This is a genomic window from Rhodococcus sp. NPDC058532 (genome assembly GCF_042719255.1).
Classification (GTDB): domain Bacteria; phylum Actinomycetota; class Actinomycetes; order Mycobacteriales; family Mycobacteriaceae; genus Rhodococcus_G.
In genome coordinates, this window is record NZ_JBHXNU010000001.1 from 367,796 (window position 1) to 410,624 (window position 42,829).

Here is a 42,829-nt window from a genome sequence, read left to right on the forward strand (position 1 = left end):
AACTCCCTCGTGGGGCTTTCCCTTCCCCCCCTCTTTTTTGCTCCCCCCCCCGTTCGGTCCCCCCCCCCCCCACGGTCGGCGTAGCCGCAGACCGAAGGGACGGGTGAGTGCGAGGGATTCTGCCGATCGCGACCGTGCTGGCCGCGGGGCTCGTGCTCGCCGGCTGCACCGCGAATCCGCCGCCGCCGGTGGAGAGCACGGACAGCCCGAAACCCACCACGACGGTCCCGACGAAGAACACCGTCGTTGTCGCGATCGACGAGATCGGTCAGGGCTTCAACCCGCACCTGCTCTCCGACCAGTCCCCGGTGAACGCCGCGGTCACGTCGATGGTGCTGCCGAGCCCGTTCCGGCCGGTCCCGAGCGCCACCGTGCCGGGGGGCACCGACTGGGCGCCGGACGAGTCGCTGCTGGTGTCGGCGGACGTCACCGCGCAGGCCCCGTTCACGGTCACCTACCAGCTCCGCAACGAGGCACAGTGGTCGGACAGCGCACCGATCGCGGCCGAGGACTTCCGCTACCTGTGGCAGCAGATGATCAGCGAGCCGGGCGTCGTCGACCCCGCGGGCTACGCGCTGATCGACGACGTCGCCTCGTCGGCGGGCGGCAAGACGGTCACGGTCACGATGCGCGCCCCCTATCCGGCGTGGCGTGAGCTGTTCACCGACCTGCTGCCGTCGCATCTGGTCAAGGACACCCCCGGCGGCTTCGCGCGCGGGCTGGCCGAGAACATCCCGGTGTCCGGCGCACAGTTCCACATCAAGAGCGTTGACCGGGGTCGCGACGAGATTCTCCTCGAACGCAACGACCGGTTCTGGGGTCGCCCGGCCGTCGCCGACCAGGTCCTGCTGCGGCGGGGTGGGTCCAACGCGCAGCTCACCGACTCGATCCGCTCCGGTGACGCGCAGGTCGTCCAGGTTCGGGGCGCGGGCACGCTGCAGGCGCAGCTCGGTGCGGTCCCCGGCGTCCGGTCCGGCACGACGCCGCAGCCGCGGGTGCTGGACGTGACCCTCAACGGCCGCACCCCGACGGTGTCCGACCAGCGGGTGCGGCGCGGGCTCTTCGGCCTGGTCGACCCCGACCTGCTCGCCGCCGTCGGCACCCCGACGGGCGCGAACGCGAGCGTGGCGCGGGCCCAGGTGCTTGCGCCGTCCGCGCCCGGCTACGCCCCGACGGCGCCGCCGCCGCTGGGACGCGAGCAGGCGCTCGGTTTGCTCGCGGAATCCGGGTGGCTGCACGAGCCGGTGGATCCGACGGACCCGGACGGGGCGTGGCAGCTCGTGCGCGACGGCGCCCCGATGACCCTGACGATCGGGGCCACGGCGGGTGACGACACCGCGATCGCGGTCGCGAACACGGCGGCCGATCAGTGGCGCGGTGCCGGAGCCACGGTGACCGTGACGACGATGCGTGCGGAGGAGCTGTACGGTCGGGCGCTGATCGACGGCCGGGTGGACGCGGTGGTCGGCTGGACCAGGGCCGGGTCGGACCCGGCGACGGCGCTGGCGTCCCGGTACGGCTGCCCGCTGCCCGCCGGTCCGGTGCCGGAGCCGCTGGCGGAAACCGACGACGTGCCCGCACCGACAGCGACGGGTCACCCCGACCCCGACGGGTCGGCGACCGACGAGGACGCCGAGCCGACGGACGAGAACACCGAGCCGAATCCCGCTGCACCGAGCAACGTCTCGGGACTGTGTGACCCGACCCTGCAGCAGGGGATCGACGACGCGCTGCGCGGGATCGGCGATGTCGGGCAGCTGATCGCGCAGGCCGAACCCCGACTGTGGGAGTTGGCGACGGTGCTTCCGGTCCTGCAGGACACCACCGTCGTCGCCGCGGGTCCGGACGTGGATGGTGTGTCGCTGACCGGGGCGACGGGAGTCGGCATCTTCAGTGATGTCGCGGAGTGGTCGAGGAACTGAACTGATGACGACGAACGCTGGGGACGCGCGACTGCTCGTCGTGCACGCCCATCCCGACGACGAAACCCTCACCATGGGCGGAACCATCGCCCGCTACGCCGCAGCGGGTGCCGAGGTCACGGTCGTGACCTGCACGCTCGGGGAGGAGGGCGAGGTGATCGGCGACACCTGGGCCGGGCTGGTCGCGGACCGCGCCGATCAGCTGGGGGGTTACCGCATCCTCGAACTGTCCTCGGCGCTGGGCAGGCTCGGGGTCGCGGCGCCCCGGTTCCTCGGCGGGGCCGGGCGGTGGCGGGATTCCGGCATGGCCGGGACCCCGGCGGCGGCGAATCCGCGCGCCTTTGTGAACGCGGACCGGGACGAGGTCGTCGGCGCGCTGGTCGAGGTGATCCGGGAGCGGCGCCCCCAGGTCGTGGTCTGCTACGACCCGAACGGCGGCTACGGTCACCCCGACCACATTCGGGTGCACGAGGTGGTCACGGCGGCGGTCGAGGCCGCCGCCGCGCCGGAGCATTCCGCGGGCGGGCAGCCGTGGGACGTCGCCAAGCTGTACTGGACGGTCACCGAGGAGTCGTCGTTGGCCGAGGGACTCGGGTGCATCACCGAGGTCCCGGCGACGTGGCGGCTGCCGGAGCCCGGCGAACTGCCGTGCGTGCCGGACGAGTCGGTGACCACCACCATCGACGTCCGCGCGCACCTGCCCGCGAAGGTCGCCGCGTTCGAGGCGCACGCCACCCAGGTCACGGTGGCGCCGAGTCGCACCGAATACGCGTTGTCCAACAGCATCGTCCAGCCGATCCTGGTGGACGAGCACTACGTGTTGGTCCGTGGCGAGCGCGGCGAGACCGGCCCGGACGGGCGCGAGCGGGATCTGTTCTCCGGCGTGTGAGGCCGTCCCTCCCGGGTTAGGCTGTGGTCGGTTTCCACAGTGTGTGTTTCACCCACGGAGGGACACGGACCGATGGCGCTGCACCGGGTCGGGGATCACGTCGACATCTATGCGACACCGCTCAGCGAGGCGGTCCTCCCCAAATATCAAATGCCGCAAGGTGCGTCGGATCCGCGGATCGCCTTTGCGCTGATCCGCGGCGAGCTGGCGCTGGACGGGAACTCCTCGCAGAACCTCGCGACCTTCTGCTCGACCTGGTCCGAGGACGAGGTGCACCGGCTGATGAACGACTGCCTCGACAAGAACATGATCGACAAGGACGAGTACCCGCAGACCGCGGAGATCGAGTCCCGCTGCGTCCACATGCTCGCGGATCTGTGGAACTCGCCGGACGGCCGGACCACGGTCGGCTGCTCGACGACCGGGTCGAGCGAGGCCGCGATGCTCGGCGGGCTGGCGCTGAAGTGGCGCTGGCGGGAACGGCGCCGCGACGAAGGCAGGCCGACGGATCGGCCGAACCTGGTCTGCGGCCCGGTCCAGGTGTGCTGGGAGAAGTTCGCCCGCTACTTCGACGTGGAGCTGCGCCAGGTCCCGCTCGAGGAGGGGGCGACCGGCCTGCTGCCGCACCAACTGCGTGAGTACGTGGACGAGAACACGATCGGGGTCATCGCGATTCTCGGGGTCACCTACACGTGCAACTACGAGCCGGTCGCGGAGATCGCGGCGGAACTCGATGCGATCGAGCAGGAACACGGCTGGGACGTCCCGATTCACGTCGACGCGGCAAGCGGTGGATTCATCGCCCCGTTCGTACAGCCGGAACTGGTGTGGGACTTCAGGATTGCCCGGGTGGCATCGATCAACGCGTCCGGGCACAAGTACGGTCTCGCGCCGCTCGGTGTCGGCTGGGCGGTCTGGCGCAGCGCCGACCGGTTGCCCGAGGACCTGGTGTTCCGGGTCAGCTATCTCGGCGGTGACATGCCGACCTTCGCGTTGAATTTCTCCCGGCCCGGCGGCGAGATCGTCGCCCAGTACTACCTGCTGTTGCGCCTCGGCCGTGAGGGGTACCGGCAGATCCAGCAGAACTGCGCGGACACCGCCCAGTACTTCGCCGAGCGGATCCGGGAGATGGGTCCGTTCACGATCCTCTACGACGGGACCGGGGGCCTGCCCGCGGTGTCGTACACCCTCACCGATCCCGCGACGGCCGGCTTCTCGCTATACGACCTCAGCGACGCGCTGCGGGCCCGGGGATGGCAGGTGCCGTCCTACCCGTTGCCGCCGCACCGGGAGGCCACCGTCGTGCAACGGGTGCTGGTGCGGCACGGCATCTCCCGGGACGCGATCGCGCTGCTCGCTGCCGACATCGAGACGGCGCTGCAGCGGCTGCGGCACGGCACCCCGGACGACAGCGAACGGACGGCGTTCCACCACTGATCACCCCGAGCGCCTATGCTGTGATGCACGTCATACCGCTAGGGGTGGGGGAGGTGCCCGGGTGAACTGGAGCGTCCAGAACCAGATCGTCGCGTTCGTGGACTCGCTGCGGCCGAACGCGCAGGTGCATCACGAGATGTACATGAACGCGCTGTACGGGTTCGTTGACATGCAGTCGCATCTGCTGACGATGCTCGGGTATCCGCCGGTGCCCTGACGGGACCGGCGAGCCGCCTACGATTGTCGGTCATGACCGTCGGATCCGCCCCAACCCAGCGCGCCGCAGGCACCGGCGTCCTTGATCGAGTCGTTCTCGTCCTGCTGGTCTTCGACGGGTTCCTCACCGCGATCCTCGCGGTGCTCTTCCTGCCAGCCCGGTTGGGGTCGGTCCCGTTCCCGATCAGCGCGCTGGCCGCCGCGGTCGTCAACATCGCGCTGCTGGTCGGGGCCCGCACGGTGACCGACCGCCCCGCGCGGTACGCGCTCCCGCTCGCGGGCTGGTTCCTCGGGTTCCTGATGTGCATGGTTGGCGGCCCCGGCGGTGATTCGCTGCTGATCGCCGACTGGCGCACGATGCTCCTGCTCGTCGCCGGCGTGGTCCCCGCGGTCGCGTTGCTGCTCACCTGGGGCGCCGCCGCGGCGGTCGAACGCGGGCAGGCTGCACGCCGCTGACCCGCGGGGGTGCGGCTCAGGGGAGTAGCCCCGCGGCGCGTCCGGCGTCGGCGAGAACGGTCTCGAGCATCGTCGGGGTGAGCCGGCCGGTGAAGGTGTTCTGCTGGCTGACGTGATAGCTGCCGAACAGGTGCAGCGGCCGTGTGCCTGCCAACTCGACGTGCGCGCCGTGGCCGAACGTCGGGCGCGGGCGCGGCACCGTCCAGCCCGCGTCGGCCAGGACCGGCAGCAACGCCCGCCACCCGAATCCGCCGAGCACCACCACCGCCCGCAGCGTCGGCGTCAGCAGGCGCAGCTCCTCGTCGAGCCAGCGGCGGCAGGTGTCCCGCTCGACGGGGGTGGGCTTGTTGTCCGGCGGCGCGCAATGCACGGGTGCGGTGATCCTGGTGCCGCGCAACGCGAGCCCGTCGTCGAGGGACACGGCGGTCGGCTGGTTCGCCAGGCCGACGGCGTGCAGCGCGGCGTACAGGACGTCGCCGCTGCGGTCGCCGGTGAACATCCGCCCGGTGCGGTTCCCGCCGTGCGCGGCGGGCGCCAGCCCGACGATCAGCAGCGCCGCGTCGGGTGGCCCGAACCCGGGAACCGGACGTCCCCAATAGGTTTCGTCACGGAACGCGGCCCGCTTCTCCCGCGCCACCCGCTCCCGCCACTCGACGAGACGCGGGCAGCGCCGGCAGTCGATCAGGTCGGCGTCCATGTCCGCCAGGGTCGGGTACCTCACCGGCGCGCCCAGACGTCGCAGCCGCCGGGCGTCACCGTCTCCACCAGTGGCCATGCCCGATCGGCTGGCAGGTCCAGGACCTGGTAGCCGCCGATGCCCGCCGGGGTCGCGGCGATCACCGTGGCGACACCGGCGCGACGCTGGAAGTAGGTCTGCCGTACGGTCCATCCGACAATCCCGTTCGCGTCAAGGGTGTGCGTGCTGCGATCGAGGGAACCGCTGCGGGTCACCAGCCGCCCCGGCGGGGTCGCGTGCCCGAGCCCGCGGTAGCGGTCGTACGCCAGTGCCGCAGCGGCGACCGCGAGCAGTGCGATCCCCGCCCACACCGGCCACCGGATCGGGGCGCCGACCGCCCCGGCCACCGCGGCCCCGGCGGCGACCACCGCCAGCGGGACCAACGCCCGGGTGTACCGCCTGCGCCGTGCTGCGCCGCCGTGCCGCGCGAGGGTCACGCCGTCGAGCCCCCGACCCAGCACGAGGTGCCGCATGCGCAGCGCGTCGCCGCGCGGGGCCTGCGGAAGCAGCATCGACGAATGTCGCCGCTCGGTGGACACCCCGGTCATCACCGCGTCGAGGCGCGCGCCCCCCGCGAGCCGGAGCAGCAGGGGCTCGCGGAGGCTGGTGCCGCGCAGCCGTGCCCGGTCCAGGGTGGTCTGCCGGGTGCGGAGCAGGCCGTGGCTCACGTGCAGCACGTGCCCGTCGTCGGTGACCCGCAGGTCGCCGAACGCCAGCAGGTAGCGAATGCAGGCGAGGCCACTCGCGATCACCAGCAGCGCGACCACCCCGACGCCGACCATGACCACGACCCCGAGACCGCGCAGCCACTGCAGGCCAGCGGCGACCGCGTCGGCGTTCGCGAGCCGCTCACCGATCCCGTACTGGAACGCCAACCCGACCGCGGCGGCGACCGTGAGCACCCCGGTCATCGACAGCGGGGCGTACCGCACCCAGGTCGGGGACCAGTGCGCGATCTCGACCGCGGGCGGCGGCGCGACCTCCGCCGGTCCGTCGGGGAGTGCCGGATCGGGGTGCCGGGTCAGCAGCGCCTCCCGCAGTGCCGGGACCACCCGGGCATCGAGGGCGTTGAGCTCGAATCGCGCGGTCCGACCTGCCTTCTCGGCGCGCTGCCCGGTCCCGATCCGCACCACCGCCAGGCCGAGGATCCGATGCAGCGGGCCTGCCTCTACGTCGACCGACCGGATCCGGTTGCGCGGGATGGAGAGCAGCTTCCGCTCGACCACCCCGGTCCGCAGCTGCACGTGCACCGGGCCGATCCGGTAGCTGGTGGTCAGCCACCGTGCGATCGCGACCCCGACCAGGGCCGCCACCGCAGCAAGCCCCCACAGGTGGTTGCCGCTCTGACTGCCGAGAATCAACGAGACCAGCAGCACCGGAAGGAACTTGACCGCCTCGGTCACCGGATGCACCAGCAGCATCCGGGTGTCGAGCCGCAGCCACGGCTGCTCCTCCTCGGCGGCGAGGGCGGCGGGTCCCGAGTCCTCCGGCGGCGCGGCCCCGTGCGCCGGGTGCGGCCCGGTCACGTCGCGTCACCGACATTGCGGCCCGCGATCTCGGTCAGGCGGGTGACGGCGGCGTCGGCGACCCCGGAGTCGAGGGCCTCGATCCGCACCGCGCCAGCCGACGACGCGGTGGTGACGGTGACGGTCGCGAGGCCGAGCATCCGTTCCAGGGGGCCGCGTTCGGTGTCGACGGTCTGGATCCGGGAGATCGGCGCGATCCGGCGTTCCTGGGTGAACCAGCCGGTCCGGGTGTACACGGCCGTGTCACTGATCTCCCACCGGTGTACCCGGTACCGCCACCGCGGGACGACGAACACGTGGGCCACCGCCGCCAGCGCGGTCGCCGCGAACACCGCGACATGCGGCCACGTCGTCCACGCCCGGTCCACGAACCCCCACACCATCTGGGCGACGAACACCGCCGCCCACCCCAGGGCGGCGCCGAGCGCCCACAGCAGCGGTGCCCGGCGCGACGGCCGCCACCGCGGATCGGCCATCGTGACGACGGCGGTCGGGGGAGTGCTCACCCCTCCACCCTGCCGCATCGGGCGGTGCACCGCCCGCACGCCACGATGTGGCCTAGCCTGGGAGGGAGCGGAAGGAGCGTCCGGTGGATCGACTCGACAACGAGATGGCGGAAGCGGATCGGGCTGCTCAACAGGACCCGGCGCTGCCCGACGAGGAGCGCGAACAGTCCGCGACGCTCGAGACCGTCGGCACCAGGGAGGTCGACGAGGCCGATGCGGTCGAGCAGTCGCGGGACGTGCCCGACGACGAGGAGTACCCGCGCTAGCGCGGCACCTGCTCTGGCGTAGGTCTCCGACGATGGCGCATGATCGACGGCGTGACTGCTGACGACCACGCCCCCGCTTCGATGCTGCCCGCTCCGACGATGCCGACTGCGGCGCCTGCGGCATCTGCCATGCGGCGCGCGTTGCGTCGGGCCAGGGACGGGGCGACCCTCAACGTCGACGAGGCGACCGTGCTGCTGCACGCGCGCGGCGCCGACCTGCAGGATCTATGCAACTCGGCGGCGCGGGTGCGGGACGCCGGGCTGGAGGCCGCAGGCAGGCCGCGGACGGTCAGCTACTCGCGGAAGGTGTTCATTCCGCTGACCCGGCTGTGCCGCGACCGGTGCCACTACTGCACGTTCGTCACCGTCCCGGGCAAGCTGCGCGCCGACGGGCACGGCATGTACCTGGACCCGGACGAGGTCCTCGACATCGCGCGGCGCGGCGTCGAACTCGGCTGCAAGGAGGCCCTGTTCACGCTCGGGGACCGGCCGGAGGACCGGTGGCCGGAGGCGAAGGAGTGGCTGGAGTCCCGCGGCTACGACTCCACCCTGGACTACGTGCGGGCGATGGCGATCCGGGTGCTCGAGGAGACCGGGTTGCTGCCGCACCTGAACCCCGGCGTGCTGAGCTGGGAGGAGATCTCCCGGCTCAAGCCCGTCGCCCCGTCGATGGGGATGATGCTGGAGACCACCGCGACCCGGCTGTTCACCGAGAAGGGGCAGTGCCACCACGGCAGCCCCGACAAGGATCCGGCGGTGCGGCTGCGCACCCTCACCGACGCGGGCAGGCTGTCGGTGCCGTTCACCACCGGGCTGCTGGTCGGGATCGGCGAGACGATGACCGAACGAGCCGAGACGATCATGGCGATCCGCAAGTCGCACAAGGCGTTCGGGCACGTCCAGGAGGTGATCGTGCAGAACTTCCTCGCCAAGGATGACACCGCGATGCGCGAGCGTCCGGATGCCGGGATCGACGAGTACCGCGCCGCGATCGCGGTCACCCGGCTCGTGCTCGGCCCGGCGATGCGGATCCAGTCCCCGCCGAACCTGGTCTCCGGCGACGAGTGCCTTGCGCTGATCGCGGCGGGCGTCGACGACTGGGGCGGGGTGTCGCCGCTGACCCCGGACCACGTCAACCCGGAGCGGCCGTGGCCGAACCTCGACACCCTCGCCGCGATCACCGCCGAGGCCGGATACACCCTCGTCGAACGGACCGCCGCGCAACCGCAGTACGTGCTCGCGGGTTCCCCGTGGATCGACCCGCGGATCGCCGGGCACGTGCAGGCCCTCGCCGACCCCGGCACCGGCCTGGCCCGCCCCGACGCGATCCCGTCCGGGCTGCCGTGGCAGGAACCGGACGAGACCTGGTCCTCCAGCGGCCGCATCGACCTGAACACCGAGATCGACACCGACGGCCGCAACACCGAGACCCGCTCCGACCTGGGCAGCGCGTTCGGCGACTGGGAGACGGTCCGTGAGCAGGTGCTCTCGCTCAGTGCCCCGCAGCGGGTGGACTCCGACGTGCTGACCGCGCTGCGCAACGCCGAGGCCGATCCGGCGGGATGCTCGGACGACGACTACCGGGCGCTCGCGACCGCGGAGGGTGCCGGGCTCGAGGCCCTCGTCGCCCTCGCCGACACCCTGCGCCGCGACGCCGTCGGCGACGACGTCACCTACGTGGTGAACCGGAACATCAACTTCACCAACATCTGCTACACCGGCTGCCGGTTCTGCGCGTTCGCGCAGCGCAAGGGTGATGCGGACGCGTTCACGCTGTCCGCAGCCGAGGTCGCGGACCGGGCGTGGGAGGCGCACGTCGCTGGCGCGACCGAGGTGTGCATGCAGGGCGGCATCGACCCCGAACTTCCGGTCACCGGGTACGCCGACCTGGTTCGCGCGGTCAAGCAGCGGGTTCCGTCGATGCACGTGCACGCGTTCTCGCCGATGGAGATCGTCAACGGCGCCTCCCGCAGCGGGCAGTCCGTCCGGGACTGGCTGACCGAACTGCGCGCCGCCGGCCTCGACACCATTCCCGGCACGGCCGCGGAAATCCTCGACGACGAGGTCCGCTGGGTGCTGACGAAGGGGAAGCTGCCGACCAGCACCTGGATCGAGGTGGTCAGCACCGCGCACGAGGTGGGTCTGCGGTCGAGTTCGACGATGATGTACGGGCACGTCGATCAGCCGCACCACTGGGTCGGGCACCTGAACGTGCTGCGCGGAATCCAGGACCGCACGGGCGGTTTCACCGAGTTCGTGCTGCTGCCGTTCGTGCACCAGTCGTCGCCGCTCTACCTCGCTGGCGCGTCCCGTCCCGGCCCGACGATGCGCGACAACCGGGCCGCCCACGCGCTGGCCCGGGTGATGCTGCACGGTCGGATCCACAACATCCAGACCAGCTGGGTGAAGCTGGGCATCGACGGCACCCGGGCGATGCTGCAGGGCGGCGCCAACGATCTCGGCGGGACCCTGATGGAGGAGACGATCTCAAGGATGGCCGGCTCCCAGCACGGCTCGGAAAAGACCGTCGCGGAACTGCGGGCGATCGCCGAGGGCATCGGCAGACCGGCCAGGGAACGCACGACCGGGTACGCGGAGCGGACCGACGAGGCGAGGGTGGTGGTGTCATGAGCGAGCGTGATCCGATCGGGGACGCGCGGGTCGTCGCGGTGCTGGACCGGGCGGCGTGGGGCGTCAACCCGGTCCTGGACCTGGCGTCGGCGGACCCGTTCGGGATCAAGGCCCGCACCTTCGTGCCACCAACCCAGGGCGCTGGCCCGCTGGACCGGGTGCTCGACGGCGCCGCCTGGCTGCTCGACGTCGCGGAGCTGCCGGGCACCGCGGCGTGGGAGCAGGCGAGCGACGAGCGGCGCGCCCGCTGGTGGCTGACCCGGCTGGGGCTGCTCAACACGATCGTGGTCGCGTTCCCCGGCGTGCTCGGCCCGGTCGCGAAGCGGCTGCCGCTGCAGGACCTGCTCGGGTTCGCGAACCAGACCCTGGTGCTGATTGCGGTGGCCAGGGAACTGGGCGTGACGGATCGGACCGCGCAGGTGGAGCTGCTTGCGTCGGTGCTGTGCCGCAGGGAGATCGACGCGCGCACCCTGCTCACCGCGGACCAGCGGGAGCGGGACGAGGAGCCGCGCGGATGGCGGCCGCTCGCCGCGCTCGGTGGCATGTGGCAGACCGCTCGGGTGCTGCGGGCGATTCCCGGTGAACTGCAGCGGCGGCCGCAACCGTCCCGACCGTGGCGGGCCCTCGGGCACCTGCCGCTCGTCGGCGCGATCGCCGACTACCTCGGGGAGCGGGGGGCCCTGTTCGACGCGGCGGTACAGGGGAAACGATGGGTCGACGGGCACACCGTGCGCACCGCCGTCGCGGGCAGCGGGGCCAGGGGCGCCACCACCGTCTGAGGGCACCCTAAGCCGGTCTTCCTCTCGGGCAGGGGTGATACTGGTAACCCTGGTGCGCGACGTGCGCCCGATCAGAGGTCCGTGTCAGAAAGGCAGCGGCAGTGCCCTACACGATTGCAGAACCGTGCGTGGATGTGCTCGACAAGGCATGCATCGAGGAGTGCCCCGTCGACTGTATTTACGAGGGTGGCCGGATGCTGTACATCCACCCCGACGAGTGCGTGGACTGCGGTGCCTGCGAGCCGGTCTGCCCGGTCGAGGCGATCTTCTACGAGGACGACGTCCCGGACCAGTGGAACGCGTACGTCTCCGCGAACGTCGACTTCTTCGTCGACCTCGGCTCGCCCGGCGGCGCCGCCAAGCTCGGCAAGGTCGACTACGACCCGCCGTTCATCAAGGCGCTGCCCCCCATGGGCGAGCACTGAGGCGCTGACCGTGCCCCGCAATGCCGTGTCGCGCGGTCTGCCGGACTTCCCCTGGGATTCGCTCGCCGACGCGAAGGCGACGGCGCAGGCGCATCCCGACGGGATCGTCAACCTGTCCGTCGGCACCCCCGTCGACCCGGTCGCCCCGCTGATCCGGGAGGCCCTCGCCTCGGTGTCCGCGATTCCCGGATACCCGACGACGCACGGCACCGCCGCGCTGCGGGAGGCCGCGAGCGCGGCCCTCGCGCGGCGCTACGGCGTCACCGGGATCGACCCGGCCGCGGTGCTGCCCGCGCTCGGCACCAAGGAGATGATCGCCTGGATGCCGACCCTGCTCGGCCTCGGCGCGGGCGACCTGGTGGTCATTCCCGAGGTCGCGTACCCGACATACGAGGTGGGCGCGCTGCTCGCCGGGTGCCGGGTGTTGCGGGCGGACGGGCTGACCCGGCTCGGCCCGGAGAGGCCCGAACTGATCTTCATCAACTCCCCGTCGAATCCGACCGGCAAGGTGCTCGGCATCGACCACCTGCGCAAGGTCGTCGAGTTCGCCCGCAGCCGGGACGCGATCGTCGTGTCGGACGAGTGCTACCTGGGCCTCACCTGGGACGCCGACGCCTACTCGGTGCTCGACCCGCGGGTCTGCGACGGCGACCACACGAACCTGCTTGCCGTGCACTCGCTGTCCAAGACGTCGAACCTGGCCAGCTATCGCGCCGGCTTCGTCACCGGCGATCCGGCGCTCGTCGCGGAACTGCTCGAGGTCCGCAAGCACGCGGGCATGATCGTGCCGCTGCCGGTGCAGGCCGCGATGACCGCCGCGCTCGGCGACGACGACCACGAGAACGAGCAGCGGGAGCGGTACCGCAGGCGCCGCGAGACCCTGCTCGCCGCCGTCCGGAAAGCCGGGTTCACCGTCGACAACTCCGAGGCCGGGCTGTACCTGTGGCTGACCAGGGAGGAGGCGTGCCGCGACACCGTCGACTGGTTCGCCGAGCGCGGCATCCTGGTCGCCCCCGGCGACTTCTACGGCCCCGGTAGCAGGCGCCACGTACGGATGGCGCTGACCGAGACCGACGAGCGCATCGCCGCCGCTGCCGCTCGACTCGCCGGATGACCCGAGGCCCATTCCTGCTCCGCGCCGCGGTGCTCGCGGCGGCCGTCGCCGTCGCCGCGGTCCCGCTCGCTGCCGCGGGCGTTCCCGCGGCATCACCAGCGGCGGTGCCGGTGTCCGCGCGCTATGCCGAACCCGGTCCGTGGCAGGTGGCCGCCGCTGCGGCACCGGGCGCGGCGCCCGGCTGCCGCGACATCTGGCCGAGCGGCGACGACCCGGCACCGTCCGACGGGCCGCCCCCCGGCACCCGGTACGAGGTGTTCCACCCGGTCCGCGACAACGACGGCGACAGCGACAGCGACGGCGATGGCGATGGCGTCCGGCACCCGGTCGTCACGTTCGGCAACGGCAGTCACGCCACCTCACGCCAGTACGAGACGCTGCTGCGGCACCTGGCGTCCTGGGGTTTCGTCGTGGTCGTCGCCAACAGCTGCGACACCGGTGACGGGGCCGAGATGCTCGACGCCCTCGACGAGGTGCTCGCGCTGGACACCGACCCGGACAGTGCGCTGCACGATCGGCTCGACGTCACCCGCATCGCGGCCCTCGGCCACTCCCAGGGGGCGGGTGGGGCGGTCAACGCCACCACCCGGTCGAACGGCCGGATCACCGCAACCGCGCTGCTGAACCTGCCCGACCCGATGTGGGTCACCGAGCCGACCGACGCCATCGACACCGCCGCGCTCACCGGCCCGGTCCTCCTGCTCACCGGCGCGGCCGATCCCGTGTCCACCGCGGCCGCGCAACAGGGCTACTTCGACGCCGTCCCCGGCCCGGCGACGCGGGGCAGACTGCTCGGCACCGCACACACCTGGCCCCGCGACGGGGGCGGGTTCCGCGGCTACCTCACCGCCTGGCTCGACCACACCCTGCGCGGCGACGACGAGGCGGCCCGCGCGTTCACCGGGCCCGCGCCGCAGTTCCTGGCAGACCCGGCCTGGGACCATCGCGAGATCAAGAACTGAGTCGCTCCGCAGGCTCCGCTCCTGCTGCCTCGGGTCGCTCCGCAGGCTCCGCTCCTGCTTTCCGGTCGCTCCGCAGGCTCCGCTCCTGCTTTCCGGTCGCTCCGCAGGCTCCGCTCCTGCTTTCCGGTCGCTCCGCAGGCTCCGCTCCTGCGCTAGCCTGGGGGCGGAGTTCCTCGTTGCCGGGGTACCGCCCCTGCAGCGTCACCGCGGGCAGGAGGCAGCATGGATGCCGTCACGTCGGTTCCCTCGCCGGTCAACGAGCCGGTCCACTCCTACGCGCCGGGCAGCCGTGAGCGCACGATCCTCGCCTCCGAGCTCGCCGAACTGGCCGGGGCGCCCGCGGACCTGCCGCACGTGATCGGCGGCGTGCACCGGTTCGGGCGGGGCGAGCGGGTCAACGTCGTCCAGCCGCACCGGCATGCCGCCGTGCTCGGCACCCTGACCGGCGCCACCCACGAGGACGCCGACGCGGCCGTGACCGCGGCGGTCGCCGCTGCCCCCGAATGGCGGTCGCTGCCGTTCGATGAGCGGGCCGCGATCCTGCTGCGCGCTGCGGACCTGATGTCCGGGCCGTGGCGTGAAACCCTCGTTGCCGCAACGATGCTCGGGCAGTCCAAGTCGGTCCAGCAGGCCGAGATCGACTCCCCGTGCGAACTCGTCGACTTCTGGCGGTTCAATGTGCACTTCGCGCGGCAGATCCTCGCCGAGCAGCCCGCCTCGAGTCCGGGGGTGTGGAATCGGATGGAGTACCGCCCGCTCGAGGGATTCGTCTACGCCGTTACCCCGTTCAACTTCACCGCGATCGCGGGCAACCTGCCCACCGCACCCGCGCTGATGGGCAACACGGTGGTGTGGAAGCCGGCGTCCACCCAGACGCTGGCGGCCTACTGGACGATGAAGGTGCTGGAGGAGGCGGGCCTGCCGCCGGGGGTGATCAACCTGGTCACCGGGTCCGGTGTCGCGGTGTCCGAGGTGGTGCTGGGTGATCCGAGGCTGGCGGGCATCCACTTCACCGGTTCGACCGCGACGTTCCAACACCTGTGGCGGGAGGTCGGTGCGAACATCGGCCGCTACCGCGGATATCCGCGGCTGGTGGGGGAGACCGGCGGCAAGGACTTCATCGTCGCGCACCCGTCCGCGAACCCGGATGTGCTGCGCACGGCCCTGATCCGCGGGGCGTTCGAGTACCAGGGGCAGAAGTGCTCCGCCGCGTCCCGCGCCTACATCCCGCGCTCGGTGTGGGACGAGATGGGCGCGGACTTCCTCGCCGAGGTCGACGAACTCGCCTATGGTGACGTCACCGACCTCGCGAACTTCGGTGGGGCGCTGATCGATCGGGCCGCCTACGACAAGAGTGTCGCGGCCATTGAGCGGGCCCGTGGCGCGGCGGGGGTGAAGGTCGCGGTCGGCGGCACCCACGACGACGCGGTCGGCTGGTTCGTCCGGCCGACGGTGCTGCTCGCCGACGATCCGGGCGACGAGTCCTTCGCCACCGAGTACTTCGGGCCGATCCTGTCGGTGCACGTCTACGACGACGCCGGGCCCGCCGCGTTCGACGACCTGCTCGGTGTCGTGGACCGGACCGCGCCGTACGCCCTCACCGGGTCGGTGATCGCCGATGATCGGGCGGCCGTCGAACGGGCCTCGGCGGCACTGCGATTCACCGCGGGGAACTTCTACGTCAACGACAAGCCCACCGGTGCGGTGGTCGGCCAGCAGCCGTTCGGCGGTGCGCGGGCGTCCGGCACCAACGACAAGGCGGGGTCGCCGCTGAACCTGCTGCGCTGGACGTCGGCACGCACGATCAAGGAGACGTTCGTGCCGCCGACGGACCACCGCTACCCGCACATGGGCCCGGAGGCATGAGGTGGCCAACCCGCTGCGCCCGGCGATCCTGGCCGCGGCACGCTCACCCCGGGTGCGGTCGGCGATCACCCACGCCCCCGGCACCCGGTCGCTGGTCACCCGGTTCGTTGCGGGCGAGAGCAGGGCGGAGGCGTCGGACGTCGTGCGCGCACTGCTGGACTCGGGCCTGTCGGTCAGCGTCGACCACCTGGGGGAGGACACCGTCGACCGCGCGCAGGCTCGCGCGGCCGTCGACGAATACCGAGCGCTGCTAGGCGAACTCGGTGATCTGCCGCAGGCGGGCGGGTCGGAGCCGCGCCGGCTGGAGGTGTCGGTGAAGCTGTCCGCGCTAGGTCGGGCGCTGCCCGGGGACGGGGACCGGATCGCCCTCGACCATGCGCGCGCCCTGTGTGAGGCCGCGCAGGCGGCGGGGGTGTGGGTGACCGTCGACGCGGAGGATCACACCACCACCGACTCGACCCTCGCGATCGTCGCCGAGGTGCGCCGCGACTTCCCCTCGCTGGGGACGGTGCTGCAGGCCTACCTGCGGCGGACCTCGGGGGACTGCCGCGACCTGGCAGGTCCGCAGTCCCGAATCCGATTGTGCAAGGGCGCATATCGGGAGCCGTCGTCGGTGGCGTACCAGACCGTGGCGGAGGTGGATGCGTCGTACCTGCGGTGCCTGGCGACGCTGATGGACGGAGCGGGATACCCGATGGTCGCCACCCACGACCCGGCGATGATCGAGGCCGCCCGGGCCGCGGCGGCGCGCGCGGGTCGCGGAGCTGACCGGTTCGAGCATCAGATGCTTTACGGCATCCGCGACGTCGAGCAGCGGCGGCTGGCGGGCACCGGTGCGCGGGTGCGGGTGTACGTCCCGTACGGCGGCCAGTGGTACGGCTACTTCATGCGCAGGCTGGCGGAGCGGCCCGCGAACCTCACCTTCTTCATGCGTCAGCTGGTGAGCCGGGCGTAGGAGTGTGACAGGCTGGCGGGCGTGCTGCTGCGTTCGCTGAACCCCCTTGCCGTCGCCCGAGGCGACGATGTCCCCGACGCCGTCACGATCGACGGCCAGGTCCTCTCCCGCAGTGACCTCGTCGGTGGTGCGGGCGCGCTGGCCCGCAGGCTGGCCGGGGCGCGGCGGGTCGCGGTGCTCGCCGAACCGACCGCGTCCACCGTTGTGGCGATCGTGGCCTGCCTGTTCGCCGGTGTCACCGTGGTGCCGGTGCCGCCGGACTCGGGGCAGGCCGAACGCGACCACATCCTCACCGACTCCGGTGCGCAGGCGTGGCTCGGGGCTGCCCCCGAGGGGACGACGCTGCCCGTCGTCCCGGTGCGGCTGCACGCCAGGGATTGGCACACCCACCCCGAACCCGACCCGGCGTCGATCGCGTTCATCCTCTACACCTCGGGCACCACCGGCGCACCGAAGGGCGTGCTGCTGTCCCGCCGGGCGATCGCGGCCGGGCTCGACGGGCTCGCGCAGGCGTGGCAGTGGACCGAGCGGGACGTCCTCGTGCACGGGCTGCCGCTGTTCCACGTCCACGGCCTGGTCCTCGGTGTGCTCGGGGCGCTGCGGGTCGGCAGCAGGCTCGTGCACACCGGAACCCCGACCCCCGCCGCGTACGCCGCAGCAGGCGGCACCCTGTACTTCGGGGTGCCGACGGTGTGGTCGCGAATCGCCGGCGACGCGGAGTCGGCGCGGGCCCTTGCCGGGGCGCGGCTGCTGGTCTCCGGCAGCGCGCCGCTGCCGGTACCGGTCTTCGAGCGGATCACGGCGCTGACCGGGCTGACCCCGATCGAGCGGTACGGGATGAGCGAAACGATGATCACCCTGTCCACCCGCGTCGACGGCGAACGGCGGCCCGGCTGGGTGGGGGTGCCCGTCGAGGGCGTGACGACCCGCATCGTGGGGGAGGACGGGCTGCCGGCCGCGCACGACGGCGAGTCGATCGGAGGCCTGCAGGTGCGCGGGCCGATGCTGTTCGACGGCTACCTGAATCGGCCCGACGCCACCGCGGCCTCCTGGACGGAGGACGGCTGGTTCATCACTGGTGACGTCGCCGCCATCGACGCGGGCGGAGTCCACCGCATCGTCGGTCGCGAGTCCACCGACCTGATCAAGTCCGGCGGCTACCGGATCGGTGCCGGGGAGGTCGAGGCCAGTCTGCTCGGGCATCCGAGCGTCACCGAGGTCGCCGTGATCGGGCTGCCCGACGACGATCTCGGGCAGCGGATCGTCGCGTTCGTCGTCGGCGACGGCGTCGACCCCGACGCGCTGATCGCGCACGTCGCAGGCGACCTGTCCGCGCACAAACGGCCCCGCGAGATCCGCGTCGTCGACGCGTTGCCGCGCAACGCGATGGGGAAGGTGCAGAAGACGCTGCTCGGCTGAGCGCGTCCCGTGCGGGGCGAGGGGCGGCGGACTAGCCTCGGCAGGATGAGCCTGCCTGCCGAGAACACTCGAATCGTGCTCGCGTCCCGTCCCGTTGGCGAGCCGAAGCCCACCGATTTCCGAGTCGAATCGGGGCCGGTCCCGACGCCGGGCGACGGCCAGCTGCTGCTCGAGACGCTGTACCTGTCCCTCGATCCGTACATGCGGGGCCGGATGAGCGAGGCGGAGTCCTATGCGGAGCCGGTGCCGCTGGGCGCGGTCATGGTCGGCGGCACCGTGTGCCGGGTGCTGGAGTCGCGCGCACCCGGCTTCGCGGCCGGTGACGTGGTGCTGTCGTTCTCGGGGTGGCAGACCCATTCGGTTGCCGACGCCGCGCACGTGCGCAGGCTCGACCCCGCCGCGGCGCCGGTGGAGACGGCGCTCGGTGTGCTCGGCATGCCGGGGTTCACCGCGTACGCGGGGCTGCTGCAGATCGGGAAGCCGCGGCCCGGGGAGACCGTCGTTGTCGCGGCCGCCACCGGGCCGGTCGGGTCCGCGGTCGGTCAGATCGCGAGGATCAAGGGTGCCAGGGCGGTGGGTATCGCGGGCGGGCCGGAGAAGGTCGCCCACCTGAGGGAGCTGGGCTTCGACGCCGCCGTCGACCACCGCGCCCCCGACTTCGCTGCCCAGCTCGCCGCGGCCTGCCCCGACGGCATCGACGTCTACTTCGAGAACGTGGGCGGCGCGGTGTGGGATGCGGTACTGCCGCTGCTCAACACCTACGCGCGGGTTCCGGTGTGCGGCTTGGTCGCTCAGTACAACGCGACCGAGACACCGCCGGGGCCGGACCACGCGCCGGCGCTGATGAGCCGGATCCTGACCAAGAGCCTGACGGTGCGCGGGTTCATCCAGTCGGAGTTCGTCAAGGACCACTACGTGCACTTCCTCGCGGAGATGGCGGCGTGGCTGCGGGACGGGCAGGTCCGGTACCGGGAGGACGTCGTCGACGGCATCGAGAACGCGCCGACGGCGTTCGCCGGGCTGCTGCGCGGCGCGAACTTCGGGAAGCTGCTGATCCGGGTCGCGTCGTGACCGACACCGCGAGCGGACGCCCGGACGTCGCGGTCGGGCCGCTGGCTGCGGCGTCGTTCCTGCTGGAGTTGACGATGCTGACCGTGCTTGCGCTCACCGGCGCCGCGATCGGCGACTCCACCCCGGTGCGCATGCTGGCCGCGGTCGCGCTGCCCGTCGTCGCGGCCGGAATCTGGGCGGTGTGGATGGCGCCGACCTCGACCCGGCGACTGCCCAACCCGCGCCGCCTCGTCGTGCAGGTTGCGCTGTTCGCGGTCACCGGGGTGCTCGCGTCGGCCGTCCTCGCGCCGTGGGTCGGGGCGGTGTTCTTCGCGGCCGCGGCCGGGGTGTTCGGGGCGCTGGCGCGGCGCGAGTCGCGGGGGCACTGACCGGTCACGGGTCGCGGGGGCACTGACCGGTCACGGGTCGGCGAGCACCTCGGCGATCGTGCGGACCCCGGTGAGCACCTCGGTGTACGAGGTGCTCAGCGGGCTCGGTCCCAGCCGCAGTCCCTCGGGGGCCCGGAAGTCGGGGAGGACCCCGCGATCCCAGAGGCGGGGAAGCGCCTCGCGGAAGCGGGGATGGTCGAGGGTGACGTGCCCGCCGCGGCGGGCCGGGTCCAGCGGTGAGCCGACGCGGGCCCCGGGAACGAGGTCGCGGCACAGGTCGAGCGCGTGCTCGGTCAGCCGAATCGACTTCGCCCGCACCGCATCGATGCCGACCCGGTCGATCAGGTCGATCGTCGACCGCATCGCGATCATCCCGAGCACCGCGGGGGTGCCGCTGATCAGGCGCCGAATCCCTTCGGCGGGAACGTAACCGGCGGCCATCTCGAATGGATCTCGGCGTCCCATCCAGCCCCAGATCGGCTGCCGGAACGCCTCCTGGTGCGCGGCGTGCACGTACCCGAAGGCGGGCGAGCCGGGACCGCCGTTGAGGTACTTGTAGGTACAGCCGACCGCGAAGTCGACACCCCAGGCGTCGAGTTCGATGGGCACACTGCCCACCGAATGGCACAGATCCCACAGCACCAGAGCACCCGCGGCGTGCGCGGCCAGGGTGATCGACTCGGCGTCGGCGAGGAACCCCGACCGGTACGCGACATGGCTGAGCACCACGAGGGCGGTCCGGTCGGAGACCGCGTCGCGGACCGCGTCCGCCTCCACTCCTGCGGCGGGATCGACGGTGATCCATCGCAACTCGAGGCCCACCTCGGCGGCGATCCCCTCCAGGACGTATCGGTCGGTAGGGAAGTTGTCGGTGTCGAGCACGATCTCGGTGCGGCCGGGCCGCAGCGCCAGGGCGCCGCGCGCCAGCTTGTACAGCAGCACGGTGGTCGAGTCGCCGATCGTGGTCTGGCCCGGCGCCGCACCGAGCAGGACCTGGCCGAGCCGATCGCCGATCGTGAGCGGCAGGTCGAACCACTGCTCGTCCCAGCCGCGGATCAACCGCCCCGACCACTGCGTGACGGCAGCGGTGATCGCCTCGGTCGCCTCGATCGTCGGCCTGCCGAGCGAGTTGCCGTCCAGGTAGGCCACCACGTCGGACTCGTCGATGCCGTGGAACAGCGCGCGGCAGTCGCGCAGCGGGTCGGCGGCGTCCATGGCGTGTGCTGCGGCGGCGAGGTCGTCGATGGTCACTGCGGTTCCTCCAGGTCGGTGCCGGTGGCCACCCGGGAGCCGGTCAGCCAGGTGGCGAAGTCGCGGTCGTCGGGTGGCGGGACACCGGGCACCCAGCAGATCCGTCGCGGCCCGGCGGCGAACCGTGCGGCCGCGTCGCCGTCGATCAACGCGGCGAGGACCTCGGCTCGGGTCAGCCCGGCGTCGAACAGCCCCGCGATCTCGGCCGCATTGACGCCGAGCGGCAGGTCGCCGTTGCCGAGGTCGGTGCCGTAGCGCACGCGTCCGCCCGCCGCGTGGAAGCGGCGCAGGTTGTCGACCGCGCACAGTCGGTCGGCGCCGTCGTGGATCGCGAGGGTGCTGATCCAGCGCATCGAGGCGGCGGCCGCGCGGATCAGGTCGTCGCCGAGTCGTTCGGTCCACGGCGTGTGTGCGAGGACGTCGACGCCCGCGGCGACCGCCCGGGCCGCCTGACCGTCGCCCTCGGCGTGCGCGACGACGCTGCGGCTGAGCCGGTGCGCGGCCGCCACCACCGCGGCAAGGGTGTCGTCGTCGAACACAGGCCCCGCCGCCGAATTCACCGTGACCTTGATGAAATCCGCCCCGACACAGACCTGCTCGGTGACCGCCGCGTCCGCATCGTCCGGCCCGGTGACCTCCCGGACCGATCCGGCTGCCGCCCAGGCCCGGTCGCTCGGGTAGCCGCCGGGTGCGGTGAGGAACTGCCCGGCGAACCTGATCCGCGGCAGCCCGGGCGGCGGATCCCCGCGCCGCCAGCTGGCGGCCGCGTCGAGCCGGGCGCCGAGGTCGTGCACCTCGTCGAGACCGCCAGCGAACAGGGCACGGGCGTCGACGAGGTTGAGGTGCACGTGCGCGTCGCGGAACCCGGGGAAGAGGGTGCCGTCGAGGGGGAGGTCGGTCGCCGGGTCGGCGGGCCGCTCGGGTGCGTCGGATCCGATCCGGCCGCCGCGCAGCGTGAACCGGGTCGGGCCGGTCCACCGGCCGATCCAGGCCTCCCGCACCGCGATGGTCGTCATCGTCCGATCCCGGTCACCGGTTCACCGTCCCACCTCGGTGCGGACCGCGAACAGTTCCGGGAAGAACGTGAGATCCAGGGCGCGCTGCAGGAACCCCACCCCGCTCGACCCGCCGGTGCCGGGCTTGGTGCCGATGATGCGCAGCACGGTCCGCAGGTGCCGGAACCGCCACAGCTGGAAGTTCTCCTCCAGGTCGACCAGTTCCTCGAACGACTCGTACGCCGACCAGTGGTCGTGGGGATGCTCGTAGACGCCCCGGATCAGCGGCAGCAGATCCGGGTTGGCGGCGTAGGGCGCCCGGACGTCACGGTGCAGCGCCGACTCCGGGACCGGCAGCCCGGCGCGGTGCAGGTGCCGCCAGAACTCGTCGTACAGGCTCGGTTCGTCGAGCAGCCGGGACAGCAGGGCGTGCGCGGCGGGGGCGGACTCGAACACCGGCAGCATGCCCGCGTTCTTGTTCCCCAGGATGAACTCCACGGCCCGGTACTGGAACGATTGGAAACCCGATGCGTTGCCGAGGAACCCGCGGAATTGTGAGTACTCGGTCGGGGTCAGCGTCGCGAGCACCGACCACTGCTCGGTCAGCGACCGCTGGATGTGCTTGACCCGCGCGATGCACTTCAACGCCACCGCGATGTCGTCGCGGGCGAGCGCCGACTTCGCGCCAGCGAGTTCGTGCAGCGTCAGCTTCAGCCACAGCTCGCTGGTCTGGTGGGCGACGATGAACAGCAGCTCGTCGTGGTGCTCGGGGACGCTGACCGGATGCTGCGCCCCGAGCAGGGTGCCCAGGTCGAGGTACGAGCCGTAACTCATCCGGTCGGTGAAGTCGGTGACGATGCCCGACTCGATGGGTCGGATGTTGCCGGTGTCGACGTCTCGGTCGCCCATGCCCCGACCCTGCCGTACTCTGCCCGGCGCGTCCAGACGGGAGCTATGTGCGGTCGCGGAACACCGGCTCCCGCTTCTCCCTGCGGGCGACGGTCGCCTCCTCGAAGTTGTCGGTCAGCAGCCGGATCATCAGCTGACCGAGGCCCTCCTGGTTCATGTGCTGGGCCATCGAGGACGCGTCCAGGCTCGACCACAGGGTCCGTTTCGTCAGCTCGACGCCGGGGCGGGAGAACGACGCGATCCGCTGCGCGAGGTCGAAGCACTCGTCGAGCAGATCCTCCGGCCCGGTCAGCCGGGTGACGAGGCCGATCCGGTCGGCCTCGGCGGCGTCGACATCCCGCCCGGACAGCATGATCTCGAAGGCGCGGGACGAGCCGATGGCCCGCGGCAGCAGGTAGCTCAGGCCCAGTTCGCTTGCCGTCAGGCCGTTGTTGATGCCCGCCGCGCGAAAGTACGCCTCGGTGGACGCGATGCGGATGTCCGCGGCCAGCGACAGGCACAGGCCGCCGCCGATCGCCGCACCGTTGACGGCGGCGATCACCGGCTGGTACATGCGCCGCAGCGTCAGCACCACCTCGTCGAGCAGTTCCATCGACCGCAGCGCGATCGTCGGCCGGGTCAGGCCGTCGGTGTGCGGGATCGGGCCCGCCGAGGTCTGGTCGGCGCCGGAGCAGAAGCCGCGGCCCGCGCCGGTGAGCACCACCGCGCGCACCGAATTGTCGTTGCTGATCGCCTCGAGGGTTTCCTTCAGCGGGATCATCACGTCGAACGCCATCGCGTTCATCCGCTCGGGCCGGTTCAGGGTGACCAGCGCGACGTGCTCACGGGGCCGCTCGACGAGAACGAAACTCACGGGAACTCCTGTTCGGGAACGGGTTATCGATGTCGCCGACCCTACGTCGGGGAACCGGCGTGGCGGGGTTGATGCGGCGGATCCGTCGATTCGGCGGCAGGGGCGTTGCGGCGGCCGTCCGTGTCCGGTGGGGACGCGGCACGCTCCCATGTCTTGGCGTATGCGTCGACAGGGGGCATGAATGGTGTTCCTCGCGTTCCCTCAGACCGGGGTATCTGGATTCTGGGATCGATTGGGCGCACCCGGCGTCTCGAGAACTCCCTCAGTGGGGGTCTTTCGGATCACCACTGCCGGTGAACCTGCGGCGACGACGTGATCAGGTATGTCGTGTAGCACCACACTCCCGGCGCCGATAACGGTGTTGCGGCCGATGGAAACCCCTGCACCGACAGTCACCGAGGCCCCGAGCCAGGTGTTTTCGCCGATGACAATCGGTGCGGCGCGCTCCCACCCCTCACGGCGACGGCGATGATCGTCGACAGGGTGCAGAGCTGTCATCAACTGCGCACCCGGACCGATTCTGACGTTCGCGCCGATGGTGATCGTCGCGTCATCCATGAAAAATGCGTTCGCGTTGACGAAGGAGTTCGCACCGAGCCGGATGTTGTATCCGTAGCTGCACTGAAACCGCGGCACGACGACGGCTTCATCTGCGAACTCACCGAGAAGGCTGGCGAGAACCTCGACACGTCTTGACTCGTCCCCTGCGGCTGCGCCGTTGAAGGAGTCGAGCTGACGCCAGCAGTCCATGCGCCGCTCACTCAGCTCCGCGTCATCGAGGTACCACTCGCCACGTGCAAGTCGATCAGCCTGTTCCCCCATGAACCGATTGTGCAGCAGTCCCGTGGCAGGAGAACGACAGCTACCGATCCAGGCAACGCTGAAAGCTGCAATTGGACAGATGCTCCCGGACAGTGGCTGGCAGTTCGCGCTGGTCTGCGAGGATCGGCGCGTGCGCGAACACCACTACGCCCTCACCGTCGCCTGGACCGGGAATCGGGGCGTCGGCACGGCCAATCACCGTGCCTATGGCCGCGAGCATCGGGTCTCGGCGCCAGCGAAGCCCGATCTGCCCGGCAGCTCGGATCCCGCCTTCCGGGGTGACCCCGAGCGGTGGAACCCTGAGGAACTGCTGGTCGCCTCGCTGGCTCAGTGCCACATGCTCTGGTTCCTCAGCCTGGCCGCGTCCGCCGGGGTCGTGGTCACCGGGTACACCGACCGACCCACCGGGACGATGGCCGAGGACCCCAGCGGCGCGGGACAGTTCACCGAGGTCACGCTCAACCCCGAGGTCACGGTGCGCGACCTGGACCCACGCGGCGCCCTCGACGCGGACCTGCTGGCCCAGATCGAGTCGCTACACCAGAAGGCGAACGAGATGTGCTTCATCGCCCGGTCGGTGAACTTCACGGTCCGGCACCGACCCACTACACAGATCGAGCGCTGACGCGGGCGCCGCTCCGATGAACCTGGGCATGTCCGGGTTCAGCTTCTCGGCCGTGTTTAATGAGGTGGTGATTATCCGCACACAGTCCTGGTGGCCGCGCTCCGTAGCGGCCTGATCGACTGTGATCTTTCGGCCGCCTCTCTGGTGGCCGATTGCTCTCGCTTCCCGCGGTGTTACCGGCTGGCGCGATGGGGTGGCCTCAATTCGAGAGGAGACCACCCAGATGACCCGCGACGGCGACCAGTCCCCCACGGTTGGGATCGGCGAGATGCTGATCAGTTCCCGTTCACTCGACGAGTACAAGGCTATGTTCAATCTCACCGAGCGTGACCTGTCTCGGAAGATCCTGGACTGCCCCGGTGGTGCAGCAGGTCTCACCAGTGCTGTGAATCGCCTTGGCGGTGACGTGACGGCATGTGACATGGCCTATTTCGATCGGAAGGCCGAGCAGTTGGCCGGCATTGTGGCAGCCGAAACCTGCCGTGGGAACCGCTACATCCGTGCCAACTTGGAGCACTACGACTGGACATTCTTCGCGGACCCCGATGAGCATCTTCGCCTGCGCCAGCACGCGGTCGAGGAGTTCGCCGCAGACATCACGCGGAACCCGCACCGCTACGTGGCAGGGCGGCTACCTGCCTTGCCGTTCCCCGATGCCAGCTTCGACCTCGTAGTCAGCTCCCACCTGCTGTTCAGCTATTCCGATCGTCTCGATCTGACCTTCCACCTCGAAGCGCTCACCGAACTAATGCGCGTCTCTCGCAGCGAGGTGCGGATCTTCCCTCTGGTGGCTTCCGGATCCGCGGCACTTTACCCACACCTAGACACACTGCTCACCGATCTTCGGGGCCGTGGTGTCGAGGGTGAAGTCGTTGAGGTCGAGTATCGCTTTCAAAGGGGCGCCCACCACATGCTGGTCTGCCGCCACATCACCCAGTAGGCACCACGAACCCCAGTCGGGGGAACCGCCTATCGGCGGATCAACGCACTCTGATTCGGGAAGTGCCTGCCCCTACTGAGTGCGCCGCGGTGGGTGAGCTGTTCAGTTTCGGGAAACGTGTCGTACCCCCGCGGTAGACTTCGAACATGAGTTCGGGGGCTGCGGGGTCGGTGGAGCGGGTGGACGAGCACCTGTCCGCCCTCGACGCCGCCGTCGACCGTCTCCTCGGAGACCGGCTGACCGGCCTGTCCAACGACGACATCGTTCATGTGCTGCAGCGCCTTGAGCGGTCGATGCGGAAGCTGGTGGCCGCCGATCAGCAGGTTCTCGTCGAATCTGCCGAACGGTCGCTGCACGCGGTGTTCGACATCAGGTCGCCGGTCGAGTTTCTGGTCAAGACCGTCCGGATCAGCGAGTCGCAGGCGCAGTCGCGGCTGCGGTCCGCGAAGGACACCGGCACCTGGCACGACTGCCGTGGTGAGGGCCTGCGGGCGGTGTACCCGGACACCGCGAAAGCGTTGCGCGAGGGCGAGATCGGGCTCAAGCATGTCGAGGCGGTCCGGGAGATCATGCGACAGGTCCCGGCGTCCGTCGACGACGCGAAGCGCGAGGCGGCGGAGGCGGTCCTGGCGATGGTCGCGCGGCAGGCCGACCCGAAGTACGTCCTGCGGGCCGGTCTTGACCTGCTCGCGTACCTGAATCCGGACGGGACCTTCTCCGATGCCGACCGGGCCAGGCAACGCGGGTTGCGGGTCGGGAGGCAACGGGCCGACCTCATGACCCCGATCTCCGGGTTGCTCGACCCGCAGACGCGGGCGCTGCTCGAGCCGCTGCTGGCGAAGATGGCCCGGCCGGGAATGAACAACCCCGACGACCCGGACTCCCCGTCCGGGGATTGCGAGGCCGAGCATCTCGATCACGATGCGATGGTGCGGGCGGCGGCCCGCGATGCCCGCACGACCAGTCAGCGCAATCATGATGCGTTGCAGGTCGGGTTGCGGCACCTGCTCGGGTCGGGGGCGTTGGGTCGGCATCGGGGGCTGCCCGCGACGGCGATCATCACGATGACCCTGCGGCAGTTGGAGGAGGCGTCGGGGGTGGTCACCACCGCTTCCGGGGGGATCGTCCCGATCACCGATGCGCTGCGGCTTGCGGAGCGGGCACATCCGGTGCTGGTGCTTTTCGATCACGCGGGTCGGCCGCTGCACCTTGGCCGGGCGAAACGGTTAGCTTCGGCGGATCAGCGTTTGGCGTTGATTGCGGCGTCGAGGGGGTGCACCCGGCCCGGCTGCGATGCGCCCGCGACGATGACCGCCGTCCATCATCTCGTCGAGTGGGATCGTAACGGCCGCACCGACATCGATTCCCTCGATCTCGTGTGCGATGGCTGTCACGCGCTGGTGAAGGACGGTCCCGGTGGCTGGGGGACCGCGGTCGCGGGTCCCGGCTCGGGTCATCCCGGTCGAACCGAGTGGACGCCGCCCGCGCATATCGACCCGGCCCGCACGCCGCGGGTCAACCATCGGCACCATCTCGACGAGTTGTTCGGGATCCTGCATGGCGTGATCACCGCCCGTAACGCGGCCGATCTGCAGGCGTGGCGGGCGGAGTGGGATCCGAATTGTGAGGGGTATCGGCATCGCCGCACCGGTGGCGGTGGCGAGGGTGGCGGGGCGGCGACGGGCGGGGAGGTGCCGTGACATCCTGCGAGACCGTCGCGCCGTTGTGTCAGCGCAGCTCGGGGAACCGGGTCAGGGCTGCAGCTGCGCCTTGGCCTTCCTGCGCCGCGCGTTGAGCACCGACAGTCCGGCGATGATCAGGGTCAGGATCGCCGTGGAGATCAACTGCTTGCGGGCGTCGGTGTCGGTGAGCATCAACAGGATCAGGCCGCCGAGGGCGGTCAGGGTCAGCCAGCTCAGGTACGGGAATCCCCACATCTTCACCGTCAACCGGCCCTCGGCCTCGATGCGCCTGCGCAGTCGCAGCTGGGCGACGACGATGAAGATCCACACCACCAGCAGCGCGGCACCGACGGCATTGAGCAGGATCGAGAGCAGCGAGTCGGGCAGCAGCCAGTTCAGCAGCACCGACACGAACCCGAAGAACACCGACACCAGCACCGCGTTCGTCGGCACCCCGGTCGGGGAGAGTTTGGTGAGCGCGGCCGGGCCGTCCCCGTCGCGGGCGAGGGAGAACGCCATCCGGGACGTGCCGTACACGTTCGCGTTGAACGCCGACAGCAGCGCCACCACCACGACCAGCTCCATGAACCCGGATACGTACGGCAGGTTCGCCTCGTTCAGGACGGCGACGAACGGGCCGCTCTGCAGCTGCTCGGAGTTCCACGGCAGCACCAACACCATGATCGCGATCGACCCGAGGTAGAAGACGCTGATCCGCCACACCACGCTGCGGACCGCCGTCGCGATGGACCGTTCCGGATCCTTCGACTCGGCGGCGGCGATGGTGACGATCTCGATACCGCCGAACGCGAACGCGACGACCAACAGTCCCGCGGAGATGCCCGCGATGCCGTTCGGCATGAACCCGCCCTCGCCGAACAGGTTCGTTGCGCCGACCGGGTCGGTGTCCGGCAGCAGGCCGAACACCAGCAGCACCCCGATCACCAGGAAGGCGATGATCACGGTGACCTTCATCGCGGCGAACCAGAACTCGAACTCGCCGAAGTTGCGGACCTTCGACAGGTTCACCACCGCGAAGAAGGTCACGAACACCAGCGCAACCACCCACTGCGGGATGCTGGGCAGCCAGCCGTGCACGATCGCGGACGCACCGGTGATCTCGGCGCCGAGGACCATGATCAGCATGAACCAGTACAGCCACCCCAAGGTGAAGCCGGCCCATTCGCCGATGCCGATCCGGGCGTAGTGGCTGAACGATCCGGACGCCGGGATCGCGGCGCCCATCTCGCCGAGCATCCGCATCACCGCGATCACGATGATGCCCGCGATCACGTACGAGACGAGGACCGCTGGCCCCGCCTTCGCGATGCCGACGCCGGTGCCGAGGAACAGCCCGGCCCCGATCGCCGACCCGAGGCCCATCATCGTCAGATGACGGACCTTCAGGCCGTGACCGAGGTGGGAGGTGTCGCCCTCCGTGGTCGTGGTCGGGGTGGGCTGTTCCTCGGGGCGGGTCATCGCGGCGGTGTCAGTCGTTCGCGTGCAGGGCGGCGTTCAACTCAACACCGGTGCCGGTCTTCGCGACCACCTCGACGCCGCCGGTGACGGAGTTGCGTCGGAACAGGATGTTGGACTGCCCGCTGAGATCCTTGGCCTTGACGACGGTGCCGTCCGGACCGGTGACCTTGGTGCCCGCGGTGACGTACAGGCCCGCCTCGACGACGCAGTCGTCGCCGAGGGAGATGCCCAGGCCGGAGTTCGCGCCGAGCAGGCAGCGCTTGCCGACCGAGATGACCTCCTTGCCGCCGCCGGAGAGGGTGCCCATGATCGAGGCGCCGCCGCCGACGTCGGAGCCGTCGTCGACGACGACGCCGCCGGAGATTCGGCCCTCGACCATCGAGTTGCCGAGGGTGCCCGCGTTGAAGTTGACGAAGCCCTCGTGCATGACGGTGGTGCCGGACGCCAGGTGCGCACCGAGCCGGACCCGGTCCGCGTCGCCGATCCGGACGCCGGACGGGACCACGTAGTCGACCATCCGCGGGAACTTGTCGACGCCGTACACGGTGACCGGGCCGCGGACCCGCAGCTTCGCGCGGACCAGTTCGAAGCCGTCGACCGCGCAGGGACCGAAGTTGGTCCACACCACGTTCGCGAGCAGACCGAACACGCCGTCGAGGTTCACCCCGTGCGGCCGCACCAGGCGGTGCGAGATCAGGTGCAGGCGCAGGTAGGCGTCGTGCGCGTCGACGGGCGCGGCCGACAGATCGGCGATCGAGGTGCGCACCGCGACCCGGGTGACGCCGCGGTCGGTGTCCTCGCCGGTCAGCGCGGCCAACTCGGCCGGGATGTCGGCGCCGTCGAGGACGGCGGTGCCGGTCTCGGCGGCCTCGCCGAGCGCGGGCTCCGGGTACCAGGTGTCGAGGACGACCCCACCCGTGGTCACGTTGGCAATACCGACTGCGGTAGCTCCCTGAATGCTCACGGGTGTCCAGGTTACCGCCCTGCGACGCGTGCACCGCCGCCTACCTCGTGCAACGCTGGTAGCGGACCCACCCGAGGGAGGTGCCGTCATGCGACGGACCAGGATCGGACATCTCGCCGCGGCCGCGGCGATCACCTTCAGCACGCTGACCGCGCAGGCGCTCGTCGCGCCCGCCGCGCCGGCTGCATCGGGCTGCCCCGACGCGCGTTCGCCGGTGGTGGTGGGCAGCGTGCCCGGCGCGGTGCTCGAGGGCGCGACCGTCGACGCTGCGGGTCGGCTGTACGTCACCGACCTGGTCAGCGGGCGGGTCCTGCGGCTGGATCGGCCGGGGGCAGCGGCGGTGCCGATCGCGACCGTCCCCAGCGGCGGCGCGGGGGGCCTCGCGTGGGCGCCCGACGGGTCGTTGCTCGTCGGGTACGGCGCCGACGCCCGCGTCCTCACCGGCGATGTCACCCGGTCCGCCGGGATCGTCGCCGTCGACGTGACCTCCGGCGCGGTGCGGCCGTTCGCGTCCGGCCTCAGCGCGGCGAACGGGTTGGCCGTCGCCGGGGACGGCACGGTGTACGCCACCAACGACTTCGGCTCGCTGGTCGGCCGGGTGCTGCCGAACGGTGTCGTGCAGGCGGACTGGGCGGTGCTGCCCAGCGCCAATGGCGCGGCCCTCAGCGCCGACGACCGGTACCTCTACGTGTCGCGGACCTTCGCCGACCCCGGCGTCAGCCGGATTCCCACCGCGAACCCCGGCGCACCGGAGTCGGTGGTCACCTTCACCGGCGGGGACGTGATCGCCGCACCGGACGGGCTGGTGCTCGACCCGCAGGGCAGGCCGGTGGTCCCCACCGACGTGTCCGGGCAGATCCTCCGCGTCGACGGCCCCGGCCGGTACTGCGTCCTCGCATCCGGGCTGCCGATGTCCAGCGTCCTCACCTACGGCAACGGCGACGCAGGCTTCTCCGCGGGGCGGCTGTTCCGGGCCGGGTTCGACGGCGCGATCTACGAGGTGTGACGCGCGGTCATCGGTAGCCCCGCCGGAGCAGGTACTTCGCCCCGGCGTCGAAGTCCCCGGGACGGAGCAGCGCGAAGCCGAAGGCGTCGGCGAGCCGGTTGGTGGTGTCGAAGCCGGCACAGACGGCCAGCGCATCCTCGATCTGCTGGCGTGGCACCCCGGCGTCCAACACCGCCCGCACCTCGGCGACGCCCACCGTCCCGGTCCGAGTGAGGATGCCGAGCATCCGCAGCGTCGCCCGAAGACCCTCGTCGACGGGGGCCGACTCCAGGTCCGTGAGGACCGCGCGCACCCGCCCCGGATCCCCGGAGGCGCGCGCCGCGGTCGCGGTGTGCGCGCCGACGCAGAACGCGGACTCGTTCACCCGCGAGACGTAGGCCGCCATGAGTTCCCGGTCGGCGACGGACCATGCGGATGGCCCCCGCATCGCCTCGTGGGTGAACTCCTTGGCGCGGGTCCCGTAGAAGTCGGGCCGGTACGCGACGATCTTGGCTGCATCCGGCACCGGATGCCGGGAGAGCGTCCGGATCAGGGCGAAGAGCACCCTGGTCCTCGTGTCGTGGCCGGAGTCGAGGATGCGCAGGCGCATCAGTCGGCCCGCCCGTCGGTGGCGGCGTCCAGCGCAGCCAGTCCCGAGTGGTAGAGGCGCGACGACCGACCGACCGCGGCGCACACGACCAGTTCGAAGAGCTGATCCTCGCTGTATCCGGCGGCTTCCGCCGCGGCGACGTCGGCGTCGGTGACCCGCGTCGGACCGTCCACGATCTTGTCGATCAGCGGCTGCACGGCAGGGGGCAGACCGGTGCCTGCGAAGGCGCTGGCCCGGTCCGCCGCTGCGGCCTCACCCTCCCCGGTCAAGATCCGGTCCACCAGGGAACGGTGCAGCTTCCGATGCTTGTTCTCGTCCGGCACGATGCCCTCCGCTTCCGCTCGGAACCAGGCCCTCGTGTAGTGACACCCTAGTCCCGTGAACGGGCGCTGGGCACCCGCGCGGGTGCGCCGGAATAGGGTGGGCTACGTGACTGCGCTGCCGAATCTGGACCTGCACGCCGACCCGATCGACCTGACCGCCGCGCTCGTGGACATTCCGAGCGTCTCGCGCGACGAGGCGCTGATCGCGGACGCCGTCGAGCTGGCGCTGCGCGAGCAGACCATCGGTTTCGAGGTGATCCGCAGCGGCAACGCGGTGCTCGCCCGCACCGGTCTCGGGCTGCCGAGCCGGGTGCTGCTCGCCGGGCACCTCGACACCGTCCCGATCGCCGACAACGTGCCGAGCAGGCGCGAGCGGGACTCGGCCGAGGGGGACGTGCTGCACGGCTGCGGCACCGTCGACATGAAGTCCGGGGACGCGGTCTTCCTGCACCTCGCGGCGACCGTGCAGGACCTCGCCCACGACCTGACGCTGGTCTTCTACGACTGCGAGGAGATCGCGGCCACCTACAACGGCCTCGGTCGGATCGAGCGCGAGCTGCCGGAGTGGCTGCGTGCCGACGTCGCGGTGCTCGGGGAGCCGACCGGTGGGTTCATCGAGGCCGGCTGCCAGGGCACGCTGCGGGTGCGCCTGACCGCCACCGGCACCCGCGCGCATTCGGCGCGGTCGTGGCTGGGGGACAACGCGATCCACAAGTTCGGCCCGCTACTGCAGCGGCTGTCCGAGTACCGGCCCAGGTCGGTGGACATCGACGGCTGCGGGTACCGAGAGGGCCTATCCGCGGTGCGCATCGAGGGCGGGATTGCGGGCAACGTGGTGCCGGACGCCGCCGAGATCGACGTGAACTTCCGCTTCGCGCCCGACCGCACCGTGGAGCAGGCCGTCGAGCACGTGCGGGAGGTGGTCGACGGTCTCGGTCTCGGATTCGAGGTGACCGACAGCTCACCCGGCGCACTGCCTGGCCTGACGGCGCCGCCAGCGGCGGACCTGATCGCCGCGGCGGGGGGACGGGTCCGCGCCAAGTACGGCTGGACCGACGTGTCCCGGTTCGCGGCGCTCGGCATCCCCGCGGTGAACTACGGCCCCGGCGACCCGAACCTCGCGCACAAGCGCGACGAACGGGTGCCGACCGCGCAGATCACCGACGTGACCGCGGTGCTGCGGGGCTACCTCAGCAACTGAGCGACCCATGCCCGGCGCCGCCGTCGCGCTCGACCCCGATCAGCCGCGGCGGCGGGCCCTATAGCCTGAGCCGCATGGCTCCAGACAAGACCCCAGGACGTCCCGCGAAGCGCAGCACCGGCAAGCGCGCCAGCGCCACGGTCAAAAATCGTGGCCCGGTCCAGCTGCGGCGCGACCGCAAGGCGGGTCGTTCCACCGCCGACCAGCGGCTGCTCGACCGGCGGGGGCCCGCCGAGTGGGTGCACACCGACCCGTGGCGGGCGCTGCGCATCCAAAGCGAGTTCGTCGAGGGATTCGACGCGCTTGCCGAGGTGCCGCGCGCGGTCAGCGTGTTCGGGTCCGCCCGCACCGCCGAGGAGCACGCCGACTACGCGCTCGGCCGGGAACTGGGCGCCGCGCTCGCGCACGCCGGCTATGCGGTCATCACCGGCGGTGGGCCCGGTGTCATGGAAGCCGCGAATCGGGGCGCCAGCGAATCCGGCGGCTTCTCCATCGGTCTCGGCATCGAGCTGCCGTTCGAGCAGGGGCTCAACGAGTGGGTGGACCTCGGCATGAACTTCCGCTACTTCTTCGCGCGGAAGACGATGTTCGTCAAGTATTCGCAGGCGTTCGTCTGCCTGCCCGGCGGGTTCGGCACCCTCGACGAGCTGTTTGAGGCGCTCACGCTGGTGCAGACGAACAAGATCACCCGGTTCCCGATCGTGCTCATCGGCTCGCACTTCTGGGGCGGGCTCGTCGACTGGATCCGCACCACCCTCGTCGCGGAGGGAAAGATCTCCGCGGGCGACGTCGACCTCATCCACGTCACCGACAGCGTTGCCGAGGCCGTGGCCATCGTGGTCGCGTCCCAGGACGGGGAGGAGCTGGCCGAGGCACGCGAGGAGGTGGACGAGTGGTGACCGGCCGCCCGATCGCGGTCTGCGTGTACTGCGCGTCCGGTCCCGTCGACCCCTCGTTCCTTGCGCTCGCGTCCCGGCTCGGCGCCGAGATCGGGCGCCGCGGAATGCAGCTGGTGTCCGGCGGCGGCAACGTGTCGATGATGGGTGCGGTCGCCGAGTCGGCCCGCGCCAACGGCGCCAACACCATCGGTGTCATCCCGAAAGCCTTGGTGCACAGGGAGGTTGCCGACGTCGATGCGGACGAGCTGATCGTCACCGACACGATGCGTGAGCGCAAGCAGATCATGGAGGACCGCGCCGACGCCTTCATCACCCTGCCCGGCGGGATCGGCACCCTCGAGGAACTGTTCGAGACGTGGACGGCGGGCTACCTCGGCATGCATGACAAGCCGATGGTGCTGCTCGACCCGGTCGGGCACTACACCGGACTGCTGACCTGGCTTGACGGCCTCCGTGCCGGTGGCTTCGTCCAGCAGCTCGCCCTGGACGCACTGACGGTCACCGCGGACGTCGATCGGGCGCTCGACGCCTGCATGACACCATGAAGTCATGACCCACGTCACCCGAGCGGACACCGCGCCGCGCCGAGATTCGCCGTCGCAGGCGTCGACGCTCTGTGGCAGGCCCGTCGCGACGGACCGCGCCCTGGTGATGGCCATCGTCAACCGCACCCCGGACTCCTTCTACGACCGGGGCGCCACCTTCACCGACGAGGCGGCGATGACCGCCGTCCGGCGGGCGGTGGACGAGGGTGCCGACCTCGTCGATATCGGTGGCGTCAAGGCCGGTCCGGGTGCGGAGGTGGACGCCGCGGAGGAGATCCGCCGCGTCGTGCCGTTCGTCGAGGCCATCCGGGGCCGGTACCCGGACCTGATCATCTCCGTCGACACGTGGCGGGCGGAGGTCGCCCGGCTGGCGTGCGGCGCAGGCGCCGACCTGATCAACGACACCTGGGCGGGTGCCGACCCCGAGCTGGTCGCGGTCGCCGCGGAACTGGGCGCCGGGTATGTGTGCTCGCACACCGGTGGCGCCGTGCCCCGGACCCGGCCGCACCGCGTCCGATACGCCGATGTGGTCACCGATGTCATCGACGAGGTGGTGCCCGCTGCCGAGCGGGCGCTGGCGTTGGGGGTCCCGCGGGACTCGATCCTGATCGATCCGACCCACGATTTCGGGAAGAACACCTTCCACGGGCTCGAGTTGTTACGACGGGTGGACGATCTCGTCAAAACCGGATGGCCGGTGCTGATGGCGCTGAGCAACAAGGATTTCGTCGGGGAGACTCTCGGAGTGGAACTCGCCGAACGCTTGGAGGGCACCTTGGCAGCGACAGCATGGGCGGCGGCGCACGGCGCACGGGTCTTCCGGGTGCACGAGGTCGCGTCCACCCGCCGCGTCGTCGACATGATCGCCGCGATCGCCGGCACCCGGGCGCCGGTGCGCACCGTGCGGGGACTGGCATGAGGACGGCCGCGCCCGCGTCGCGATCCACCCCGGCCGGGGCACCTCGGGCGTGGTTGGAGGCCAACAGCTGGGACCACCCGGACTGGACCGTCGCCGAGTTGGAGGCGGCGAAGGCGGGCCGCACCGTCTCGGTGGTGCTGCCCGCACTGAACGAGGAGAGGACCGTCGCCGCGGTCGTCGACACGATTCATCCGCTGCTCGGGGGGCTGGTCGACGAGTTGATCGTCCTCGACTCCGGGTCCACCGACGAGACCGCGGACCGCGCCGCCGCCGCAGGCGCCACCGTGGTGTCCCGCGAGGACGCGGTGCCGGAGCTGGCCCCGGTCCCCGGCAAGGGCGAGGTCCTGTGGCGGTCGCTCGCCGCCACGACCGGCGACCTCGTCGCGTTCGTCGACTCCGACCTGATCAACCCGGACCCGGCGTTCGTGCCGAAGCTGCTCGGCCCGCTGCTGACGGTCGACGGCATCCACCTGGTCAAGGGCTATTACCGGCGGCCGCTGCGGGTCGGCGGCACCGAGGACGCCACCGGCGGCGGGCGGGTCACCGAATTGGTGGCGCGGCCGCTGCTCGCGGCGCTGCGGCCCGAGCTGACCTCGGTGCTGCAGCCGCTCGGCGGCGAGTATGCGGGCACACGGGAGTTGCTGTCCGCGGTGCCGTTCGCGCCCGGCTATGGCGTCGAGATCGGCCTGCTGCTCGACACCTACGACCGGCTCGGCCTGCGGGCGATCGGCCAGGTCAACCTCGGTGTCCGCAAGCACCGCAACCGGCCGCTGGTTGAGCTTGGCGTGATGAGCAGGCAGATCATCGGGACAATGCTGCGACGCTGCGGGGTGGACGATTCGGAGGCGGGACTGACCCAGTTCCTCGCCGACGGTGACTCGTTCCTGCCGCGCACCACGGAGGTGTCCCTTGTCGACCGGCCGCCGATGAACACGCTGCGCCCCTGACCCTGCAGTCCCTTGACACTGCCGTCCCTTGACCCTGCCGTCCCTTGCCTCTGCTGTCGGGGAGGCGTGACAGGATCGGGGCCATGTTCACGGTCCTGCTCTACCTGATCATCATGGCCCTCGTCGGTGGGGTGCTGTTCCTGGTGGCGTCCGTGGCGTTCGGTCGGGGCGAGCAGATGGCACCGCTGCCGCCCGCGACCACCGTCACCGCGCTGCCCACCCGGGAGGTGACCGGCGCCGACGTCCAGGATCTGCGGTTCCAGCAGGTGCTGCGCGGATACAAGGCCAGCGAGGTGGACTGGGCGCTGGACCGGCTCGGCGCCGAGATCGATTCGCTGCGGGCACAACTGGCAGACGCCCGAACCGGGATGCAGGCGGCGGCCCCGCACACGGCGGCGACGGACAGCGACGGGGAGCCGTCGTGACCGAGGACGGGCGGGTCCGCTGCCCGTGGGCGGTGGATGCCCCCGGGGCAACGCTCTACCGCGACTACCACGACCACGAGTGGGGTGCGCCGCTGCACGGACGAGACGCCCTGTTCGAACGGATCTGCCTCGAGGCCTTTCAGTCCGGGCTGGCCTGGATCACCATCCTGCGCAAGCGGACCGCCTTCCGGGACGCCTTCGCCGGGTTCGACGTCGACGCGGTCGCGGCATTCGGGCCCGCCGAGGTGGAGCGGTTGCTCGGGGACGCCGGGATCGTCCGCAACCGGGCGAAGATCGAGGCCGCGATCGGCAATGCCCGTGCGGTGCTCGCACTGACCGACACCGACCTGGACACGCTGGTGTGGTCGTTCGCGCCGCCGCCACGCCCGGCTCGGGTGCGGTCGGTCGACGAGGTGCCCGCGGTCACCGCGGAATCGACAGCGCTTGCGCGGGAACTGAAACGTCGAGGGTTCCGTTTTGTGGGCCCTACCACGGCATATGCGCTGATGCAGGCGGTCGGGATGGTGGACGACCACCTCGCGGGCTGTTGGGTTCCCCGCCGCTGACCGGGCACCTCCGGACACCCGCCGGAGGGGGCCAAACCCGACGCAGCTTTCCGGCCATTGTTGCGATAGGGAAGAATGGGCCCGTGGACCCGGCAAAAGTCCGGGTCACGACGGCAGAAGATCTGGAGGGAGCAGGAATGGCGGCCATGAAGCCCCGGACCGGGGACGGTCCCCTCGAAGCAACCAAAGAGGGACGGGGCATTGTCATGCGCGTCCCGCTCGAGGGCGGAGGTCGGCTCGTCGTAGAACTGACCCCGGAGGAAGCCGCCGCGCTCGGCGACGAGCTCAAGGGCGTCACCAGCTAATCCTCGTGCAGTACACGGATGCACCCGGGCCCCGCATCGCCACCCGGCGGGCGGGGCCCCGTGCTGGGTGCGACCGGTCCCGGACGGGAACCGAGAGAGGAGCCGAATGGCGCTCGCCGACGTCCTGACCCTGCTGTGCTGCCCGCACTGCGGTGGCGATCTCGACCAGTCCGATCGCACCCTGCTGTGCGACCGGGGGCACAGCTTCGACATCGCCAGACAGGGCTACGTGAGCCTGCTCGCAGGCGCGTCGAAGATCAGCGGCGACAGTGCCGACATGATCGCTGCCCGCGCAGGCTTCCTCGACGGAGGTCATTTCGACCCGCTCCGCGAGGCGGTCGCCACCGCGACGGCCGCCGCCGGGATCTCGGATCCCGCGATCCTCGAGGTTGGGGCGGGAACCGGCCACTACCTCGCAACGGTGCTCGACGCGTTGCCCGGCGCCCCCGGCATCGGTGTCGACGTGTCCAAGGCCGCGGCCCGCAGGCTGGCCCGCTGCCACCCGCGTGCGTCCGCGGTCGTCGCCGACGTGTGGACGCAGCTGCCGGTGCGCGATCACGCGGTCAGCCACGCGCTGTCGATCTTCGCGCCCCGCAACGCCGCCGAACTGCACCGGGTGCTGCGCGCGGACGGCGAACTCGTGGTGTTGACACCGACGGAGCGGCACCTGCAGGAACTGGTGGCGTTGCTGTCGCTGGTGCGGGTCGACGAGAACAAGACCGAACGGCTCGGTGCCGCGATGGCCGGGCACTTCGACCGGCTGTCGCTGACCTCGGTGGAGTACCCGATGCGGTTGACCCACGCGGAGGCGTTGCTGCTGGTCGGGATGGGTCCCTCCGCGCGGCATCCCGGTGCGCTCTCGCGCGCCGACGCGATCGCGGCACTGCCCGAACCGGTGACGGTGACGGCATCGGTGACGGTCGGCCGCTACCGGCCGCGATAGACGGGGCCAGCTACCGGCGGCGATAGACGAGCCAGCTACCGGCCGTGGTGGCCCGCGATGGCGGCCGCGTAGACGTCCAGGGTCTGCCTGGCAATCTCGGCCCAGGCGAACTCCGCGACCGCGCGCCGCCGCCCCGCGGACCCCATCGCTGCCGCGGCCGCGCGGTCGGCGCACACCTCATTCACCGCGGCGGCCAGCGCCGACTCGAATGCCTCGGGTTCGTAGCCGTTGTAGTGCACCAGCCGACCCGTCACCCCGTCCTGCACCACCTCCGGGATGCCGCCGACGTCGGACGCGACCACCGCGGTCCCGGCGGCCATCGCCTCGAGGTTGACGATCCCCAACGGCTCGTAGACCGACGGACACACGAAAACTGTTGCCGCGGACAGGATGTTCCGCAGGTCCGCGGTGGGAAGCATTTCCCGCACCCAGTGCACGTCGCGGCGCACGGCGGACAGGTCGGCAACGGACCGGCCCGTGTCCGCCCCGATTTCGGGGGTGTCCGGTGCGCCTGCGCAGAGCAGGAGCTGGATGTCGGGGTCGATGCGGTGGGCGGCGGCGACGAGGTGACCGAGCCCCTTCTGTCGGGTGATCCGACCGACGAACACGGCGAGCGGACGCGTCGGGTCGATACCGAGGTCGCGCAGCACCGGGGACGACCACGGATCGTCCTCCGGATACCAGACGTCGGCGTCGATCCCGTTGCGCACCACGTGCACTCGGTCAGGGTCGACAAACGGGTACGCGTCGAGCAGATCCGAGCGCATGCCCGCGCTGACCGCGATGATCGCGTCCGCGTGCTGCACGGCAGTGTGTTCGGACCACGAGGAGACGCGGTAGCCGCCGCCGAGTTGCTCTGCCTTCCATGGTCGCCGCGGCTCCAGGGAATGCGCGGTGAGCACGTGCGGCACCGCGTGCAGGGCGCCCGCGAGATGCCCGGCGAGCCCGGTGTACCAGGTGTGCGAGTGGACGACGTCGGCCGCGGCCGCGTCGGCCGCCATCCGCAGCTCCGCGGACAGCACCGCGAGTGCCGGATTCGCCGATGCCAGCGCGGGATCGGGCTGGTGTACCCGCGCGCCGTCGCGGGCTGCTCCCATGCAGTGGACGTCCACCGCGCACAGCCGGGTCAGCTGCGCGACGAGTTCGGTGACGTGGACACCCGCCCCACCGTAGATCTCCGGGGGGTACTCCCTGGTCATCATCGCCACGCGCACCGGCTCAACGTAACCGGCGGGCCGGGTTCGGGCCACCTGACCGCCCGGTCGCGGCGCGTGTCCCGCCGCCCGGGTGGGCCACCGCTGGCGACCACCCGGTGCGGCCGATAGGTTGGCAGGGTGAGGAGCCAGCCGCATGTGCTTGGAATCGTGCTCGCCGGCGGCGAGGGGAAGCGTCTGTACCCGCTGACCGCGGACCGGGCCAAGCCTGCCGTCCCGTTCGGCGGCGCCTACCGGCTCATCGATTTCGTGCTCAGCAACCTGGTCAATGCCGGCTACCTCCGGATCTGCGTGCTCACCCAGTACAAGTCGCATTCGCTGGACCGGCACATCTCGCAGACGTGGCGGTTGTCCGGCTTCGCAGGCGAGTACATCACCCCGGTGCCTGCGCAGCAGCGGCTCGGTCCGCGCTGGTACACCGGCAGCGCCGACGCGATCCTGCAGTCCCTCAACCTCGTCTACGACGAGGATCCGGAGTACATCGTCGTGTTCGGTGCCGACCACGTCTACCGGATGGATCCGGAGCAGATGGTCCGGCACCACATCGAGTCCGGTGCCGGGGTCACGGTCGCCGGGATTCGGGTGCCGCGCAGCGAGGCGTTCGCGTTCGGCTGCATCGACTCCGACGAGGCGGGGAAGATCACCCAGTTTCTGGAGAAGCCCGCACACCCGCCCGGTACCCCGGACGATCCGAACGTGACGTTCGCGTCGATGGGCAACTACGTGTTCACGACGAAGGTCCTCGTCGACGCGATCCGCGCCGACTCGGAGGATTCGAACTCCGACCACGACATGGGCGGCGACATCATCCCGAAGCTCGTCAGGGAGGGCGCCGCGCACGTCTACGACTTCAAGGACAACGTGGTGCCCGGCGCCACCGACCGGGACCGCGGCTACTGGCGTGACGTCGGCACCATCGACGCCTTCTACGACGCGCACATGGACCTGGTGTCGGTACACCCGGTGTTCAACCTGTACAACCGGCGCTGGCCGATCCGGGGCGCCGCCGAGAATCTGGCGCCGGCGAAGTTCGTGCAGGGCGGGTTGGCGCAGGAGTCGATCGTCGGGTCGGGATGCATCCTGTCGGCGGCGACGGTCCGCAATTCGGTGCTCAGTTCCAACGTGATGGTCGACGACGGCGCAACGGTCGAGGGCAGCGTCCTGATGCCGGGTGTTCGGATCGGCAAGGGCGCGGTGGTGCGCCGGGCCATCCTCGACAAGAACGTGGTCGTCGGGGAGGGCGAGATCATCGGGGTCGACGTGGACCGGGATCGGCAACGGTTCGCGGTCAGCGGTGGCGGCGTCGTCACCGTCGGCAAGGGTGTCTGGATCTGATACCGATCCCGCTTCGGGCATCTCGGATCAGTAACGTCCGTTCCCCGCCGCCGGCGGCCTTGGTTTAATGGGTGAAACCTTCGTTCGGGTGGAAAACACAGAGGCGTAAAGGGTTTCAGGGGCGTCACGGACTTCGGGGAGACGCGGTTTCGCCGGGCTCGCGGCTGCCGAGGGTAACGGTGTTTATGGCGTGCAGGCTGCAGAGTTCGGGGTACCCGATGATCGAAGCAGTGCCGGAGCTGTCGGTGCCGAAGGGGCCTGTGCCGCAGGGGTCGCCGCCCCGCCCCGAGCCGTCCGGGCCGGCGGCCGAGCCCGCCGCCTGCCGTGCCGTCGACCTCCACTCGCTCCTCGCGGCCGTGCTGTTGACGCGTGCGCAGGCCGCGACGCTCGTCACCGACGCGGCCGACCAACTCGAACTGGGGCGCGGGCGTTTCGCCCGCGGGGCGTCGGCAACCGTGTCGGGGGAGGGGCACCTGATCCTCGCTGGCGTCGCGGGGGAGGACGGGCCCGCCCGCGGCGAGCGGGCCGCCGTCGATGCGGTGGTGCCGCTGCTGCGGGCCGTCGCCCGCGCCTGTCACGATCGGGCGTACGCGGCGCGGCTCGACGAATCGATGTCCGAAGCAACGGATTCGGCCGAGTTGGGCCGACGGGTGCGGGCGGCCGTCGCCCCCGACCTCGCCCCCACCGCCGGGGACCGGGTGCGTCGACAGCTCGGGCTGCTGGTCGCCGCGACCCGCGCCCCCGACCCCCACCACGACGGCGACGGCGGGCCGTCACATGATGCAGGCGGGCCGTCACATGATGCAGGCGGGCCGTCACATGATGCAGGCGGGCCGTCACATGATGCAGGCGGGCCGTCACATGATTCAGGCGGGCCGTCGCGTGGTTCTGTCGGGCCGTCGCTCGCGCCCGACGGGTGGCTGGCCCCGGTCGCGAATCCGTGGCATCGCCGGACGCGGCGACCCTCGAAGCGGCAGGGCGCGCTCGCGGTGCTCGCGGTCCTGCTGCTCGCCAGCGCGGCCTGGAAGGCGCCAGCGGCGTTGACGCAGCTGCGGCTGGGGTGGGACACCCTGCTCGCGTCCGAGGAGCAGCCGGAGCAGGACCGGATTCGGCCCGTCTCGCCGCCTGCCGCACCCGACCCGGCGCCCGGCGCGGTGCCCGCGCCGCCGGTGGACACCGGACTGCCGGGGAGCGCGGGACCGGTCACGGAGGTGACCGCCACCCTGGCCAACGGGAATTGCGTTGCCGGCCAAGCGTGTGTCCTTCGGGTCGACGTCCACGTCGACGCACGGGCGAACGTCGACGCGGTGACCTGGAAGCTGGTCGCCTACGACCGCTGCACGGGTGCGGCCGCGCCGGGCCCGGAGATCACGATGCCTGTCCCGGCGGGGGCGCAGGAGGTCTACGGCATCGGCAGCGGGGGGGGGGGTGGGGGGAGGAGGAAGGGGGGGGGGGGGGGGAGCGGGGGGGGCGAGGCAGATGGAGCGGACACGGGAGGAAGGGTAAAAGAAAAAAGAGCGCGGCACGGTGGAGAGAACGGATGAGGGG

At 71.2% G+C, this 42,829-nt stretch carries 44 protein-coding genes; 31 read left to right on the forward strand and 13 right to left on the reverse strand.

What is annotated here, in order from left to right; genetic code table 11:
• Nucleotides 1-107: 107 nt before the first annotated feature.
• The 5 genes from ACFWQG_RS01610 to ACFWQG_RS01630 all read left to right on the forward strand — a co-directional run bounded on the left by ACFWQG_RS01610 (nucleotide 108) and on the right by ACFWQG_RS01630 (nucleotide 4,920).
• Nucleotides 108-1,922 carry an ABC transporter family substrate-binding protein gene (locus tag ACFWQG_RS01610; RefSeq protein ID WP_378505813.1) on the forward strand — a complete coding sequence of 605 codons (1,815 nt, stop codon included), beginning with the start codon at nucleotides 108-110 and terminating at the stop codon, nucleotides 1,920-1,922.
• Nucleotides 1,923-1,926: 4 nt separating this feature from the next.
• On the forward strand, nucleotides 1,927-2,811 hold the full coding sequence (gene mshB / locus ACFWQG_RS01615; protein ID WP_378505814.1) for an N-acetyl-1-D-myo-inositol-2-amino-2-deoxy-alpha-D-glucopyranoside deacetylase: 885 nt from the start codon (nucleotides 1,927-1,929) through the stop codon (nucleotides 2,809-2,811).
• Between the two features lie 72 nt (nucleotides 2,812-2,883).
• Nucleotides 2,884-4,248, forward strand: a complete 1,365-nt coding sequence (locus ACFWQG_RS01620; RefSeq protein ID WP_378505815.1) for a glutamate decarboxylase — start codon at nucleotides 2,884-2,886, stop codon at nucleotides 4,246-4,248.
• 61 nt (nucleotides 4,249-4,309) lie between these two features.
• Nucleotides 4,310-4,465, forward strand: coding sequence for a hypothetical protein (locus tag ACFWQG_RS01625; RefSeq protein ID WP_378505816.1), 156 nt, complete (start codon nucleotides 4,310-4,312; stop codon nucleotides 4,463-4,465).
• Between the two features lie 32 nt (nucleotides 4,466-4,497).
• Entirely contained in the window at nucleotides 4,498-4,920 is a 423-nt protein-coding gene (locus tag ACFWQG_RS01630; RefSeq protein WP_378505817.1) for a hypothetical protein, read from the forward strand.
• A 16-nt stretch (nucleotides 4,921-4,936) separates the two neighbouring features.
• Here the strand turns inward: ACFWQG_RS01630 and ACFWQG_RS01635 are convergent, their stop codons facing one another.
• The 3 genes from ACFWQG_RS01635 to ACFWQG_RS01645 form a co-directional block, all read right to left on the reverse strand.
• A complete protein-coding gene (locus ACFWQG_RS01635) occupies nucleotides 4,937-5,617 on the reverse strand; it encodes a uracil-DNA glycosylase (RefSeq protein ID WP_378506041.1) in 681 nt (226 codons plus the stop codon).
• 20 nt (nucleotides 5,618-5,637) lie between these two features.
• Nucleotides 5,638-7,077 (reverse strand): PH domain-containing protein, encoded by a 1,440-nt coding sequence (locus tag ACFWQG_RS01640; RefSeq protein ID WP_378506042.1) that lies wholly within the window; start codon nucleotides 7,075-7,077, stop codon nucleotides 5,638-5,640.
• A 101-nt stretch (nucleotides 7,078-7,178) separates the two neighbouring features.
• Nucleotides 7,179-7,688: a PH domain-containing protein gene (locus ACFWQG_RS01645; protein WP_378505818.1), complete on the reverse strand. Its 510-nt coding sequence runs from the start codon at nucleotides 7,686-7,688 to the stop codon at nucleotides 7,179-7,181.
• Nucleotides 7,689-7,771: 83 nt separating this feature from the next.
• On the opposite strand from ACFWQG_RS01645, the gene ACFWQG_RS01650 reads away from it, so the two are divergent.
• From ACFWQG_RS01650 to ACFWQG_RS01700, 11 genes are all read left to right on the forward strand, one after another.
• Nucleotides 7,772-7,954 carry a hypothetical protein gene (locus tag ACFWQG_RS01650; RefSeq protein ID WP_378505819.1) on the forward strand — a complete coding sequence of 61 codons (183 nt, stop codon included), beginning with the start codon at nucleotides 7,772-7,774 and terminating at the stop codon, nucleotides 7,952-7,954.
• Between the two features lie 81 nt (nucleotides 7,955-8,035).
• Complete coding sequence (locus ACFWQG_RS01655) at nucleotides 8,036-10,585, forward strand: bifunctional FO biosynthesis protein CofGH (RefSeq protein ID WP_378506043.1); 2,550 nt, start codon at nucleotides 8,036-8,038, stop codon at nucleotides 10,583-10,585.
• Complete coding sequence (locus tag ACFWQG_RS01660) at nucleotides 10,582-11,364, forward strand: hypothetical protein (protein ID WP_378505820.1); 783 nt, start codon at nucleotides 10,582-10,584, stop codon at nucleotides 11,362-11,364. Before ACFWQG_RS01655 ends, ACFWQG_RS01660 begins: the two co-directional genes overlap by 4 nt.
• 101 nt (nucleotides 11,365-11,465) lie before the next feature.
• Nucleotides 11,466-11,789, forward strand: a complete 324-nt coding sequence (gene fdxA / locus ACFWQG_RS01665) for a ferredoxin (protein WP_027502985.1) — start codon at nucleotides 11,466-11,468, stop codon at nucleotides 11,787-11,789.
• Nucleotides 11,790-11,814: 25 nt separating this feature from the next.
• On the forward strand, nucleotides 11,815-12,903 hold the full coding sequence (gene dapC / locus ACFWQG_RS01670) for a succinyldiaminopimelate transaminase (RefSeq protein ID WP_378506044.1): 1,089 nt from the start codon (nucleotides 11,815-11,817) through the stop codon (nucleotides 12,901-12,903).
• The gene (locus ACFWQG_RS01675) at nucleotides 12,900-13,865 is read left to right on the forward strand and encodes an alpha/beta hydrolase (RefSeq protein WP_378505821.1); all 966 of its coding nucleotides are present in this window, start codon (nucleotides 12,900-12,902) and stop codon (nucleotides 13,863-13,865) included. Before dapC ends, ACFWQG_RS01675 begins: the two co-directional genes overlap by 4 nt.
• Nucleotides 13,866-14,087: 222 nt before the next feature.
• A complete protein-coding gene (gene pruA / locus ACFWQG_RS01680; protein WP_378505822.1) occupies nucleotides 14,088-15,731 on the forward strand; it encodes an L-glutamate gamma-semialdehyde dehydrogenase in 1,644 nt (547 codons plus the stop codon).
• A gap of 1 nt (nucleotide 15,732) precedes the next feature.
• Complete coding sequence (locus ACFWQG_RS01685) at nucleotides 15,733-16,686, forward strand: proline dehydrogenase family protein (RefSeq protein WP_378505823.1); 954 nt, start codon at nucleotides 15,733-15,735, stop codon at nucleotides 16,684-16,686.
• A 21-nt stretch (nucleotides 16,687-16,707) separates the two neighbouring features.
• Nucleotides 16,708-18,105 carry an acyl-CoA synthetase gene (locus ACFWQG_RS01690; RefSeq protein WP_378505824.1) on the forward strand — a complete coding sequence of 466 codons (1,398 nt, stop codon included), beginning with the start codon at nucleotides 16,708-16,710 and terminating at the stop codon, nucleotides 18,103-18,105.
• A gap of 45 nt (nucleotides 18,106-18,150) precedes the next feature.
• A complete protein-coding gene (locus ACFWQG_RS01695) occupies nucleotides 18,151-19,176 on the forward strand; it encodes an NADP-dependent oxidoreductase (protein WP_378505825.1) in 1,026 nt (341 codons plus the stop codon).
• Nucleotides 19,173-19,544: a YrdB family protein gene (locus ACFWQG_RS01700; protein WP_378505826.1), complete on the forward strand. Its 372-nt coding sequence runs from the start codon at nucleotides 19,173-19,175 to the stop codon at nucleotides 19,542-19,544. The genes ACFWQG_RS01695 and ACFWQG_RS01700 overlap by 4 nt, the downstream gene beginning before the upstream one ends.
• Nucleotides 19,545-19,574: 30 nt before the next feature.
• Here ACFWQG_RS01700 and kynU read toward each other — a convergent pair whose 3' ends face one another.
• The 5 genes from kynU to ACFWQG_RS01725 all read right to left on the reverse strand — a co-directional run bounded on the left by kynU (nucleotide 19,575) and on the right by ACFWQG_RS01725 (nucleotide 24,374).
• Complete coding sequence (gene kynU, locus ACFWQG_RS01705) at nucleotides 19,575-20,759, reverse strand: kynureninase (protein ID WP_378506045.1); 1,185 nt, start codon at nucleotides 20,757-20,759, stop codon at nucleotides 19,575-19,577.
• A gap of 32 nt (nucleotides 20,760-20,791) precedes the next feature.
• On the reverse strand, nucleotides 20,792-21,811 hold the full coding sequence (locus ACFWQG_RS01710; RefSeq protein WP_378505827.1) for a hypothetical protein: 1,020 nt from the start codon (nucleotides 21,809-21,811) through the stop codon (nucleotides 20,792-20,794).
• A gap of 21 nt (nucleotides 21,812-21,832) precedes the next feature.
• A complete protein-coding gene (locus ACFWQG_RS01715) occupies nucleotides 21,833-22,699 on the reverse strand; it encodes a tryptophan 2,3-dioxygenase (RefSeq protein ID WP_378505828.1) in 867 nt (288 codons plus the stop codon).
• A 43-nt stretch (nucleotides 22,700-22,742) separates the two neighbouring features.
• Nucleotides 22,743-23,552, reverse strand: a complete 810-nt coding sequence (locus tag ACFWQG_RS01720; protein ID WP_378505829.1) for an enoyl-CoA hydratase — start codon at nucleotides 23,550-23,552, stop codon at nucleotides 22,743-22,745.
• A gap of 201 nt (nucleotides 23,553-23,753) precedes the next feature.
• Nucleotides 23,754-24,374, reverse strand: coding sequence for a sugar O-acetyltransferase (locus ACFWQG_RS01725; protein WP_378505830.1), 621 nt, complete (start codon nucleotides 24,372-24,374; stop codon nucleotides 23,754-23,756).
• A gap of 79 nt (nucleotides 24,375-24,453) precedes the next feature.
• On the opposite strand from ACFWQG_RS01725, the gene ACFWQG_RS01730 reads away from it, so the two are divergent.
• The 3 genes from ACFWQG_RS01730 to ACFWQG_RS01740 all read left to right on the forward strand — a co-directional run bounded on the left by ACFWQG_RS01730 (nucleotide 24,454) and on the right by ACFWQG_RS01740 (nucleotide 27,639).
• Nucleotides 24,454-24,999: an OsmC family protein gene (locus ACFWQG_RS01730; RefSeq protein ID WP_378505831.1), complete on the forward strand. Its 546-nt coding sequence runs from the start codon at nucleotides 24,454-24,456 to the stop codon at nucleotides 24,997-24,999.
• Nucleotides 25,000-25,222: 223 nt separating this feature from the next.
• Nucleotides 25,223-25,939, forward strand: coding sequence for a methyltransferase domain-containing protein (locus ACFWQG_RS01735; protein ID WP_378505832.1), 717 nt, complete (start codon nucleotides 25,223-25,225; stop codon nucleotides 25,937-25,939).
• A 146-nt stretch (nucleotides 25,940-26,085) separates the two neighbouring features.
• Nucleotides 26,086-27,639: a DUF222 domain-containing protein gene (locus ACFWQG_RS01740; RefSeq protein ID WP_378505833.1), complete on the forward strand. Its 1,554-nt coding sequence runs from the start codon at nucleotides 26,086-26,088 to the stop codon at nucleotides 27,637-27,639.
• Between the two features lie 51 nt (nucleotides 27,640-27,690).
• Here the strand turns inward: ACFWQG_RS01740 and ACFWQG_RS01745 are convergent, their stop codons facing one another.
• Nucleotides 27,691-29,100: an amino acid permease gene (locus ACFWQG_RS01745; RefSeq protein WP_378505834.1), complete on the reverse strand. Its 1,410-nt coding sequence runs from the start codon at nucleotides 29,098-29,100 to the stop codon at nucleotides 27,691-27,693.
• Between the two features lie 10 nt (nucleotides 29,101-29,110).
• Nucleotides 29,111-30,064 (reverse strand): 2,3,4,5-tetrahydropyridine-2,6-dicarboxylate N-succinyltransferase, encoded by a 954-nt coding sequence (gene dapD / locus ACFWQG_RS01750; protein ID WP_378505835.1) that lies wholly within the window; start codon nucleotides 30,062-30,064, stop codon nucleotides 29,111-29,113.
• An 88-nt stretch (nucleotides 30,065-30,152) separates the two neighbouring features.
• Here dapD and ACFWQG_RS01755 point away from each other — a divergent pair, with 88 nt between their 5' ends.
• Nucleotides 30,153-31,070, forward strand: a complete 918-nt coding sequence (locus ACFWQG_RS01755; protein ID WP_378505836.1) for an SMP-30/gluconolactonase/LRE family protein — start codon at nucleotides 30,153-30,155, stop codon at nucleotides 31,068-31,070.
• Between the two features lie 7 nt (nucleotides 31,071-31,077).
• On the opposite strand, the gene ACFWQG_RS01760 is transcribed toward ACFWQG_RS01755, so the two are convergent.
• Nucleotides 31,078-31,659, reverse strand: a complete 582-nt coding sequence (locus tag ACFWQG_RS01760; protein ID WP_378505837.1) for a carboxymuconolactone decarboxylase family protein — start codon at nucleotides 31,657-31,659, stop codon at nucleotides 31,078-31,080.
• Nucleotides 31,659-31,982 carry a hypothetical protein gene (locus ACFWQG_RS01765; protein ID WP_378505838.1) on the reverse strand — a complete coding sequence of 108 codons (324 nt, stop codon included), beginning with the start codon at nucleotides 31,980-31,982 and terminating at the stop codon, nucleotides 31,659-31,661. Before ACFWQG_RS01765 ends, ACFWQG_RS01760 begins: the two co-directional genes overlap by 1 nt.
• Before the next feature lie 115 nt (nucleotides 31,983-32,097).
• On the opposite strand from ACFWQG_RS01765, the gene dapE reads away from it, so the two are divergent.
• The 9 genes from dapE (at nucleotide 32,098) to ACFWQG_RS01810 (ending at nucleotide 38,732) form a co-directional block, all read left to right on the forward strand.
• Complete coding sequence (dapE, locus tag ACFWQG_RS01770) at nucleotides 32,098-33,183, forward strand: succinyl-diaminopimelate desuccinylase (RefSeq protein ID WP_378506046.1); 1,086 nt, start codon at nucleotides 32,098-32,100, stop codon at nucleotides 33,181-33,183.
• 74 nt (nucleotides 33,184-33,257) lie between these two features.
• Complete coding sequence (locus ACFWQG_RS01775) at nucleotides 33,258-34,082, forward strand: TIGR00730 family Rossman fold protein (protein WP_378505839.1); 825 nt, start codon at nucleotides 33,258-33,260, stop codon at nucleotides 34,080-34,082.
• On the forward strand, nucleotides 34,076-34,627 hold the full coding sequence (locus tag ACFWQG_RS01780) for a TIGR00730 family Rossman fold protein (RefSeq protein ID WP_378505840.1): 552 nt from the start codon (nucleotides 34,076-34,078) through the stop codon (nucleotides 34,625-34,627). The genes ACFWQG_RS01775 and ACFWQG_RS01780 overlap by 7 nt, the downstream gene beginning before the upstream one ends.
• A gap of 4 nt (nucleotides 34,628-34,631) precedes the next feature.
• Nucleotides 34,632-35,546, forward strand: coding sequence for a dihydropteroate synthase (folP, locus tag ACFWQG_RS01785; protein ID WP_378505841.1), 915 nt, complete (start codon nucleotides 34,632-34,634; stop codon nucleotides 35,544-35,546).
• Nucleotides 35,543-36,493, forward strand: a complete 951-nt coding sequence (locus ACFWQG_RS01790) for a glucosyl-3-phosphoglycerate synthase (protein ID WP_378505842.1) — start codon at nucleotides 35,543-35,545, stop codon at nucleotides 36,491-36,493. The genes folP and ACFWQG_RS01790 overlap by 4 nt, the downstream gene beginning before the upstream one ends.
• 83 nt (nucleotides 36,494-36,576) lie before the next feature.
• Nucleotides 36,577-36,918, forward strand: coding sequence for a DivIVA domain-containing protein (locus ACFWQG_RS01795; RefSeq protein ID WP_378505843.1), 342 nt, complete (start codon nucleotides 36,577-36,579; stop codon nucleotides 36,916-36,918).
• A complete protein-coding gene (locus ACFWQG_RS01800) occupies nucleotides 36,915-37,484 on the forward strand; it encodes a DNA-3-methyladenine glycosylase I (protein WP_378505844.1) in 570 nt (189 codons plus the stop codon). The genes ACFWQG_RS01795 and ACFWQG_RS01800 overlap by 4 nt, the downstream gene beginning before the upstream one ends.
• 137 nt (nucleotides 37,485-37,621) lie before the next feature.
• Entirely contained in the window at nucleotides 37,622-37,789 is a 168-nt protein-coding gene (locus ACFWQG_RS01805; protein ID WP_003931055.1) for a DUF3117 domain-containing protein, read from the forward strand.
• Nucleotides 37,790-37,895: 106 nt separating this feature from the next.
• Nucleotides 37,896-38,732 (forward strand): putative RNA methyltransferase, encoded by an 837-nt coding sequence (locus tag ACFWQG_RS01810; protein WP_378505845.1) that lies wholly within the window; start codon nucleotides 37,896-37,898, stop codon nucleotides 38,730-38,732.
• A gap of 35 nt (nucleotides 38,733-38,767) precedes the next feature.
• On the opposite strand, the gene glgA is transcribed toward ACFWQG_RS01810, so the two are convergent.
• Nucleotides 38,768-39,946 carry a glycogen synthase gene (gene glgA / locus ACFWQG_RS01815; RefSeq protein ID WP_378505846.1) on the reverse strand — a complete coding sequence of 393 codons (1,179 nt, stop codon included), beginning with the start codon at nucleotides 39,944-39,946 and terminating at the stop codon, nucleotides 38,768-38,770.
• Nucleotides 39,947-40,066: 120 nt separating this feature from the next.
• Between glgA and glgC the strand changes: the two genes are divergently transcribed.
• Entirely contained in the window at nucleotides 40,067-41,281 is a 1,215-nt protein-coding gene (gene glgC, locus ACFWQG_RS01820; protein WP_378505847.1) for a glucose-1-phosphate adenylyltransferase, read from the forward strand.
• Nucleotides 41,282-41,499: 218 nt separating this feature from the next.
• The gene (locus ACFWQG_RS01825) at nucleotides 41,500-42,825 is read left to right on the forward strand and encodes a hypothetical protein (RefSeq protein WP_378505848.1); all 1,326 of its coding nucleotides are present in this window, start codon (nucleotides 41,500-41,502) and stop codon (nucleotides 42,823-42,825) included.
• Nucleotides 42,826-42,829 lie beyond the last annotated feature (4 nt).

Excerpts from the sequence above, each read along its gene's own strand:
- ACFWQG_RS01640 (WP_378506042.1), bottom strand. The coding sequence starts at position 7,077 with ATGCTGCTGGTGCATCCGGTGACCGAGGCGGTCAAGTTCCTTCCGGTG.
- ACFWQG_RS01810 (WP_378505845.1), top strand. The coding sequence starts at position 37,896 with ATGGCGCTCGCCGACGTCCTGACCCTGCTGTGCTGCCCGCACTGCGGT.
- ACFWQG_RS01695 (WP_378505825.1), top strand. The coding sequence starts at position 18,151 with ATGAGCCTGCCTGCCGAGAACACTCGAATCGTGCTCGCGTCCCGTCCC.
- kynU (WP_378506045.1), bottom strand. The coding sequence starts at position 20,759 with ATGGACGCCGCCGACCCGCTGCGCGACTGCCGCGCGCTGTTCCACGGC.
- ACFWQG_RS01620 (WP_378505815.1), top strand. The coding sequence starts at position 2,884 with ATGGCGCTGCACCGGGTCGGGGATCACGTCGACATCTATGCGACACCG.
- ACFWQG_RS01635 (WP_378506041.1), bottom strand. The coding sequence starts at position 5,617 with ATGGACGCCGACCTGATCGACTGCCGGCGCTGCCCGCGTCTCGTCGAG.
- ACFWQG_RS01655 (WP_378506043.1), top strand. The coding sequence starts at position 8,036 with ATGCTGCCCGCTCCGACGATGCCGACTGCGGCGCCTGCGGCATCTGCC.
- ACFWQG_RS01790 (WP_378505842.1), top strand. The coding sequence starts at position 35,543 with ATGAGGACGGCCGCGCCCGCGTCGCGATCCACCCCGGCCGGGGCACCT.
- ACFWQG_RS01805 (WP_003931055.1), top strand. The coding sequence starts at position 37,622 with ATGGCGGCCATGAAGCCCCGGACCGGGGACGGTCCCCTCGAAGCAACC.
- ACFWQG_RS01755 (WP_378505836.1), top strand. The coding sequence starts at position 30,153 with ATGCGACGGACCAGGATCGGACATCTCGCCGCGGCCGCGGCGATCACC.
- ACFWQG_RS01745 (WP_378505834.1), bottom strand. The coding sequence starts at position 29,100 with ATGACCCGCCCCGAGGAACAGCCCACCCCGACCACGACCACGGAGGGC.
- ACFWQG_RS01710 (WP_378505827.1), bottom strand. The coding sequence starts at position 21,811 with ATGACGACCATCGCGGTGCGGGAGGCCTGGATCGGCCGGTGGACCGGC.
- mshB (WP_378505814.1), top strand. The coding sequence starts at position 1,927 with ATGACGACGAACGCTGGGGACGCGCGACTGCTCGTCGTGCACGCCCAT.
- pruA (WP_378505822.1), top strand. The coding sequence starts at position 14,088 with ATGGATGCCGTCACGTCGGTTCCCTCGCCGGTCAACGAGCCGGTCCAC.
- ACFWQG_RS01660 (WP_378505820.1), top strand. The coding sequence starts at position 10,582 with ATGAGCGAGCGTGATCCGATCGGGGACGCGCGGGTCGTCGCGGTGCTG.
- ACFWQG_RS01675 (WP_378505821.1), top strand. The coding sequence starts at position 12,900 with ATGACCCGAGGCCCATTCCTGCTCCGCGCCGCGGTGCTCGCGGCGGCC.
- ACFWQG_RS01760 (WP_378505837.1), bottom strand. The coding sequence starts at position 31,659 with ATGCGCCTGCGCATCCTCGACTCCGGCCACGACACGAGGACCAGGGTG.
- ACFWQG_RS01630 (WP_378505817.1), top strand. The coding sequence starts at position 4,498 with ATGACCGTCGGATCCGCCCCAACCCAGCGCGCCGCAGGCACCGGCGTC.
- ACFWQG_RS01825 (WP_378505848.1), top strand. The coding sequence starts at position 41,500 with ATGATCGAAGCAGTGCCGGAGCTGTCGGTGCCGAAGGGGCCTGTGCCG.
- ACFWQG_RS01730 (WP_378505831.1), top strand. The coding sequence starts at position 24,454 with ATGCTCCCGGACAGTGGCTGGCAGTTCGCGCTGGTCTGCGAGGATCGG.
- ACFWQG_RS01795 (WP_378505843.1), top strand. The coding sequence starts at position 36,577 with ATGTTCACGGTCCTGCTCTACCTGATCATCATGGCCCTCGTCGGTGGG.
- ACFWQG_RS01735 (WP_378505832.1), top strand. The coding sequence starts at position 25,223 with ATGACCCGCGACGGCGACCAGTCCCCCACGGTTGGGATCGGCGAGATG.
- ACFWQG_RS01740 (WP_378505833.1), top strand. The coding sequence starts at position 26,086 with ATGAGTTCGGGGGCTGCGGGGTCGGTGGAGCGGGTGGACGAGCACCTG.
- folP (WP_378505841.1), top strand. The coding sequence starts at position 34,632 with ATGACCCACGTCACCCGAGCGGACACCGCGCCGCGCCGAGATTCGCCG.
- ACFWQG_RS01725 (WP_378505830.1), bottom strand. The coding sequence starts at position 24,374 with ATGGGGGAACAGGCTGATCGACTTGCACGTGGCGAGTGGTACCTCGAT.
- ACFWQG_RS01775 (WP_378505839.1), top strand. The coding sequence starts at position 33,258 with ATGGCTCCAGACAAGACCCCAGGACGTCCCGCGAAGCGCAGCACCGGC.
- ACFWQG_RS01715 (WP_378505828.1), bottom strand. The coding sequence starts at position 22,699 with ATGGGCGACCGAGACGTCGACACCGGCAACATCCGACCCATCGAGTCG.